Genomic DNA, 57,671 nt, shown 5'->3' with positions numbered 1-57,671 from the left:
CTCGGCCTGGCCGAAACCCACCAGACCCTGCGTGGTAACGACCTGCGCGGCAAAGTCAGGGTACAGACCGACGGCGGGCTGAAAACCGGCCTCGACGTGATCAAGGCCGCGATCCTCGGCGCTGAAAGCTTCGGCTTCGGCACCGCGCCAATGATCGCGTTGGGCTGCAAATACCTGCGCATCTGCCACCTGAACAACTGCGCCACCGGCGTCGCCACTCAGAACGAGAAGCTGCGCAAGGATCACTACATCGGGACCGTTGACATGGTGGTGAATTTCTTCACCTACGTCGCCGAAGAAACCCGCGAGTGGCTGGCCAAGCTGGGCGTGCGCTCCCTCGAAGAGCTGATCGGTCGTACCGATCTGCTGGATATCCTCGAAGGCCAGACCGCCAAGCAGCAACACCTGGACCTGACCCCGTTGCTCGGCAGCGATCACATCCCGGCAGACAAGCCCCAATTCTGCCAGGTCGACCGCAACCCGCCGTTCGACAAGGGCCTGCTGGCCGAGAAAATGGTCGACATGGCCACCTCGGCCATCAACGACATGAGCGGCGCTGATTTCGCCCTGGATATCTGCAACTGCGACCGTTCGATCGGCGCGCGGATCTCCGGTGAAATCGCCCGCAAACACGGCAACCAAGGCATGGCGAACGCGCCGATCACCTTCCGCTTCAAAGGGACGGCCGGTCAGAGCTTCGGCGTGTGGAACGCCGGCGGCCTGAACATGTACCTGGAAGGCGATGCCAACGACTACGTCGGCAAAGGCATGACTGGCGGCAAGCTGGTTATCGTTCCGCCGAAGGGCAGCGTCTACAAGACTCAGGACAGTGCCATCATCGGCAACACCTGCCTGTACGGCGCCACGGGCGGCAAGTTGTTTGCCGCCGGCACCGCGGGCGAGCGGTTTGCCGTGCGTAACTCCGGTGCTCACACCGTGGTTGAAGGCACGGGCGATCACTGCTGCGAGTACATGACCGGTGGTTTCGTCTGCGTCCTGGGCAAGACCGGCTACAACTTCGGCTCAGGCATGACCGGTGGTTTCGCCTACGTGCTCGACCAGGACAACAGCTTCGTTGACCGGGTCAACCACGAACTGGTGGAAATCCAGCGGATCAGCGGTGAGGCGATGGAAGCCTATCGCAGCCACCTGCAACGCGTGCTGAACGAATACGTCGAGGAAACCGACAGCGAGTGGGGTCGTAACCTCGCTGAAAACCTCGATGACTATTTGCGTCGTTTCTGGCTCGTCAAACCTAAGGCGGCGAGTCTGAAATCTCTGCTCTCAAGTACTCGTGCGAGTCCGCAATAAACGACGCAGCGGCAAGTCGCAAGCTTCAAGCGCCAAGCTTGAAGCTTGCGCGGTGTGGCGGATTAATTTGATTTTATTGCAGCTTGAAGCTTGTAGCTTGAAGCTGTCGTGTACGAGGTTTTGAAGATGGCCGAACGTCTCAGCAACGACTTCCAATTCATCGATGTCGGGCGCAAAGATCCGAAGAAGAAACTGTTGCGTCAACGCAAGAAAGAGTTCGTGGAGATCTACGAACCCTTCAAACCCCAGCATTCGGCCGATCAAGCCCACCGCTGCCTGGGTTGCGGTAACCCGTATTGCGAATGGAAGTGCCCGGTGCACAACTTCATTCCGAACTGGCTGAAACTGGTGGCCGAGGGCAACATCCTCCAGGCCGCCGAGCTGTCGCACCAGACCAACACCCTGCCGGAAGTCTGCGGTCGGGTGTGCCCGCAGGATCGTCTGTGCGAGGGTGCCTGCACCCTCAACGACGGCTTCGGCGCGGTGACCATTGGTTCGGTCGAGAAGTACATCACCGATACCGCGTTCGCCATGGGCTGGCGCCCGGACATGTCCAAGGTTATACCGACCGGCAAGCGTGTTGCGGTGATCGGTGCAGGCCCGGCAGGTTTGGGTTGTGCCGACGTGCTGGTACGCGGCGGTGTGACCCCGGTGGTGTTCGACAAGAACCCGGAAATCGGCGGTCTGCTGACCTTCGGTATCCCCGAGTTCAAGCTGGAAAAGACCGTGCTGAGCAATCGTCGCGAAGTCTTCACCGGCATGGGTATCGAGTTTCGCCTGAACACCGAAGTGGGCAAGGACGTGACGATCGAGCAACTGCTCGAAGAATACGATGCCGTGTTCATGGGCATGGGCACCTACACCTACATGAAGGGCGGCTTTGCCGGTGAGGATCTGCCGGGCGTGCATGACGCGCTCGACTTCCTGATCGCCAATGTCAACCGCAACCTGGGCTTTGAAAAGTCGCCGGAAGATTTCGTCGACATGAAAGGCAAGAAGGTTGTGGTGCTGGGCGGCGGCGACACGGCGATGGACTGCAACCGCACCTCGATTCGCCAGGGTGCCAAGTCGGTGACCTGCGCTTATCGTCGTGACGAAGCGAACATGCCGGGCTCGCGCAAAGAGGTGAAGAACGCCAAGGAAGAAGGGGTGAAATTCCTCTACAACCGCCAGCCGATCGCCATCGTCGGTGAAGACCGCGTCGAAGGCGTGAAGGTGGTCGAGACCCGTCTCGGCGAACCGGACGCCCGTGGCCGTCGCAGCCCCGAGCCGATCCCGGGCTCCGAAGAGATCATCCCGGCCGACGCCGTGGTCATCGCATTTGGTTTCCGTCCGAGCCCGGCGTCGTGGTTCGAGCAGTTCAGCATCCAGACCGACAGCCAGGGCCGCGTGGTGGCCCCGGAACAAGGTCAGTACAAGCACCAGACCAGCAACCCGAAAATCTTCGCCGGTGGCGATATGGTTCGCGGATCTGATCTCGTGGTAACGGCGATCTTCGAAGGCCGTAATGCGGCCGAAGGGATCCTGGATTACTTGGGCGTCTGATCACTTTCCAGAACTGGAATGCGATCAATTGTGGGAGCGAGCCTGCTCGCGAAAGCGGTGGATCAGTCAACAGAGATGTTGAATGTGAAGCCCTCTTCGCGAGCAGGCTCGCTCCCACATTGGTTTCAGCGTGTTGCTAAATAGCGTATTTCCCCGCGACATATTGACCCGATAGACAAAAGGCTGACCTGCAACCGTGCCTTTTGCGTCGAGCTCTGAGAAAATGCCCGCACTTTTTTTCCGGATGCCGACATGACTGCCCTGAAGAACGACCGTTTCCTTCGCGCCCTGCTCAAGCAACCCGTAGACGTCACGCCGGTATGGATGATGCGTCAGGCCGGTCGCTACCTGCCGGAATACCGCGCCAGCCGTGCCAAGGCCGGTGACTTCATGAGCCTGTGCATGAACCCGGAGTTCGCTTGCGAAGTCACGATGCAGCCACTCGACCGCTATCCGCAACTGGACGCGGCGATCCTGTTCTCCGACATCCTCACCATCCCGGACGCCATGGGCCAAGGCCTGTACTTCGAAACCGGCGAAGGTCCACGCTTCAAGAAAGTCGTCAGCACGATGGCCGATATCGAAGCCCTACCGATTCCTGATCCGCACAAAGACCTTGGCTACGTCATGGACGCGGTCAGCACCATCCGCCGCGAACTCAACGGCCGCGTGCCGCTGATCGGCTTCTCCGGCAGCCCGTGGACCCTGGCCACTTACATGGTCGAAGGCGGTTCGTCGAAAGACTTCCGCAAGACCAAGGCCATGCTCTACGACAACCCGCAAGCCATGCACCTGCTGCTGGACAAGCTCGCGCAGTCGGTCACCAGCTACCTCAATGGCCAGATCATGGCCGGCGCGCAAGCGGTGCAGATCTTCGACACCTGGGGCGGTAACCTCTCGGCGGCGGCGTACCAGGAGTTCTCCCTGGCCTACATGCGCAAAATCGTCAGCGGCCTGATCCGCGAACACGAAGGCCGCAAAGTACCGGTCATCCTGTTCACCAAGAACGGCGGCCTGTGGCTGGAAAGCATCGCCGACGCTGGCGCTGATGCGTTGGGCCTGGACTGGACCTGCGACATTGGCGAAGCCCGCCGACGCGTCGGCAACAAAGTCGCCCTGCAAGGCAACATGGACCCGACTGTGCTGTACGCCAAGCCAGAAGCCATCCGCACCGAAGTCGGTCGGATTCTCGCCAGCTACGGCAAAGGCAGTGGTCATGTGTTCAACCTCGGCCATGGCATCACACCGGAAGTCGATCCGGAACATGCGGGTGCGTTCATGCGCGCGGTACATGAGCTGTCGGCGCAATATCACGAGTGATCGTCGTCCAATAAAAAACGCCCGGCTTATGCCGGGCGTTTTTGTATAGAGATCTCAGGTCACACTCGGCCCCTGTGGGAGCGAGCCTGCTCGCGAAGAGGCCGGCACATCCAACAGTGATGTCTGTTGAAAGACCGCTTTCGCGAGCAGGCTCGCTCTCACAGGGATGTGCATCACGCCTTCAGATTTTCCAACGGCGGTAACTTCGCCAGCTTCAACGCCACCAGCAGCGCAATCACCAGCAACGCACCAATGAACAACCCGATCCCGTTCCACCCGCCCAAGTGCCAGAACACCCCGCCCGCTGTCCCTGCAATACTCGACCCGGCGTAATAGCTGAACAGGTACAGCGACGAGGCCTGCCCCTTGGCTTTCACCGCTCGCCGTCCTATCCAACTGCTGGCCACGGAATGCGCGCCAAAGAAGCCGAAGGTGAAGATCAACATGCCGATAATCACCAACGGCAGCGGCGTGAACATGGTCAGCGCAAGGCCTGCGAGCATCAGCACAATCGTCGCCCACAGCACTTTGCGCCGGCCCAGTTGGTCGGCCAAGGAACCGATTTTCGCCGAGCTGTAGATGCCCGACAGGTACACCACCGACAGTAGACCGACGAAGACCTGGTCCATGTGGTACGGCTCGGCCAGCAAGCGATAGCCGATGTAGTTGAATAGGGTGACAAACGCACCCATCAGCACGAAAGCTTCAAGGAACAGCAGCGGCAGGCCAGCGTCGCGAAAGTGCATGGTGAAGCCATCGAGCAGACTGCGCGGGTGCAGCGAGCGGGGGCGGAAGTTGCGTGATTCGGGGAGAATTTTCCAGAACACCGTCGCCGCGATCAGCGCCAGCCCGCCAATCACCAGCATTGCCGTGTGCCAGCTGACGAAGTCGATCAACACGCCGGTGATCAAGCGGCCGCTCATCCCGCCAATCGCATTGCCGGCGATGTACAAACCCATCGCCAGCCCAATGTGCTGCGGGTGGATCTCTTCGCTCAGGTACGTCATGGCGACCGCCGCCAGGCCGCTCAACGACAAGCCGATCAACGCACGCATCACCAGCACGCCTTGCCAGCTCGGCATCATCGCGCTGGCCATGGTGCACAGTGCGGCGGCGAACAAGGCCGCGACCATCACCGGTTTGCGTCCGACACGGTCGGAGATCGGGCCGGTGATCAACAAGCCAATGGCGAGCATGCCGGTGGCCACCGAGAGGATCAGGCTGCTCTGCGCCGCATTGATCGAATACTCGTGGGACAGCAGCGGCATCATCGGCTGTACGCAGTAGAGCAGGGCGAAGGTCGCAAAGCCGCCGGAGAACAGCGCCAGTACCGTGCGCATGAACATTGGCGTGCCTTTCTCGATGTAGATCTCTTTCAATTCGGCGACAACATCGCCCACCGAGGTGGGCGGAACTTCGTGGGCAAGGGGGGCGACAGCAGTTTTCACTTCGGACCTCGGAGGGCGCAGCCGGTCAGGCAATGAAAAAAGCATATAGCTGCCTAATGATTCAATCCAATATATTGTTCGACCTGTTTGATAGGTTTTACGACCTAATGGAGTTTTCATGGAATTGCGTCACCTGCGCTACTTCATCGCCGTCGCCGAAGAATTGCACTTCGGCCGCGCCGCTCAGGTGCTGGGCATCTCGCAACCGCCCCTGAGCCAGCAGATTCAGGCGCTGGAACAGGAAGTCGGAGCACGGCTGTTCGAGAGAACCAATCGTCGGGTCGAACTCAGCGAGGCCGGTCGGCTGTTTCTGGAAGAAGCGCGACTGGTGCTGGCGCAGGTCGACAAAGCGGCCGACGTGGCACGGCGTGCGCAGTTGGGTGAGTTGGGCGAACTGAAAATTGGTTTCACTTCGTCGGCGCCGTTCAACTCGACCATTCCCCAGGCGATTTTCTCGTTCCGCCAGCGTTTCCCGGCGGTGCATTTGAATCTGCGGGAGATGAGCAGCACCCAAGTGGCCGACGCGCTGGTCGATGAGTCGATCGAAGTCGGCATCATGCGACCGCTTGGGCTGCCGGATTCCCTCAGCGTCGTGGAGTTGATGCGTGAGCCGCTGGTCGCGGTGCTCAGCTCCAAACATCCGCTAGTGAACGACAGCGAAGAGGGTTTGTTCCTCTCGGCATTGGCCCTCGAACCGTTCGTTTTCTTCCCACGCAGCTATGGCAGCGGCCTGTATGCACAGTTGCTCAGCCTGGCCCGCGATGCCGGTTTCAGCCCGCACTTCGCGCAAGAGGCAGGCGAGGCAATGACCATTATCGGGTTGGTGGCGGCGGGGCTGGGCGTGTCGGTGCTGCCGGCCTCTTATCAGCGGATGCGCATTGACGGCGTGGTCTACCGGCCGTTGCTTGATCCGGAAGCGGTGTCGGCTGTGTGGCTGGTGCAGCGCAAGGACCAGAAGTCGCCGATGGCCAAGGCGTTTGTGGATTTGTTGACGAGGAAGGTTGAGGGGACTTGAGCGCAGGGACACTTAAAGTAACGGATCCTGTTTAGTGATTTGCGCGATTGTTGAGCAAAATCGATTTCTTTCGATGAGTGCCATGGATGCCACTTCTATATCAACCGAAGGAAGGCAGTGTGCTGATTTGTGATTTCAGGGGGTATGAAATCCCCGAAATGATCAAAGTCAGACCTGTTGTCGTGATACGAAAACACAAAACCAACAGCTTACTGGTGACAGTTGTGCCGCTCAGTACTACCGCTCCGGATCGCATACTTGATCACCACCTGGAACTTCAAAGTCATCTACAGGGTGCCAGTCCTGTTTGCTGGGCGAAATGCGATATGGTTGCGACAGTAAGCCTCTCCAGGCTGGACCGGATCAAAAGTCGAGACCGACATGGAAAGCGTGTTTATGTTATTTCACACCTTGAAACAGATGAGTTTTACGCAATCAAAGTCGCGGTACGTAGTGCGCTTGGCCTGTGATGGCATCGGAAGTGGCGCAGTCAGGCGAATGGCCAGTCGTTGCCCTTGATCCTGTTTCGGGCAATACTCCCCCCGTTCCCGTAAGGGGCTTGTGAGACTCTGAGGATCCTGGGCAACCAGCCATCGCAGAGCCAGACAGGTACAGGGCGATGACAAGCCGACCTGTTTGTGAAGGGGCGCCGAAAGGCGCCCTTTGTCGTTCTCGAGGTGCTCGCCTCAGTCAACCCGTACCAGATCCCCGCGCAACGCCACCCCGGACACCACGGCCTTGAGCGCTTCCAGCCCAGGTATTTCCTCGTCGTCACTGCACTGGTATTTCCCGGTGTCCTGGCTCAGGTCGCGCTTGTTGATGCCGGCGATGTTGATCACGGCGTTAGCACCAGCCTTCTTGGCCTTGCTTTGCAACGTCGCCAAGGTCGATTGCAACGCCCAGTAGCAGGTGTCTTCAGCGGATTTGTCTTCGTTGTCGTCGGCTCTTCGGCTGCTGCTCACCGCCTTCAGTTTGTGCACCTGGGTCGGCAGTGCTTCTCCCGCCAGGTAGAACTTGACGCTGCCATCCAGCAGACCAACTTCGGTGGCGCGTTTCACGCCTTCCTGAAAGTCCTGGTAGGTGGGTTCGTAGGCGCCTTGCGAGGCGAAGACTTGATCAGCGTCCGGGTCGGTGGCCAGTTGTTTGACCACGTCGTCGCGCAGGTAATTGATCCAGCGGTTGTAGGTGCCGTGGATCCTGCCGTCCTTGTAGTCCAGGCCGCGGCTGTCGCGGTAGTCCATTTCGAACGAGGTGGAGGTATAGGGAATGTCGATTTCGGCGTGGTGCCGGTCGCGCACGGTGATTGCCGCTTTGATCATGCCGGGGCGCGCCGACTGCACGATCCATTGGCGCTCGATCAGTGCGGTGACGATGGCGCGGCTCATCCGATCGTCGCTCAGGCCCTTGTCGCCGGGAAAGTGTTCCTTGGCGGTGTACACCGGGCTGGTGCAGCCGCTCAGCGCAACGGCCATGGTGAATACTGCGCCGATGCGCTGAAACAGAGTCATTCCCTTCACTCCAGACGTTTTTTCAGATCAGTGCCAGCGACGGAAAATCAGCGAAGTGTTGACGCCACCAAACGCAAAATTGTTGTTCATCACGTACTCATTACTCATCTGGCGGAACTCGCCGCGCAGGTAGTCGAGCTTGCCGCAGTGCGGATCGACCTCGTCGAGGTTGAACGTGTGCACGTACAGGTCGCGGTTCATCATTTCGATGCTGAACCAGGATTCCAGCGCACCGCAGGCGCCCAAGGTGTGCCCGAGGAAGCTCTTCTGCGAACTGATCGGCATGTGCTCGCCGAACAACGCGCTGGTGGCCAGTGTTTCGGCAATGTCGCCCTGCTCTGTCGCCGTGCCGTGGCCGTTTACGTAGCCGATGTCTGACGGTTGCAGCCCGGCGTCTTCCAGCGCCAGTTCCATGGCCCGGCGCATGGTGACTTGCTCTGGGCGGGTGGTGTGCTGGCCGTCGGCGTTACTGCCGAAACCGACGAGTTCGGCATGGATGTGCGCGCCGCGTGCCAACGCATGTTCAAGCTCTTCGAGCACCAGCATGCCGCCGCCCTCACCGATCACCAGGCCATCGCGGTCTTTGTCATACGGACGTGGGCTGGTTTGCGGGGCGTCGTTTTTCAGGCTGGTGGCGTAGAGCGCGTCGAAGACCATGGCTTCGGTGGGGCACAGTTCTTCGGCGCCGCCGGCGAGCATCAGCGGCAGGCGCCCGAATTTGATCGACTCGTAGGCGTAGCCGATGCCCTGGCTGCCGCTGGTGCAGGCGCTGGACGTCGGGATCAGCCGGCCGGTGAGGCCGAAGAAGATGCTGATGTTCGCCGCAGTGGTGTGCGGCATCATCCGCACGTAGGAGTTGGCATTAAGGCCCTCTGCCACCGAGTTGAGCAGCATATTGCCGAACGCCTTGATCTCGTCGGTGCTGCCGGTGGAGGAGCCGCAGGCGACGCCCATGCGCCCATCCTTGATGATCGGGTTACCCAACAGTCCGGCATCGGCCAGCGCCTGCTCCGACGCGCCGACCGCCAGGCGCGAGACCCGGCCCATGCTGCGCAGCTGCTTGCGGGTCCAGTGGCTCGGAACCTTGAAGTCGTCGATAGGCCCGGCCAGGCGCGTGTTGAGTTCGGTGAACCGATCCCACTCGTCCATCCGGCGTATGCCGCTGCGGTTGGCCGCGAAGTTGCCAGCGATGGTCTCCCAGTCGCTGCCCAGTGAAGTGATGCCGGCCATGCCGGTGACGACGACGCGCTTCATCAGCACAGGCCTCCGTTGACGGCCAGAACCTGCCGGGTGATGTACGACGCTTCCGCCGACATCAGGAAATTCACCGCGCCGGCCACCTCTTGCGGAGTGCCCATGCGTTGTGCGGGGATCATTTTCATCAGTTCTTCCACCGGCACGTTTTCGTCGAGCATGGCCGTGTCGATCAGGCCGGGTGCGACACAGTTGACGGTGATTTTGCGCTTGCCCAGTTCGATCGCCAACGCTTTCGCCGCGCCGATCAAACCGGCCTTGGAGGCGCTGTAGTTGACCTGGCCACGGTTACCGATCAACCCGGAAACCGAGGTGATGCAGACAATCCGCCCGGCCGCGCGACGCCGAATCATCGGCATCATCACCGGGTGCAGCACGTTGTAGAAACCGTCGAGGTTGGTGCGCATCACCACATCCCAATCATCCTCGCTCAGCGCCGGAAAAGCACCGTCACGCGTCAGGCCGGCGTTCAGCACTACGCCGTAATAGGCGCCATGAGCTTCCACGTCGGCTTCGAGGATGGCCTTGCAGCTGGCGCGATCTGAGACGTCGAACTGCAAAACTCGAGCATTGCGTCCCAGCGCCTGGATTTCGCCCTGGACGGCGATGGCGTCGGCCAGGCCGCTGCGGCAATGCAGCACGATGTCGTGCCCGGCCTGGGCCAGACGCAACGCAATGGCACGGCCGATGCCACGGCTGGAACCGGTGACCAATACGGATTCAGTCATGGCTGGCTCCTTGGGATTCATGAAGGTATTGAGCGGCCTGAGGCGGGCGGAACACGTTCAGGCGGGCGGTGGCGTGAATGCCGGGGGCGTTGATGTGGCATTCGAACACGCCCATGCCGTTGTCGTCTTCCAGCGAGCGCAGTCCATGGATGGTCAGTTCGGTGCCCGCGGGGAAGTGCTCCACGTTGCATTCGAATTTCCGGGTGCCGAGCAGAAAACCCAGCACCACCGCATCACCGCGCTGGCGCGCATGGCAACCGGCGTAGGCGGCAACACTCTGGGCCATCAGTTCGATACCGACCCACGCTGGCAGGCTGCCGTCGGGACGATTGAACAGGCCCCCGGGCTTGACGGTGAGGCGGGTGTGAATCTGCTCGTCATCGAACGCCAGGATCTGCTCGATGAGGATCATGTCGCCAGCGTGCGGCAGCAGCTCGGCGAGCGGCCAGTCAATCATGGGGCATCTCCGATAATCAGGCTGACGTTGTTGCCACCGAAGGCAAAGGAATTGCTCATCAGGTAGCGAGGTGCAATGGACGTCAGGCGATGGTCCGGGGTCACCCACTGCAAGGCCGGCAAGTCGGGGTCGGGCTGACCGTCCCACACGTGGGGCGGCAGGAGGTTTTCCCGATTGTTCGTGCTCAGGCTCAACCAGCAGAACGCCGCTTCCAGGGCGCCGGCCGCGCCGAGCGTGTGTCCGGTCATCGGCTTGGTGGAGGAGCAGGGCACGCCGTGCGGGAACAGGGCCGAGACCGCCAGGCTTTCCATCGCGTCGTTGTGTTGGGTCGCGGTGCCGTGCAGGTTCAGGTAGCCGATTTGCTCGGGCTGCACCTTCGCGCGGTTCAGGGCTTTGCTCATCGCTTGCAGGGCGCCCCGGCCGGTCGGCTCCGGCGCCGAGATATGGTGCGCATCGGAACTGGCGCCGCTGCCGAGCAGGGCAATCGGTTGGCTCGCGCCGGCTTTTTTGCTCATCAGAAACAGCACGGCGGCTTCGCCGATATTGATGCCGTTGCGGTTGGCCGAAAACGGATTGCAGCGCTGCTCGGACACCGCTTCCAGGGCCGAAAAGCCGTTGAGGGTCAGTTTGCACAAACTGTCGACGCCGCCGCACAGTACGGCATCGCACACACCCAGATCGAGCAGCCGCTGGGCACTCATCAGCGCCCGGGCGCTGGAGGTGCAAGCCGTCGAGATCACATAGGCCGGGCCGCTCAATTGCAGCCAGTCGGCGAGGAAGTTGGCCGGCGCGCCGAGTTCCTGCTGCTGATAATCGTAGTCGGCAGGGAATTCATGTTCACGAATGTAATGGGCCAGGCCACGGCTGGCTTCATCGATGCCGGAAGTGCTGGTGCCGAGGATCACGCCGATTCGATCGCGGCCGTAAGTCTGGATCACTTGATCAATGTCATCGCGAATTTGCAGCGCGGCTTCCAGCAGCAGTTGGTTGTTGCGGCTGCTTTGCTCGGCCAGTTCCGGCGGGATCGGCGCCAGCTCACCACGCACCGCCGCCACTGGCAACGACCGCTCCGGCACCCAGCCGGATTCGCTGCGCATGCCGGAGCAATCGCCAGCAAACAGGTTGCGGGCGACTTCCTGTTTGTCGCGACCCAGGGCGCAGATCACCCCGAGAGCATTCAGGTAAGCGGTCATGGCGTCTCCCCGCTCAAGGGCGTTACCAGGTACTTCGGACCTTTAGGCAGGTTCAACTCAAATCTCAGTGGTGGCGAGTAACGCACGTCCCAGCGAGCGGGCAGGGAGCGTTGGGAGCCGTGTTGCCAGGCTTCGGGGTAGTTGGCCTGCAATTCGTCTTGCGGGGTCAACGCGAACAGTAACGCTGCGAACAATTCCCGGGCTTCCGGATTCGGCGGCAGCAGGCCGTCAGCTTGCCACTGGCCATTGATCAGTTTCTGGCGTGCCTGCGGAATGCCCAACAAATCCATCATCGACCAGCGAATGCCCGGGCCTTCGCGCGCAATTACTAACACCCAGTCCTGACGCTGATCAGCCAGCAAGCGCTGAATGTGCAGTTGCTGCGGCAGCGGCAGGTTTTCGGTTTGCCCGGGCAGCGGCGCCTGGCTGGCGCAAGCGCTCAGCAGCAGGAGGCAACCCAGAAGCAGGTAACGGATCATGTGGCATCTCTAGCGCAAAGTTCCGACAGCACGCGCAGCCGACGCTTGGGTTCGCTGACGAACGGATTACGCTCGTCCCAGGCATAACCGGCGAGGATTGCGCTGATCATACGGCGGATATCCGCTGAGCTGCCTGGATGATAAATCACATCCTGGAAAGTCCCGGCGTACCAGCCTTCGACGTAGCAGCGGAACGTGTCGACGCCGCGCTTGAGCGGTGCGGCGAACTCGGTCTGCCAGTCGACGCTTTCACCTTGCAGCTGGCGATGCAACACGCCGGCGGCCATGCTGGCCGAGCGCATGGCGATGGTCACGCCGGAGGAGAACACCGGATCGAGGAATTCTGCCGCGTTGCCGAGCAACGCAAAGCCCGGACCGTGCAAGGTTTTGACGTTGGCCGAGTAGCCGCCGATGGTGCGGGCTGGCGTGTCCCAGACCGCGTTTTCCAGGACACAGGCCAGGCTTGGAGTTTCAGCGATGAAGCCGCGCAGGCACTCGTCCAGGTTCTCCATGCGGCCTTCGAAGTGCTCGGCGGCCGCGACCACGCCCACCGAGCAGCGACCGTTGCTGAACGGAATGGTCCAGAACCAGATGTCGCGATGGATCGGATGGGTGGTGATAAGGATCTTTTCCCGCTCGAAGGTCGGGCTGTCGATATGGTCTTCGATGTGGGTGAACACCGCCTGGCGCACCGGGAAATTCGACGGTGCTTCAAGGTCCAGCAGGCGTGGCAACACGCGGCCGTAGCCGCTGGCATCCAGCACAAAATCAGCTTCGACGCGGTACTGGCTGCCATCCTCACGAAGCACATCGAGCTGCGGCATGGGCAGGTCGAAATCGGCACTGACGATGGCTTCGCCATAACGAACGTCGACGCCTTGCAGCGCGGCCTGATCGGCCAGCAGTTTGTCGAAATCGGCGCGCTGGACCTGGAAGGTGGTCGGCTTGCCGTTGCTGAACGTGTCGCCGAAATCAAAGGCGCTGTAGTGCTCGCCCCAGGCGAACGCGGCGCCGTTTTTCATCTGGAACCCGGCGGCGTTCACGGCGTCGAGCATGCCGGCTTCTTCGACGAAATCCAGGCAGTGCGACAACAGGCTTTCACCGATGGAAAACCGTGGAAAATGCTGGCGTTCAATCATCAGCACATCGTGGCCTTTGCGCTTGAGCAGCGCGGCGGCAATGGCGCCCGAAGGACCCGCGCCAATGACAACAACCTGGCGACGTTCCATTTCAACTGTTGGCACGGGGGCTCCTTGCCGGGGCGGCGATATTCAAAGGGGTTTGGTGCATGCCGGCAAGTGCCGGCAGCAGTGTGGCGATCAGGCCCATCACCATCAGCGCGAAGTACAACGCCGGGCTGATGAGCTGTTGTTGCAGCAGCAGGTTGAGAAAGACGATCTCGCTCAAACCGCGAATATTGAGCAGCAGGCTTTCGCGCCAGCGACTGGCGCCTTCAAATGACGCGCCGGCCCAGCCGAGGCCGAGCCAGTTGCCCAGCAGTTTGCTGGCAATCGGCAACAGCAGCAGCGCCGCCAACTGCACCCAGCCGAGACTGGCCATGGCGGCGTGGACATTGATCTGCACGATACCGAAGGTGAGGATCAGCGGGATGGCGATCCAGGTTTGCAAACGGTTCATCCAGATCGCCGGCAACGGCAACACCAGCGGCATTTTCAGCGCGGCCATGCACAGCAGATAACCGATGCCGAAAATCAGAGCATTGAGCTTGAAGTGTTCGGCGACCACCAGCAGCGCAAAAAAGCAGCCGCTGTGCAGTAGCGGTTGGCGCAAACCCAGCAAATGCAGAAGCACCGGAAGGCAGGCGCCGGCCAGCGGCAGCAGCAGACTGCTCAGGTGCAGACTGCCTTGGGCGAAGCCGAACAGGGTCCAGCATGCCAGGTCGATGAGGATCGCGGTTTGCACCAGCCGCCGGGTTGCGGCGGGCGGGTAATTGATGTGTCGCAGGTAGAGGTACAACACCGGGATCGCGGTGATGGCGAACACCAGGCCCACTGCCAATGAACTGATCCACGGCTGTGCGGGTAACAACCAGACCGCAGTCGCCAGACCGCAGACAAATGGAATGCAAAAACTCGGCAGGGCGATCTTCAGGCTCTGGCGATCGAGTCGCAGGTCGATCACATCGCTGAGGATGTTTCCCAGCAACAAGGCAAAACCGAGGCTGTAGAGGTTTTTCAGCCATACCGGCGAGATCAGCTCGGCGCCGCTGAGTTGCCAGCCCGGCTCGATCCAGAAGTACATCAGCAGCGGTAGACCGAAGGTCGCCAGCAGCAACTGACTGACGATCGGGATCAGGCCGAAGTGACGACCCACACGGGTGGCCACGGCGAACATCGTCAGGGCCATCAGCCAAAACAGGGCGATCATCATGCGGCTGGCTCCACGACGGCGGCGGCATGCACTTGGCGTCCGGCCCAGGGCGCAAGGATGAAACTGAACGCCAGCCCGAGGCTCACGGACAGGCCGAAGTTGCTCACCGCCGGTGTGCTGGACACGGCCAGCAAACCGAATGACAGCCATGTGGTCACCGCTGCCAGCAAGGTGCCCAGCAGGCTCACGGCGGCGCCGCCGACCTGTTCGCGCATGAGGATTGCGTAATCGACGCTGATCGCCGTCACCAGTAACAGGCCGAACAGGCTGAACAGGGTCAGGGGTTGGCCCATCCAGCCGAGGCTGGCCAGGCTGCACAGCGCGGCCAGCAAGGGCAGTGAGACGATGCGCAACGCACCACCGAAGCCAAACGGCAGGATCAGCACCAGCACGATCAACACGCAGGAGGCGAGTTTCAGCTGCGCCGCGCTGATCTGTGTCGCGGCGAAAACGCTGTTCAGTTCACCGAGACGGTCGACCAGTTCGACCCCCGGCAAGTCCAGCGCCTGAATGCGCAACAGCGAAGGATTATTCAGGCCTTGCAGGCTGACCATCGCCGCCACGCCCTCATCGGTCGGCCCCAGCCACAGGGTGCGATAAGGTTCCGCCAGCGGACCGACCAGCGAGGCGTCGATGTCTTCGGCGGGCAGCGCCAGCAACGTTGCAAGCTCCGCTTGCAGCGCTTCTGCCGGCACGCCGAGGTCGAGCAAGGGTTGCCAGAACTGCGGCAACTTGCTCAACGCTTCGCGCACTTTGCGCTGCTCGCTCGGCTGGCTGACCAGTTGATTTAGCGACAGGTAACCCTGGAGTTTTTCCAGGTTGACCAACTGATCCAGGCGCTCGCTCAGTGCAGTCTGGCGTTCGAGCAGTTCCTGTTGATTGGCCGCGCGCACCAGGAAGAACTGGCTGGTCGGCTGATAGCCGGTGATGCGCGCAATGGCCTGGGCTTCGTCGGTCAATTGCTGCGGTGCGCCGATCCACTGGCGGATATCGTTTTTGCTCTCCAGTTGCAACAGGCCGCCGACGCAGAAGGCAATCAGCAGTGCCAATAACACGGGCGTACTGACGTGTTTGAGCAGCGCTTCGCGCAGGTTCAGCAAACACTCGCAGATACGCAGCGGCCAATGCGCCGGTCGCAGGTTCACGCCCTTGAGCAACGCTGGCAGCAGGCACACGGCCGACAAGTAGGCACCGAGCAGGCCGGCGGCGGAGAACACGGCAATCTGGGTCAGGGCCGGGAAAGGCGTCCAGGCCAGGGCCAGGTAGCCGATGCAACTGGTGATCAGGCTCAGCGTCAGGCCCGGCAGGGTCAGGCGTAACGCCGGCCAGCTGTTCCAGGGTTTCAGGCTCCAGCTTTTCGACAGGTAATGCAGCGGGTAATCGACAGCCACGCCGATCAGGCTCGAGCCCAGTACCAGCGTCATCACATGCATGTGACCGAATAGCGCCACGCACGCCACCGCACCAAACAGCATGCCCACCAGCACGGGAACGAAAGCGAGCAAGACACGCCAGCGCCGGAAGGCCAGCAACAGCAGCAACAAAATGCCCACGGTGGCACCGCCGCCGACCCATGTCATTTCGCGGGTGGCTTGTTGCTGACCGTTGGCCGCGTACAGCAGGCCGCTGGCAGCGAGCAGTTGCACGTCGGCCTGGGCGGCTTCTTTTCGGCTGCGTTCAAGCAGGTCAGCCACTTGCAGCGGCAGGCTCATGTCGAAGGCATTGCCGGTGGTTTTTGCCCGCAGCAACACCCAGCTCTTGCCGTCGGCATCGGCGACCAGCGCTCCGCTGCCGATGTCCAGTTGCACGGCGCCGTGTTGTGGTTGGCTGTTCTGGATGCGCCCGGTCAGGCCCAGCCAGTCATCCTGGCTCGGCACCAGGCTGAAACCGGTGAACGGGTCGAACAGCGCTTGCACCCGCTGCTGGATAAAGGCGTCGGGGTGTTCGATCAACTGCTGCCGATCCATCGCCGAAAGCATCGACAGCCGGCCTTGCAGCAATTGCGTGCGCAGCGCCGGCAAGTCGGCTTGCAGGTTCCACTGAACCTTCTCGAACAAACCGCTGGCCTGCCACTGCTCGCCGAGTTTCTGCGCCATGGCAATGGCTTGCGGGCGATCTTTATGGCCTGCCAGCACCAGCATTTCCCGGTTCAACGGTTCTTGTATGCGTTTTTCGGCGCGCAGTTCCAGCGCGTCCGGCGCCGTGCCCGGCACCAGTTCCATCAGGTTGGCCGACAGTGGTGCACCGTCGCGCCATTGCCAACCGGCGAGCGCGAGCACTGCCAACAGCAGGATCAGAAACAGCCACGGAAGTCTGCGTTCACTCGGCAAAGTCATGTTGCTCCGCGTCGCTCAACGGTTGGGTGCTGGTGCTGTCCTGCATGCGCAAAAGGGTGCTGTCGCCCTGGGTTTCCAGCAGCTCGATGCTGTGCACCAATTCGCTGCCGGTGATGTTGATCTGATTGAACACCTGCTTGAGCAGCATTGAGCGCGGGATCAGCGTCAGTTTCCAGTTCTGTGCGTCGCCGCTCAAAGACAATTCGAAGTCCCGTTGCAGACCGCTGCTGTCACCTTGCAGCACGGCGAGGAACAAGCGGTTCTGCTCGGCGCCGGCGCTCTTGCCCGGGAGCATTTGCCAGCCGCTGGCGTCGCGGCGGGCGATGCCTTTGTTGGTGATGCGGTAATCCTGTTGCAGCGGGGTTTTCAACAACCAGAGCAATCCGTGGTTTTTAGCGAGGATAAAAGTGCCCTTGCTGGTCAGCGGCTGGGGCAATGCGCGCAGGTGTTTTTCCTGGATGAAATGGCCGTGGATCACATCAGGCTTGGCCAGTTGATCGCTCAACTGCTGCAAATCGAAGGCATGAGCCATCGATGACAGCCCGAGCAACGCCAACGCACCGAGGTATTTGAAAAACGGGGTCATGCGAGCATCCTTTCTACGGCATCGGTGAAGATCTTCGGTGAGGCCAGCTGCATCTCGCGGCTGCTCATGTCGACAGCGACCTGTACGGAACTGGCGCGGGTCAAACGCTCACCGGTTTTCACATCGCTGATCAGGTAATTGATCTTCAGACGGTTCTCCCACTCCACCAGATTGGCCCGCACGTTCAGCTTTTGACCGAACACGGCGCCGCGCACATAGCGCAATTGCAGGTCGATCACCGGCCAGGCATAACCCGACTCGACCATGGCGGTGTAGTTGTGACCGATCTTGTCCAGCAGCGCACAACGGGCGACTTCCAGGTATTTGACGTAATGGCCGTGCCAGACCACGTTCATGGTGTCGACGTCAAAGAACGGCACGAGGATTTCCGTATCGGTGTGAAGCACTCCCTTGCTACGCATGCAGCCTCCAGTGTTGCTTGGCGATACGTTTCAGGCACAGGCGCAATTCGCCTTCCAGCGCGCGATCTTCGATGACCGGGGGGAAGTCTTTGGCCAGCTCTTCGTGCATGGCCGCCAGGGCTGGCGGTAACGGGCGCGCGTCCTCGGCTTTGCTGCGCAGCCAAACACCCTGGTTGGCGGCGAGCAAGGTGGCGGCGGCGACCTGTTCGGTCAGCTCCAGCACACGGATCGCATCGCGGGCGGCGATGGTGCCCATGCTCACCTTGTCCTGGTTGTGGCACTCGGTGGAGCGCGAGAAGACGCTGGCCGGCATGGTGTTTTTCAGCGCTTCGGCGGTCCAGGCGCTGGTGCCGATCTGCACCGCCTTGAAGCCGTGATTGAGCATCGCGCGGTCAGCCGTGGCGCCGGAAAGGTTGCTTGGCAAGCCATGGTTGTACCGCTCGTCCACCAGCAGGGCGAGTTGCCGGTCCAGCAGATCGGCCACGTTGGCCACCAGGTTTTTCAGGCTGTCCATGGCGAACGCAATATGGCCGCCGTAGAAGTGCCCGCCGTGCAGCACGCGTTCGGCTTCGGCGTCGATGATCGGGTTGTCGTTGGCGCTGTTGAGTTCGATCTCGATGAACGAACGCAGCCAGTTCAGGCTGTCGGCCAGGACGCCGAGCACGTGCGGCGCGCAGCGCAGTGAATAGCGGTCCTGCAGGCGGTGCAGCGGTGCGGTCGGCGCATCGATTGCCAGATCCTTGCGCAACCACGCGGCGACTTGCATCTGCCCCGGATGCGGTTTGGCGGCGAACAGGCGCTCGTCGAAGTGCTCGGGATTGCCTTGCAGCGCGACCACGTTCAGCGCGGTGATACGGGTCGCCAGTTGCAGCAGGTAATCGGCGCGGGCGTAGGCCAGGCAGGCGAGGCCGGTCATCACGGCGGTGCCGTTCATCAGCGCCAACGCTTCTTTCGGGCGCAGCACCAGCGGTGTCCAGCCCAGTTCGCGATGGACGTCGGCGGCTTGTCGGCGCTCGCCCCGGAACATAACTTCGCGCTCGCCGGACAAGGTTGCGGCGACGTACGACAGCGGCGTCAGATCACCGCTGGCGCCCACCGACCCTTCTTCCGGGATCAGCGGCAGGATGTCGTGTTCGAGGAAGGCCTGGAGACGCTCCAGCAGTTCCACGCGCACCCCGGACACGCCGTGGCACAACGACTGCAAACGCGCCGCCAATACAGCCCGAGTGGCCTGGGCGTCGAGCAGTTTGCCCAGTCCGCAGCCGTGGAAGGTGTACAGATGACGGGGCAATGCCTCGACGTGATGCAGCGGCACCGCGACCACGCACGAGTCGCCGTAACCGGTGGTCACGCCATAGATCACGCCTTCCTTGTCCAGCAGGGAATCGAGAAATCGCGCGCCCTTGGCGATGCGCTCACGGTACGCAGGGTCGCTTTGCAACTGCGTCGGCACCTGACGGTTGGCCGCGGCCAGCACGTCTTCGATGCGCAAAGGGAGTTCGCCGAAGGTTACCGGCTCAAGCGTTGGCGTCGTCATCGGTCTTCCAGAAAGGGTAAAAGTTGAACCATTGTTGGGGCGCTTCAAGGCAATAGTGACCCAGGCGTTCGGCGTAGCGGGAAGCCCACTGATGAATGACCTGTTCGCGGTCGTTGCGTTTCCACACCACGGCCTCGGCAAACGGTTCGAGGGTCACGCGATATTGGCCCGTCGGTTTCTTCAGGCACATCAGCAAATTGATCGGGCATTTCAGCAAGCCGGCCAGCAGCCACGGCCCCTGGGGCAATGCAGCCTGATGACCGAGGAAGTCCACGGTCACGCTGCGCCCGCCATGCAGCGGCACGCGGTCGCCGGCAATCGCCAGCCACTCGCCACGCTCCAGTCGTTCATGCAGTTGCAGCATGATCACCGGGTCCAGTTCACTGACCTGAATCAGCCGCAGATTGGTCGCGCCGGCCTCGCCCAGCAATCGGTTGAACTGCTCGGCGTGCTTGGTGTGCACCAGCACATTCATGGTGACCTTCTCGCCGATCTCCGCGAGTGCGCGGCAGACTTCGAGATTGCCCAGGTGCGCGCCCACCAGCATCTGCCCGCGAGTGCCACGCAGCTGACTGCGCAGCAGCGCCGGGTCGACGATTTCGATGTGATCGATGCTCAACTTGCCGTTCCATACGTCGAGTTTGTCGAGCATCGAATCGGCGAAGGCCATGAACTGGCTGAACACTCGCCAGTGGGTCGGTCGCAATTGCGGGCGTGCGCTCCAGTCCGCGAGGCGTTGCTGGTATTGCCAGGCACTGCGGCGGGCACTGCGACCGAACAGGAAAAAGTACAGGACGATGCCGTACAGCAACGGACTCAGCAGCCGTCGGCCCAGCACTTTGGCGCAGAGCGCGGTGAATTTCATCAGCCAGAAGCTGCCGCGCTCCTGGCGGTCGGCCCAGTGCTGTTTGTCTGCGTTACTGCTCATGCTCGCCACCGTCGCCAGAGGATCACCGGGGCCCGCAGCAACATGCCGAAGAACAGCCGGGTGTGCATGCTCGAAATCAGCACATTGTCGTGGAACATACGGAAATGCGAGACACCGTCCAGCGGGTAATGGACCTTGGTCGGCAGCCACTGCATCGGCTGATTGCGCCAGGCCAGGCGCACGAGGATGTCCGAGTCGAAATCCATGCGCTTGCCGATCTTCGCCGAGTCGATCACTGCCAGGGTCGGCGGCAACGGGTAGACGCGGAAACCGCACATGGAATCGCGGATCTGCAAGGAAAGCGTGTTGATCCAGACCATGACGTGGGTCAGGTAGCGGGCGTACAGACGGCCCTTCGGCACGCTGGCGTCGTATTGCGGATAGCCGCAGATCACCGCGTCGGGATGAGCGCGCGATTGTGCGATGAAGGTCGTGACATCCTGCAGGTCGTGCTGGCCGTCGGCGTCCACCTGCAAGGCATGGCTGAAACCCAGGCGCGAGGCTTCGCGCAGGCCGGTCATGACCGCGCCGCCCTTGCCTTGATTGGCGGCGAGGCGGATCAGGTTGACCATTTCACGCTGGGCCAGTTGGTCGAGCACCCTGGCGCAGGATGGATCGCTGGCATCGTCCACCAGAATGCACGGCAGGCCACTGGCGATCAGCGCGTCGACCACCGTGGTGATCGCGGTTTCGTGGTTGTAGACCGGGATGATTGCGCAAGGGTTATACATCACCTGCAACCTCCAGCAGAATCCGCCCACTGGAGCAGGTTGCGGTTTCATTGCGGTAGGCGAAATACAATTTGCCGCGTTCCGGATCGAAGCGCAGGTGCAGTTGGACTTCATCACCGGGGCGCACCAGTTGCTGGAACTTCAGCACTTCCATGCCAGCGAATTTAGCCGGCAGGTCCATCAATTGCTGGCCGAGGCTCAGCGCCCAATCCACCTGCACCACACCGGGCAATACCGGCGTTTGCGGGAAGTGTCCGCTGAAGTAGGCGAGGTCCGGCGGAACGGCCAGTTGCAGGCTCCATTCGCCATCGACCTCGACCTGTTCCAACACTTCCGGCGCTTTCGGGCGGGCGGCCAACAGCAAGGCTTCGACGTCGGCTTGAGGCAGTTTGCCTTGAGCGTTCAGGGGCAATTGCCGCAGTAACCGCCAGCGTCTTGGCAGGGCCAGGGCTTCGCAGTGCTGGCTCAAGTGCTGACGCAATTCTTGCGTGACGGTGCGTCGGCCCTGATTGCGCAAGGCATGCAGGCCGGCGTCGGTCAGCACCAGCAGCGCGCCCAGCGAGGCGCGGTTTTCCCGGACCACGCCGAGGCGTGCTTCTGCGACCCAGTCATGCTCCATCAACGCCTTTTCCAGCATCGGCAGCGAGATACGTTTTTCTTCCAGTTTGACGATCCGGTCCAGCCGTCCGAGCAGTTCGAATCGGCCGTCGGCAGCGATTCTGGCGGCATCAGCGGTGTGTTCAATATGGCCGACGGGCAAGTAGGGAGAGGCGATCAGCAGCGCGCCCTCGCTGTCCTGACTCAGTTCGACTTCAGCAAACGGCTGCCAGAGATCGTGACCCTGACGCCAGGCGATGCCACCAGTTTCCGAGCTGCCAAGGATTTCCGTCGGCCATTGCTGCAAGCGATCGTAGAGGCTTTGCGCAGCCTCGGCCGGTAGCGCTCCACCCGAGGAAAACACCCTGCGAACCGCGCTCAAGGCCGGCCAGTCGAGGTTGTCGCCCATGCGCTTGAGCAGCGCCGGGCTGGCGACCCAGGCAAACGCCATGTGTTCGCGACTGGCTCGCTGCAAGTCTTCCGGGAAGGCCAGTTGCTTGCGCACAAACGAGCGTCCGGCACACAGCGGCCATAGCACCCGAAACAGCAGGCCGTAGATGTGTTGGGCGGCGACGCTGCCGATGATGCACGCCTGGCCCAGATCGGCACCCCAGAGCTGCTCCAGCGCCTGCACTTCATTGGCTATCTGGCGCAGGGTCTTGTCGATGCGCTTGGGTTCGCCGCTGGAACCGGACGTGCACAGGCTCAGGCGACAGGCGTCCAGATCCAGTGCGGCGTGGGGCAGGGGCGGTTGCCGATAGTCGGTGAGGTGCGCGTCATCGGCCAGGTCGGTCAGCCACAGATCGACTTCGCTCGACCAGCGTTGGCGAGTCTGCGGTTGCAGGTCGGCAGGCAGCAGCACACTGACCCCGGCACGCCAGGCGCCGAGCAGGGCAATCGCCAGGTCAGCGGCATCTTCAAGGTGCACGGCGATGCGCTGCACGCCTTGGGATTGCAGGCCGGCTGCCAGGCTTAGCGCCTGTTCGCACAGCTGTGCGTGATTCAACGCCGGTTCTGCCGTAACGGCACGCTCCGGCTGTGCCTTGAGCAACAGCTGCTCAAGTGATATCCAATTCATGGGTGGCCTCGTACCCGTTGTCGTATGAGCCATTCAATGGCAAACAGCAGGCCCATCAATCCATAGGAAATCAGGCCGGTGTACAACATCCACCAACTCAGCGGCGCCCACAGGGTCAGGGCGGCGGCAAGCAAACCGTTACAGAGGAAAAACACACACCAGACGACGGTCACCTGGCGGGTGTAAACAATCGCCTTGGCCGGCAAGTGCGGCTCACGCAGGCGCGCCAGGCGCTCAACCATCGGCGGCCCGATTTTCAGGCTCAGGCCAAACAGCCCCAGCATGAAAGCGCTGATCAGCACCGGATACCAACGCAGCAACAACGGGCTGTCGAACAGCGCCAGCAACAGGCAAAAGCCGATCGCAGTGAGCGCCATCCACAGGCTGCCGGGGCGACGGGGACCCAGCAGTGCCCGCGCCAGCCACAGGCTGCCCAGCAGCAGACCGAACTGCCACGGAGCAAAGTGTTCCATGCCGAAATACACCGCAAAGGGGTACAACAGGCCCGCCAGCAGCAGGCCAAGGCCGATCAGTCGACTCATGCGGCCGGTTGAACCAGACGGTAGACCGCCTCGACCACGTCACTGACGGTGCGCACCGATTTGAATTCTTCGGCGGCGATTTTCTTGCCGGTCTGACGCTTGATGTGATCAATCAGGTCGACGGCGTCGATGCTGTCGATTTCCAGATCCTGATACAGGTTGGATTCGAGGCTCACGCGCTCAGGGTCCAGCTCGAAGAGTTCTACCAAGGCATCGCGCAGGGTGTTGAAAATGTCATCACGAGTTTGCATGGTCCGGTCTCAAGCTGCCTGTTTTGCGGTGACGAACGCCGCAAGGCTCGCCACGTTGCTGAAGTGATTGCGGGTGTCCTTGGCGTCGGCGTCGATTTTGATGCCGTACTTTTTCTGGATGGCCAGGCCGAGTTCCAGGGCGTCTACCGAATCCAGGCCCAGGCCTTCGCCGAACAGCGTCTGGTCATCGCCGATGTCTTGTGCGCTGATGTCTTCAAGGCCCAGGGCGTCGATGATCAGTTCTTTGATTTCACGGTGTAGATCGCTCATCTTCGGCGAGCTCCTTAATAAAGTAAGAGTGCAAATAATCGTTGAGCTTGCGCGAAGCCTGAGGTGCAGGGCCACATGAAGCAAAGGCTTGTGGGTCTATATCGGCCCCGACACGGAAACTGAAGTGCACGCGACGTTTCGGGATGCGATACCAGGGTTCGGCCTTGGTCAATGTGGTCGGACTGACCTTGATGATCACCGGGGTCAGGATTCTCGCACCGCGCAGGGCGATTGCCGCGCCCCCCCGATGAAAGGCTGGCGGTTCGCCCGGCTGGGTGCGTGTGCCTTCGGGAAAGATGATCAGCGTCTGACCGCTTTTCAGTGCGTCAGCCGCGGCGTCGAGCATGTCCATGCTGCCGTCGTTGCTGATGTAGTCGGTGCGGCGTAGCGGGCCGCGGGTGAACGGGTTCTCCCAGAGGCTGTTTTTGACCACGCAGTTGGCGTGACGCACCAGGCCGATCAGAAATACCACGTCGATCAGCGACGGGTGATTGGCCATGATCATCTGGCCCGGGCGACCCAGTTTTTCCGCGCCCTGGATGTCGTAAGTCAGTACCCCGGTACGGGCCATGAACCGGACGAAAAACCAAAAGCAGCGACTGACGGTTTGCCGTGCCCGTAACCGATGGGTCTGCGCATCGCCGGGCAGGCAGCCCAGCAACGGGAACACCACCAGCCGCAGGCACAGCCCGCCCAACCCGAACAGGGTGAAGCTTGCGGCAGTCGCCAGCAGACGCCAGTAATAGGCGTCGCGGTTTTTTTCGCTTACAGGTTGCGTTGCCAGGTCCATACACGATTTTTCCAGGCATGTTGGCAGGTAGTCTGCTGGCCGAGCAGGGTACGCAAGAGATTCAGGGCATGGGGCCAGTGGGCGTTGGACAACGTATCTGAAGTGCTGTTCAGGGACAGCTGCCAGTCGGTACCCGGTGTCAGCAACAGGCCAACTGCATAGGGGAACGGCACGTCGTCGATCCAGGCCGAGTAGGCTTCGGGCGGTATTTCTTCAGTGACGATCAGCAGCACGGCAGGCGCGCCTTCGGAAAGTAGCGCCGCGGCCTCTAGCATGCCGTTTTCAAGGCCGTCACCCGCGGCGGCAAGGGCGGTCATCTCGCTGGTTTCACCGCGCATGATCGACCACAAGCCAATGACCGCGTTGTGCACCGACAAGCTGAATTGAGTTGGCGACAAGGGTTGCCCGGCTGCCAGATCACTCAGGATCTCGAAGGTACGGGGTGTTTCGCCATGACGGGAAATAAAGACCAGCGGTAGGTCTTTGCGACCATCGGCCAAGGGCCAGCCGACGCTGAACGCCATCCGCGCCAGGCGACTGAGCCGTCGGCGCTGCATGGCGGGCAGAAAAGACACGTCGGGGGCGGCATCGCTGCTCTGAAGCACGACCGGTTGTCGGCTCCAGGCCTGCCAATCGTCCACGCTTTCGAGCCCAGGGGCCCACGCGCGCCATTGGGCGATGTTGAAATTGATCACAGCCATTCATCCCGCCCCTGCGGGCTTTCTTGACACGGCGAATCGCAAAAAAAAGCGAACGGCCATACGTGGCGCTTAGCGCCGAGTGGCGCGCATTATCCCGTTGCGACGGGCGTGTAGCAAATGATGGTTACATTTTGCTCAGTGAAACGTACTGGTTGGTCCGTGAAAAAGCTGTCGTTTGGCCATTATCCACATCGGGGTGGGCATGTCTGTCAGCACTGTCGGTAATCAGTGGCGGGGTTGGCGGCTTTTTTTATAAGAGATTGCCGCTGACTGTGTAGTCCCCATGCCGGCGAGGTAGCTAAGCAGTGTCGTGGACTACTACACTCGGTCATTCTTTGATACACGGAGGTTTTTGACATGCGGCGCGTGGTGTTCAATCAGAAAGGTGGCGTGGGCAAATCCAGCATTGCCTGCAATCTGGCGGCGGTCAGTGCCAGCGAGGGTTATCGCACCCTGTTGGTGGATCTCGATGCCCAGGCCAACTCCACTCAGTACCTGACAGGCCTTACCGGTGATGACATCCCGATGGGCATCGCCGACTTCTTCAAGCAGACCCTGTCCTCTGGACCGTTCTCGAAGAAAAACAAGGTCGACATCTACGAAACGCCGTTCGAAAACCTCCATGTCATTACCGCGACCGCCGAGTTGGCTGACCTGCAGCCCAAACTTGAGGCCAAACACAAGATCAACAAGCTGCGCAAATTGCTTGAGGAACTGGGGGAAGATTACGACCGCATCTACCTTGATACCCCGCCTGCGCTGAACTTCTATGCGGTATCGGCATTGATCGCCGCTGACCGGGTGCTGATCCCCTTCGATTGCGACAGCTTCTCGCGCCAGGCGCTGTACGGTCTGCTGGCGGAAATCGAAGAGTTGAAGGACGACCACAACGAAGGCCTGGAGGTTGAAGGCATCGTGGTCAATCAGTTCCAGGCCCGTGCCAGCCTGCCGCAGCAAATTCTCGACGAGCTGATCGCCGAAGGATTGCCGGTGCTGCCGGTGTACCTGACCAGCTCGGTGCGCATGCGCGAATCCCACCAGGCCAATACGCCGCTGATCCACCTCGACCCACGGCACAAGTTGACGCAGCAATTCGTCGAGCTGCACAACCTGCTCGAAAACGCCTGACAGTCCCCTGTAGGAGCGAGGCTTGCCCGCGAAGAGGCCATAACATTCAACACTGCAGTTGACTGCCAGATCGTCTTCGCGGGCAAGCATCGCTCCTACAGTTGCGGGGTGATGACGAGGTCCCGTTCAGATCCCTTGGCTACGCAACCAGCTCATCAACTGCGGTAACGGAAACGCCCCGCTCTGACGCGCCACTTCCCGGCCGTTCTTGAACAGAATCAGACTCGGAATCGAGCGAATCCCCAACTGCGCCGACAATTGCTGATTCGCCTCGCTGTCCAGCTTGGCCAGCCGACACTTACCCGCCAATTGCCCCGCCGCCTGCTCGAACACCGGCGCAAACGACTTGCACGGCCCACACCACTGCGCCCACACGTCCACCAGCAGCGGCAGATCACCCTTGATCTGACTGGCGTAATCGCCTTGCTTCAATTCGAACGGCTTGCTCAGCAGGACCTGGGCCTTGCAGCGGCCGCACTTTGGATGGTCGTTGAGGCGTTCGGCGGGGATGCGGTTGAGGCCGTTGCAGTGGGGGCAGGGGATGAGGAGTGGGTCGGTCATGGTCGGAGCTCTGAATGTTTGGGCTGTCTAAAACTGATTTGGAGTCGCACGCTACGTTTATCAAGACAACACAACCGGGCAGGCACGGTGATGCTCACATATTCGGGAGAAACAAACGGTGTCGCGGTTTGTAATCAGGTACGTAGTTTTGATATTGAGCAGCGTGCGCGCGACGGCTCAGCCAGGTTCATTGAGCGACTTGATGACGTTACGATGGCAGACATCGTTGCTCGCGTCGTCAGTGCCATGGATCCCCTGGACTGACCAACATCACGACGAACAACTGATCTCCAAATGCTTCCCCCACTCCGGCGGCCGTTCGGCATAGCTTTCCATCCCAGCTTGTTCGTCGAATGGATGGCTCAACACCTCATGCAGTCGCCGAACCTCTGAATAGTCGCCGCTCTCTGCCGCATCGATGGCTTTCTGCGCCAGATAGTTGCGCAGGATGTACAGCGGATTGACGGCATGCATCCGCTTGCGCCGCTGCTCCTGATCTATCTCGCCTTCGCGGGCAACCCGGGCGACATACAGCTCGGCCCAGGCATCGAAGCCTTTGATGTCCACGAAGTCATCGCGCAAGCGGGCGACGGCCAATTCCGGTGATTCATCCCCCAGGCGACGGAAGAACAAGGTGTAATCGACGCCGCTGTTCTGCATCAGTTGCAGCAGGTGTTCCAGCAGTTTCTGGTCATCATCTTCAGCGGTGGTGAGGCCGAGGCGGCGGCGCATCAGGTCCAGGTAGTGGGCCTGGTACAGCGGCAAGTACAGGCCAAGGGTTTCGCGCAGGGCGTCGACGCTGATGAACGGCGTCAGTGCCTGGGCGAGGGCGCTGAGGTTCCACTGGCCGATCGGCACCTGGTTGCGGAAGGAATACCGGCCCTGATCATCCGAGTGATTGCAGATGAAATGGGCGTCGAAGTCGTCGAGAAAGGCGAACGGTCCGAAGTCGAAGGTGATGCCAAGGATCGACATGTTGTCGGTGTTCATCACGCCGTGGCAGAAGCCATACGCCTGCCATTTGGCGATCAGCTCGGCATTGCGCTCGACGATTTCGCGGAACATCGCCAGGTACGGTTCCGGTTGTTCCAGGCACTCGGGGAAATGCATGGCCAATACGTGCTCGCCGAGTTCTTTCTGCTTCTCGGGGCGTTTGGTGTAGTAGAAATATTCGAAATGCCCGAAACGCACATGGCTCGGCGCCAGGCGCAGGACCATGGCCGCGCGTTCCTGCTTCTCGCGCCATACCGGGGTGTCGGAGCCGATCACGCACAGGGCGCGGGTAGTCGGGATGTTCAGGGCATTCAGTGCTTCGGAGGCGAGAAACTCGCGGATCGACGAGCGCAGTACCGCGCGTCCATCGCCCATGCGCGAAAAGGGTGTCTGACCGGCGCCCTTGAGGTGCAGGTCCCAGTGTTCGCCGGCCTCGTTGTAGACCTCGCCCAGCAACAAACCGCGACCGTCGCCCAGCTGTGGGTTGTAAGAACCGAACTGATGCCCGGAATAAACCATCGCCCTCGGGACCGCATCGGCCCAGAGCTTGTGGCCGCTGAACAGTTCGGCGAACTCCCGGGTGTCGGCCACGGCCGGGTCGAGGTCGAGCAACGCCATGGCGGCTGGGCTGGCCACCACCAGGCGCGGGTTGTCGATGGGCTCGGGCAGCACATGGGCGGAAAACGTATCGCCCAGGCGGGCGAAGCGATTATCGAAGGTCAGTTCGTCGAGAGGTTTCAACGGCCATCTCCAGCAGAATGTCCGAGCATTCTGCTAGGGATAGGGCCGTTAGTCGAGTTTGGTGGGCGGCGGCTCTTGCGGCGCCTTGCTATCCACCAGCGGCGCGATGGTTTTGGACTCGGGATCGATCGGCACCATTTTGTATTCCTGGCCTTGAAGGTTCTTGAGGTAAACCTCCATCTGCCGGAACGAGATGTTGATGTGCTGCTTCTTGAATTCGCGATTGATGAAGCGGTTGACCTCGTCCAGCACCGGGTTGCGGTCACCGAGGTCGCGCACGTGCATGCGCAACTCGTGGTCGAGGGTGCTTTCGCCGAAATTCAGGAAGTACACGTGGGGTTCCGGGTCTTTCAGGACGCGTGGGTTATCGCGCGCGGCTTTGAGCAGCAGCTCTTTCACCAGGTCCAGGTCCGAACCGTAATCGACGCCGAGCTTGAGGGTCACCCGGGTAATGGTGTCGGTCAGGGACCAGTTGATCAGTTGCCCGGTGATGAACGTCTTGTTCGGGACAATGATGTCCTTGCGGTCGAAGTCGGTGATGGTTGTGGCGCGGATACGGATCTTGCTGACCGTGCCCGACAGGTTGCCGATGGTGATGGTGTCGCCGATCCGCACCGGGCGTTCGAACAGAATCATGATGCCGGAGATGAAGTTGGCGAAGATCTCCTGCATGCCAAAGCCGAGGCCGACCGACAACGCCGCCACCAGCCATTGCAACTTGTCCCAGCTCACGCCGAGGGTGGACAGGGTCGAGACGAAACCGATGCCGGCGATCGCATAGGACAGCAACGTGGTCGTGGCATAGGCGCTGCCCTGCGCCAGGTTCAACTTCGACAGCACCAGCACTTCCAGCAGCCCCGGCAAGTTGCGCGCCAGAGCGAATGTGATGCCGATGATGATCAGCGCGCCGAGCATGTCGCCGATGCTGATCGGCACCATGCTCATATTGGCGCCGGTGCCGCTGGTGTATTCGTAGAGGGTGACGTTGTCCAGGTACGAAAACACCGAAATCAGATCGGACCAGACCCAATACAGCGCCGCGATGAATCCGCCCAGCAGTGCCAGGCGAATCAGGCGCAGGGACTGTTCGTTGACCTTCTCGATGTCCAGCGTCGGCTCTTCGATCACCGCTTCGCCGTCGCCGGCCTCTTTCGCCGCCTGGCGTTTGGCCAGGGCGCGTTGGTAGGCCAGGCGTCGCGCCGCCACGCTGAGGCCACGAACGAACGTGGCTTCGATCACCAGCCAGAACATCAGCAGGTAAAGGGTGTTGATCAACCGGTCGCTGAGCTTCAGCGCGGTGTAGTAGTAGCCGAAGCACACCGCCACGAACAATGCCACGGGCAGGATGGTAAACAGGACCCCGACTGCTTTGCGGAACAGCGAAGCGTTCTGGTGCGTCGGGCTGCTGACCAGCAGGCGGCTGAGCAGCCAGGCCATCAAGGCGTAGCAGGTCAGCACCACGGGCATGCCGAGCACGTCATCCGCCAGCGTCGAGGGTTGCAGTTCGGCAACCGCCACCACGGCGACCAATGCCATCACCACCAACCCGAGTCGGCGGACCCAGCCCTGAAGGAATTCGACCTGGGGCTTTTCCCAGCGGAAATGCAGTTCAGCCACCCCGCCCGGCGCGAGAATCCGGTAAGCGGTGTAGAACACCAGCCAGGCCTGGGCCATTTGCAGCAGCGCCGCGCCCATGTTGGCGTTCTGCCCGCGGGCGTCGATCTGCAGGGCCAGGCCGCACAAGGCCAGGCCCAGCGAGACCGGCATCGCCAGCAGAATATTGATCAAGATGGCCTGCGGCGTGTGCCATTGGCTGTCACGCTTGAAGTGGCCGATGTCCTGGTGAACTTTGCTCAGTCGGGCGTACAGGCTTTTACGCCGCCACAGCAGGGCGCCGATCAGCAACACCAGTGGCAGGAACAACAACGGCCGCTGGATCAGGCCATCGCTCAATTCGCTCAGGCTGGAAGCCCACGGCAGCGTGGTGACCTGCCGTTGCAAACGCTCCGGTACGCCGTGCATCCATTCCAGATCCAGCGGCTTGTTGCTGGGGATCCAGAACATCTGCTCATCGAGCGTCGCCCGCAGGCTTTGCGTGGTACTGAGCAGTTGCTTCTGGTTGAGTTGCAGGGTGATGGATTGGTTGAGCACCGCGCTCAGTTCGCGGTTGAGGCGCTCCAGCAGGTCTGCGCGGGTGGTGGCCAGCTCCAGCAGGCTCTTGCGCAGTTGCGGGGTGACTTGCTCCGGCGGTTGGGTCGCCAACAGATTGTCGACGTAGGTTGCCGGGTTGTTGAGCAGCTCCCGTTGCTGGCTGACTTCGAATTGAAACAGGCGAATGTCGGCGATCTGGTCAGCGAGGTCGCGGTCGAGCTTGAGGCGCGGCAGGGCCGCCTTCTGTTTGTAGAGAATCTTGGAGAGCAGCAGGCTGCCCTTGAGTACGCTGATCTGCTCGTCCAGGGCCGAATCGCTTTGGGTCACGCTGTCCAGTTGCTGCTTGGTTTGCAGGTTTTGCTGGGTGATTGCGTTGAGGCGGTCGGTGTTTTTGAGCAGGTAGTCAGAGAGTTTCAGGTTCGCCGCGCTTTCGGTGGCCAGCAAGCTGCTGCTGCCGGATTTCTGCGCTTCGATGGATTGTTGGGTCACCGCCTCTTGGGAGTGGGCCAGGCGCTTCTGATTGATCAGGGTCTGCAACTCCTGGATTTCCTGATCCAGGCGATCGGTTTTTTCCGTGAGCAAATCATGCTGGCTGTTGCCCAGGTCCTGCAACTGGCTGTTACCGGCCAGTTCCTCGCGGCGCAGCGGGATCAAGGCATTCAGTGCCGCAAGCTCGGCGTTGAGCTGGTCACGCTGTTCGCCGCTCAAGGCTTTGCCGTTGTCTTTGCCGGCCTTGAGAATGTTGTTGATCTGCTGGATGCGCGTCTGGCTGGTGGAAATTTCAGCCTGGGCGCGCTCGGGTCGTGTCTGGGCGGTAATCACCAGACTGTTGGCGTCGGCCAGTGCTTTCTGCAGATCGCTTTGCTGGGTCGAGCGCTCGGTGAGCACTTGCTCGAGCTGCTGGACCGACTGGTTGGCGTAGCGCTGCGCAACTGGCTGTGCCTTGCTGGCTTTCAGCCGCGCCAATTCCCGCTGGTTCTCGATGTTCTGCTTGGGAGCGGTGGCCAGTTGCTGCTTCAGATCGATCAATTTCTGATCGTAATCGCGCTTGTTATTGAGCTGAGTCAGCGTGTTTTGCAGGATGCCCTGCAACGCTTTTTGATCCGCTTCCGGCAGTTTGCGATCGGCGATCTTGTCCAGACTCGCCTGCACGGCTTCGCTGGTCGGCGGTCCAGCCGCTTGCAACGTACCGACAGAAAGACTCAAGCCCAACAGGGCCATGATGAAAAAAGTGCGCAGGGTTGGCATAGAGACCGATCGAAAACGAGACGAAGGTTGGAGTTTAGAGGAACAAGCCCGGGCCGGGGCGACTTCCTTCGGGGAATCTGACGCCCACTTTGCCGATCTTGTTCCCTTCCATGACCGCAACGGTCCAGATGGTGTTGTTCCACTCCACCTGGTCACCGACGACGGGAGCACCGCCGACTTTCTGGGCAATGAATCGGCCTAGGGACATGTCTGGATCGATGCCTTCGACTTTCAACCCGTACAGTGCCGCAACCGCGGCCAGCTGGGCGTCTCCTTCGAGCACGAAGTCGCCGAAGAAGCGCAAATCGAGGCCGCGCTGCGGTGCCTGACTGAAGAGCTTTCCGAGGGCTGGAAGATTGTGCTCGTGGCCGATCACACACAGCAAATCATCGACTTCGAGCACCGTACTACCCGACGGATGGAGCAGTTGCTGACCACGAAACAGAGCGGCGATACGCGTGCCGTCGGGCATTTTCAGCTCGCGAAGGGGCGAACCGATGCACCATTTCTCGGCGCCGAGGCGATAAACGAACAACTCCCACTCGCTGGTAACGTGCACTTCCAGCGCTGCACGAGAGATCGGTGCCGGCTCCGGCGGGACGGTCACTTTCAAAAGTTTCGCCACCCACGGCAGGCTCGTGCCCTGCACCAGCAGCGACACCAGCACGATAAAGAAGGCAAGGTTGAAGTAGAGCTGGGCATCCGGCAGGCCGGCCATCAGCGGGAACACCGCCAGAATGATCGGGACCGCGCCGCGTAGGCCGACCCAGGAAATAAACGCCTTCTCGCGGCCATGGAACGCCTTGAACGGCAGCAGGCCGACCAGCACCGACAGCGGCCGTGCAAACAGAATCATCCACAGCGCCAGACCCAGCGCGGGCAGGGCGATCGGCAACAGGTCATGCGGCGTCACCAGCAGCCCCAGCACCAGGAACATGCCGATCTGTGCCAACCAGGCCATGCCGTCGAGCATGTGGAGAATGCCGTGGCGGCTGCGCACCGGACGATTGCCGATCACCAGGCCGCAGAGGTAAACCGCCAGGAAGCCACTGCCGTGCAGGGCGTTGGTCAGGGCGAAGACGGCCAGGCCGCCGGCAATCACCAGAATCGGGTAGAGGCCGTTGGCGAGGTTGATCCGGTTGACCAATTGCAGCATGACCCAGCCACCGCCGAGGCCGATCACAGCCCCGATGCCGAATTCACGCACGAAATGCCCGAGCAGGCTCCAATGCAGGCCCGTCTGGCCGCTGGCGAGCATGTCGATCAGGGTGACGGTGAGAAACACCGCCATCGGGTCGTTGCTGCCGGATTCGATCTCGAGGCTGGCAGTCACCCGTTCGTTCAGGCCTTTACCGCCCAGCAGCGAGAACACTGCCGCGGCGTCGGTCGAGCCGACGATGGCACCGATCAGCAAACCCTGGATCATGTTCAGGTTGAACAGCCAGGCGGCGGCCATGCCGGTCAGCGCGGTGGTGATCAACACCCCGACCGTGGCCAGCGACAACGCCGGCCACAGCGCCACGCGAAAGCTGGATACGCGGGTGCGCAAGCCACCATCGAGCAGGATCACCGCGAGGGCGAGGTTGCCGACCAGATAAGCCGTGGGGTAGTTATCAAAGATAATGCCACCGCCGTCGACGCCGGCGGCCATGCCCACGGCGAGGATGATCACCAGAATCGGGATGCCGAGGCGCGAGGAAAGTGAGCTCACCAGAATGCTCGCACCTACCAGCAACGCGCCGATCAAGAACAGGCTGTTGATGGTCGTCGCATTCAAAGGCAGTACTCCAGAAAGCTGAAAGGCGGGCACAAACTGACCATGCAGTCTGCGTGCCAGCGATTCTAACCTGTTGAAATGTGATGCTGTCAAAAAGCTTTTGCAGCAGCGACAACGTCACCGAGATTGAGCTTGATCCCTGTGGCGAGGGAGCTTGCTCCCGTTGGATCGCGCAGCGACCCCGAAGAGGCGGCGCGGTGAATCAGATTCAACGCGCAGGCTGATTGGCGACTGCTTCGCAGCCGAACAGGAGCAAGCTCCCTCGCCACAGAGAAGGTGTCGGCGGTTAGAGGCTAAACCGCCCAACCATGTTGTTCAGGTCCAGCGCCAATCGCGACAACTCATTGCTCGCCGCACTCGTCTGATTCGCCCCGGTCGCCGATTGCACCGACAAATCACGGATATTCACCAGGTTGCGATCCACTTCACGGGCGACCTGCGCCTGTTCTTCGGCCGCGCTGGCAATTACCAGGTTGCGCTCGTTGATCTCGACAATGGCACTGTTGATCGTATCCAGCGAAAGACCTGCACCGCGGGCGATGTTCAAGGTTGATTCAGCACGTTCGGTGCTGTTGCGCATCGAGTTCACCGCATGTTCGGTGCCGCTCTGAATGCTGCCGATCATGCGTTCGATCTCGCTGGTCGACTGCTGAGTACGATGCGCCAGTGCACGGACCTCATCCGCCACCACTGCGAAGCCACGTCCGGCTTCACCGGCACGCGCGGCTTCAATCGCTGCGTTCAACGCCAGCAGGTTGGTCTGGTCAGCCAGGCCACGGATCACGTCCAGCACCTTGCCGATGTCACGGGACTCGTTGGCCAGATCACCAATCAAGGTCGCGGTGCTCTGCACATCGGCGCTCATGCGTTCGATGGCGCTGACGGTTTCCTGCACCAGGTCACGGCCGTCACCGGCCGAGGTGGTGGCGTTCTTCGAGGCTTCGGACGTGCTCACGGCGTTACGCGCGACTTCTTCCACGGCGCTGGTCATTTCATTGACAGCGGTGGCGGCCTGTTCGATTTCGTTGTTCTGCTGGGTCAGGCCACGGGCGCTTTCGTCGGTGACGCTGTTCAGTTCTTCAGCGGCGGACGCCAGTTGCGTAGCCGAGCCGGAAATCCGCTGCAGGGTGTCGCGCAGCTTTTCCTGCATCTTCGACATGGCCAGCAGCAAGCGGCCGGCTTCGTCATCGCCATCGACATGGATCGGGCGCGTCAGGTTGCCTTCGGCGATTTCTTCGGCCGCGCTCAAGGCGTTGGCAATCGGTTTGGTGATGCTGTTGGTCAGTAGCCAGGCGAACAGCAAGGTCAGGCCGCTGGCAATGACCAACAAGGTGATGACCAGGTTGAGCGACGTTGAATACTGTTCGCCAGCCCGAGTGTCGGTGACTTCGATCTGTTGCGTATTGATTTCGAGCAACTTGGCCAGTGCCGCGTTGACGGCCTCGGAGTTGGAGAGCAATTCTCTATTGAGCATTGTGCGCAGTTCATCGACCTGATTGTTGCGCGAGAGGGTCTTCATGCGGTCTTCAAGTTGGCGGTATTGCGCCAGCAACTGCACGTACTGATCGTAGGCGGCGCGCTCTTGCGGGCCCTCGATCAGCGGTTCGTAGACTTTCTGCGCGTCACGAATCTGCTGATTACGCAGATCGAACAGCTCGAAGGTTTTCTGCTGCACGTCTGGTTCGCGGTTCACCAACAAGCGGTAGGACAGCACCCGCAGGCGCAGGGTCAGTTGAGTGAATTCGTCCAGGCTTTTGATGCTCGGCACGCTCATGGAGGCAATGTCTTCGCCGGCGCCGCGAATCTTGCTCATCTGGTTCAAGGCAAACACACCCAGAACCAGCATCAAACCGCCAATCAGGGCGAAACCGAGGAACGCCCGCGGTGCGATATTCATATTACGAAGGGACATGGTGTTTACCAAAGTGAGCGCACCCGTGCGGCGCTGAAGCTGACGTATGGGTGACTTATCGGTCATACGACTAAAGTCTTGAGGGCCTGCGCGTTTTTGTCGCACAACCGCTCCGGCGACGAAGTGCAGGAACCAGATCCGCCAATCACAGTCTTTAAAGCTCGCGAGGAAGGTCGCCGCCAGGAAAATCAAGGCCTTGCGCCTGAATAACCCTGGCATCGGTGGTGACTTTTCTTTATCGTACGCGCCCTTTGAAATGCTTGGAAAATCAAAATGTTGGAAGCATCCCTTAGTCAATTGGAACAGCTGGTCAGCGACCTGGTGCAACAGAACCAGACCCTGCTCGCCACCAACCAGACCCTGAGCACAGAACTGGCCCAGGCCAAGGATGAAAACGAAAGCCTGCAACTCAACCTGATGGAACAGGAAGAGAAACAAGGGGCCACCGCAGCCCGCATCCAGGCCCTGGTTGAGCGCGTCAGCGCCGGCCCGGTCAGCGCATGAATCACGGCGCCGCAGGGGTAAAAGTCGTCTCGATCCTGGGGGAGGACTATTCGATCAAGGCGCCGGCCGGGGAAGAGCAAACCCTGCTGGACGCCGCGATGATGTTGAAAGCTGCCTTGGCTGACACCAAAAGGAAGTACCCGACACTGATCGGTGACCGACTGCTGGTATTGGCTGCGATGAATCTGTGTTCCCAGCAGATTGAAATGCAAAAGCAGCACAAGCAGGAACTCGACCGTTACCAAGAGCAAGTCAGCGCCACGGTTGAAGTGATCTCCAAGACGATCAATCAGGCCTGATCGGCTTTGCGCACAACCAAAGAATAGATTGTCGGTTTAGTTGTATACAATCGGCACGGCTGTTGCAGTGTTTCAGCCTCTTATTCTTTGGGGGTGCTCCATGCAGTTCTGGCGACGCAGTATTCAATGGCAGTTGATCCTCAGCATGGGCACCGCCCTGCTGGTCAGCATCCTGATCGTGGTTGGCATTTATACCCTCGTGGTCAACCGCCTTGCCCAGAGCTATCTGGTCGAACAGGCACTGCCGTCCAGCATCGAAGCGATGCGCAACGACATCGAACGAATCCTCGTCCAACCCCTCACCGCCGCCAAGGACATCGCCAGCAACAGCATGGTGCGCGACTGGTTGGCCGGAGGTGAAAACAGCGCCCAGACCGCCGCGTTCGTCCAGTATCTGGAAGGCATCCGTGCCGAACACAAAGCCTTTACCGCGCTGATCGTCGGCACGGCTTCAAACCATTACTTCACTGAAAAAGGCCTGGACCGGACCCTCAGCCGTGCCAACCCCAAGGACGCCTGGTTCTACGCGTTCCTCGACAGTAACCAGCCACGCACCCTCAATATCGACAATGACACCGCGACCGGAGAATTGGCGCTGTTCATCGACCTCAAGGTCGAGCAGGCCGGTAAAGTCGTGGGCGTTGCCGGACTTGGGTTGAGCATGAAAGAGCTGTCGGAGCTGATTCACAACTTCAACTTCGGTGAGCGCGGCAAGGTCTATCTCGTGCGTTCCGACGGTTTGATCCAGGTTCACCCTGAGGCGCAGTTCAGCGGCAAGCGCACGCTGGCCGAGCAAATCGGCGCGCCCGCCGCACAATCGGTCATGGGTCAAAAAGTTGCCACCAACAGCAGCTTTGTCCGCGATGGCGAAGATTATCTGGCGTTGAGCCTGCCGTTGCGGGATCTGGGCTGGACCCTGGTGGCCGAAGTGCCACAGTCGCAGATCTACGCCGAAGCCCGTCGCGCCATGTGGATGAGCAGCGGCATTGGTCTGGCGGTGGCGCTGGTGTGTCTGTTGCTGGTGGTATTACTGGCCCGTGGCCTGGTACGGCCGATCCGTCAGGTAACAGCGGCGCTGGTGGCCATTGGTAGCGGTGGTGGAGATTTGACCCACCGGTTAGATTCCAGCCGCGCCGATGAACTGGGTGACCTGGCGCGAGGCTTTAATCGATTCCTCGACAGTCAGCGCGAGATGATCGGTGAAGTGCTGACCACCAGCGAGCGTTTGCGCACGGCGGTCAGCCAAGTGGCGAAGGTCGTGGACAACACCGCCGAGCGCTCCGGTCGTCAGCAGGATATGACCGACATGGTCGCCACCGCTGTTCATGAGATGGGCCTGACCGTGCAGGAAATCGCCCAGAACGCGGGTAACGCCGCGGTCGCTTCACAGAACGCTCGCGATGAAGCGATGCAGGCGCGGGAAGTGGTCGGTGGGTCGATCCGGCATATAGAAAGCATGTCCGACGAAATCGGCATCGCCGCCAGTGCCGTCGGCGAATTGGCCGATCAGGTCGCATCCATCGATCAGGTGCTGGCAGTGATTCGCGGGATCTCCGAGCAAACCAATTTACTGGCACTGAACGCGGCCATCGAAGCCGCACGGGCCGGAGACATGGGCCGTGGATTTGCGGTCGTGGCGGATGAAGTGCGCACGTTGGCGCGGCGCACGCAGTCGTCGACCGATGAGATCCAACAGATGATCGGCAGCCTCAAGCAGGGCGCGGAGAATGCGGTTTCATCCATGCACTCCGGGCAGGCAGCAACAGGCACCGGCGTCGAATCGAGCCAGCGCACTGGCGCGTCGTTGACGGCGATTACCGGTCAGGTCGAGCGCATCAGCGACATGAACCATCAAGTGGCGACGGCCACGGAAGAGCAGTCGGCAGTGACGGAGGAGATCAACCGCAATGTGCAGGGCATTTCCGATTTGGCCCGGGCGACGGCGGGGGAAGTCAGGGCTTGTCGCGAAGACTGTCAGACATTGCAGCGCCTGGCGGATGATCTGGCGCGGCAGATGGGTGGGTTCAAGCTGAGCTGATAAATATGTTGTTTGTGCTGACGTCATCGCGAGCAGGCTCGCTCCCACATTGGATCTGTGAACACTTGACCCTGTGGGAGCGAGCCTGCTCGCGATTGGATTTCAGCAGCAGCAAAAAATTCTGATCAGAACCACTCATCCTGCATCGTCAGGCAAACATCATCCCGAGCCTCAAGAATCGCCAGCTCATGGTGGCAACCCGGCACTTCCCAGGTCAGGAAATACCGCGCCGCCTGCAGCTTACCTTTATAGAAGCTCACATCCGCCGCATTCCCCTTCGCCAACCCTTCCTCGGCGCGAATCGCCTGTTCCAGCCAGCGCCAGCCGATCACCGTGTGCCCGAACACTTTCAGGTACAGCGCCGAGTTCGCCAGGCTGCTGTTGACCTTGCCTTGGCCCAGGTCCATCAGCAAACCGATGGTCACCGTTTGCAGGCGCGCGACCAGCTTCTCCAGCGGTTCACGCAACGCAGTCAACGACTCATGCGCCTGCGAGCGTTCGGCAGTGTTGGCAATCAAGCGGATCAGCTGCTTGAGCCCCGCACCACCGTTCTGCGCCAGTTTGCGTCCCAGCAAATCCAGCGACTGAATACCATGCGTGCCTTCGTGGATCGGGTTCAAACGGTTGTCGCGGTAATACTGCTCCACCGGGTATTCGCGGGTGTAGCCGTGGCCGCCGAGAATCTGGATCGCCAGTTCGTTGGCCTTCAGGCAAAACTCCGAGGGCCAGGATTTGACGATGGGTGTCAGCAAATCCAGCAGTTCGTGCGCCTGTTTGCGCTGGTCTTCGGTCTCCAGCGTCGTGGTGTCATCGAACAGCCGCGCCGCATACAACCCAAGGTCGAACGAGCCTTCGACATAGGCTTTCTGCGTCAGCAGCATGCGCTTGACGTCGGCGTGCTGAATGATTGCCACTGGCGCGGTGTTCGGATCCTTGCTGTCCGGCACGCGACCTTGCGGACGTTCGCGGGCGTACTCCAGGGAATACAGATACCCGGCATAACCGAGCATCACCGCGCCCATGCCGACGCCGATCCGCGCCTCGTTCATCATCTGGAACATGTAGCTCAGACCGTGGTGCGCCTTGCCCACCAGATAGCCGACGCACTCACCGTTATCGCCGAAGTTCAGCGCGGTGGAGGTGGTGCCGCGCCAGCCCATCTTGTGAAACAGGCCTGCCAGCAAGACGTCGTTACGCTTGCCGAGGCTGCCGTCATCGTTGACCAGGAACTTGGGCACGATAAACAACGAAATCCCTTTCACCCCGGCCGGTGCATCCGGCAGTTTCGCCAGGACCATGTGCACGATGTTCTCCGAGAGCGGGTGATCGCCACCGGAGATGAAAATCTTGTTGCCCTTGAGTCGATAGGTGCCGTCAGACGCAGGCTCGGCGCGTGTACGAATATCCGACAGCGAAGAACCGGCGTGCGGTTCGGTCAGGGCCATGGTGCCGAAGAAGCGACCGTCAATCATCGGTTGCAGGAAACGCTGCTTCTGCTCATCGGTGCCGAAGCTTTCAATCAGGTTCGCCGCGCCCATGGTCAGGAACGGGTACGAGGTCGACGCGGCATTGGCCGATTGGAAATGCGCGAAGCAGGCCTGGGACAGCAGCGTAGGCAGTTGCATGCCGCCGGCGTCGAAGCTGCGCGCCGCGTTGAGGAAACCGGCTTCGAGAAACGCATCCACTGCCGGTTTCACTTCCGGAATCAGAATCGCCTGACCGTTCTCGTAGCGCGGCTCGTTCTCGTCGTTCTTGCGGTTGTGCGGCGCGAAGAACTTCTCGGCGATGCTTCGGGCCGTGCCGATGGCGGCATCGAAGGTTTCGCGGTTGTGCTCGGCGAAACGCTCACGCTGGGTCAGGCCCTCGGCATCGAGGACTTCGTACAGCTCGAAAGCCAGATTGCGGGAACTGAGCAGCGTCTCGGACATGGCGGCCTACCTTTTTTTGGAATGGACCGAGTCTAGGCGTGAGAATAAAAGCTGAACAGGATGATTGATGAGCGTGATGGTAGATCAGAGCACCGACTTACCAGACACCCCAAAACAACTGTAGGAGTGAGCCTGCTCGCGATAGCGGTGTGTCATCCAATAAATAGGTCGGATGACACACCGCTATCGCGAGCAGGCTCACTCCTACAGGATTTTGCATACCGGGCAGCCATTGCGGTTGCCCGGTTTTGTTGCGGCTTAGCCGATCGTCATCAAGCTGGCATTACCACCCGCCGCAGCGGTGTTGACGCTCAACGCCCGCTCAATCACCAGACGCTCCAGCGCAATGCTGGTCTCGCCCTGCGACAGACCATGAACCCCGACAATCGCCCCGGCACGCTTGGCCACTTGCTGGCACACCGCACGCAGCTGGTCGGAATGGCCATGATGCAGAACCGCATCAAACACCACTTCGTCCTTGCTCCAGTCGGAAACAAGCTTGATTCGCGCCTGAACTTCCTTCGGCAGACGTGCGAACACCGCCTTGGTCAATTCAGCTTCCGGCCACACCGCCGAACCGCCGACAGCCAATACCGCCGCCAGCTGCGTCAGCAGATCGCCTTCGACTTCCGCCAGGCACAGCACGTGTTCACGCGGCAGGATGGCGTAGCTGTTGCGCTCGCCAGTCGGTCCAGCGAGGACACGGGTGATGCCGCTTTGCGACTGCGCCGCGAACTGCACACACAGCGTGCTCAGGTCTGCAAACGTGTTGCTGTCGGCCCACGCCTTCAGGGCGGTCAGTGGCTTGCTCATGGCATCACGCAAACGGACATCCGGTGCTGCGATGGCGTCGCCGCGAGCGAAGGATTGTTCGATGGCATCGGTAGGACGCGTCGACAGCAAACGGTACAGGTACAGCGGACCACCGGCCTTCGGGCCGGTGCCCGACAAGCCTTCGCCACCGAACGGCTGTACGCCGACCACGGCACCCACGATGTTGCGGTTTACGTAGACGTTACCGGCGTTGACGTTGTCGATCACCTTGGCGATGGTCTCGTCGATCCGGGTGTGCACACCCAGCGTCAGGCCATAGCCGGAAGCGTTGATCTGACCAATCAGTTGATCGATGTCTTTGCGCTTGTAGCGAACCACGTGCAGCACCGGACCGAAGATCTCACGTTGCAGCTCATCGAAGCTTTCCAGTTCGATCAGCGTTGGCATCACGAATGTGCCGCGTTTTACTTCCTCGCTGTTGGCGATGGCCACCTGATACACGTTGCGACCTTTGTCGCGCATGGCCTGGATGTGCTTCTCGATGCCGGCCTTGGCTTCGGCGTCGATCACCGGGCCAATGTCCACGGACAGGCGCTCAGGGTTGCCGAGACGGCATTCAGCCATGGCGCCCTTGAGCATTTCGATCACACGGTCAGCGGAATCTTCCTGCAGGCACAGCACGCGCAGGGCCGAGCAACGTTGACCGGCGCTGTCGAAAGCCGACGACACCACATCGATCACCACCTGTTCGGTCAGTGCCGAAGAGTCGACGATCATCGCGTTCTGGCCACCGGTTTCGGCGATCAGCGGAATCGGACGACCCTGTGCATCCAGGCGACCGGCGACATTGCGTTGCAGCAAACGAGCGACTTCGGTGGAGCCAGTGAACATCACGCCTTTGACCCGATCGTCGCCGACCAGACGGGCGCCGACGGTTTCGCCACGGCCCGGCAGCAGTTGCAGCACGCCTTCCGGAATCCCGGCTTCGAGCAGCAAGCGCACGGCTTGAGCCGCTACCAGCGGGGTTTGTTCCGCAGGCTTGGCCAATACCGGGTTGCCCGCGGCCAGTGCAGCAGCTACCTGGCCACTGAAGATTGCCAGCGGGAAGTTCCACGGGCTGATGCAGACCACCGGACCCAATGGGCGGTGGGCGTCGTTGGTGAAATCGTTACGCGCCTGCACCGCGTAATAACGCAGGAAGTCCACGGCTTCACGCACTTCGGCGATGGCGTTGGCGAAGGTCTTGCCGGCTTCGCGAGCCAGCAAGCCCATCAGCGGCTGGATCTCGCCTTCCATCAAATCGGCGGCACGTTCCAGAATCGCAGCGCGTTCGGCGGGCGGAGTGGCCTGCCAGATCGGTGCAGCCTTCAGGGCGCACTGGATCGCGTTGTCGACGTCTTCGACGGTTGCTTCCTGTACGTGGCCGACGACGTCACGCAGATCCGACGGGTTCAGCACCGGAGCCGGGGTTTCAGTGCTGGACGCGCAACCTAGCATCGGCGCGGCTTTCCAGTGATTGTGAGCGGTGGCCAGCAAAGCACAGGACAGCGAAGCCAGACGATGTTCGTTGGCCATGTCGATGCCGCTGGAGTTGGCGCGCTCGGCACCATAAAGATCACGCGGCAGCGGGATACGCGGGTGCGGCAGGCCGAAGCCGCCTTCCAGCGTCGCCATCTGCTCGATGCTGGCCACTGGATCGGCCACCAGCTCCTGAATCGAAATGGATTGGTCGGCGATGCGGTTGACGAACGAAGTGTTCGCGCCGTTTTCCAGCAGACGACGCACCAGATACGCCAACAGCGTTTCGTGAGTACCGACCGGGGCGTACACGCGGCACGGGCGATTCAACTTGCCTTCGGAAACTTTGCCTACAACCTGTTCGTACAGCGGTTCACCCATGCCGTGCAGGCACTGGAACTCGTACTGACCCGGGTAATAGTTCTGACCGGCAATATGGTAAATAGCCGACAGGGTGTGGGCGTTGTGCGTGGCGAACTGCGGGTAGATGACTTCCGGCACCGACAGCAGCTTGCGTGCGCAAGCGATGTAGGAAACGTCGGTGTACACCTTGCGGGTGTAGACCGGATAGCCTTCCAGGCCCTCGACCTGGGCGCGCTTGATTTCGCTGTCCCAGTACGCGCCTTTTACCAGGCGGATCATCAGGCGATGACGGCTGCGACGAGCCAGGTCGATCACGTAGTCGATCACATACGGGCAACGCTTCTGATAAGCCTGGATCACGAAACCGATGCCGTTCCAGCCGGTCAGTTGTGGCTCGAAGCACAGGCGCTCCAGCAGATCCAGCGACAGTTCGAGGCGGTCGGCTTCTTCGGCGTCGATGTTCAGGCCGATGTCGTATTGCTTGGCCAGCAGGGTCAGCGACAGCAGGCGCGGGTACAGCTCGTCCATCACGCGCTCATACTGCGCACGGCTGTAACGCGGGTGCAGTGCCGAGAGCTTGATGGAAATGCCAGGGCCTTCATAAATCCCACGACCGTGGGAGGCTTTGCCGATCGAGTGTATGGCTTGTTCGTACGAAGCCAGGTATTTCTGGGCATCGTGCTCGGTGAGTGCGGCTTCACCCAGCATGTCGTAGGAATAGCGGAAACCCTTGGCTTCGAACTTGCTCGCATTGGCCAGGGCTTCGGCGATGGTTTCGCCGGTGACGAACTGCTCGCCCATCAGGCGCATGGCCATGTCGACGCCCTTGCGGATCATCGGCTCGCCGCTCTTGCCGATGATGCGGCTCAAGGAGGAAGTCAGGCCCGCTTCATTGTGGGTGGCGACCAGTTTGCCGGTCAGCAACAAGCCCCAGGTCGCGGCGTTGACGAACAGCGACGGGCTGTTGCCCAAGTGCGGGTGCCAGTTGCCGGTGCTGATCTTGTCGCGGATCAGCGCGTCACGGGTGCCTTTGTCCGGGATGCGCAGCAGCGCTTCGGCGAGGCACATCAGCGCGACGCCTTCCTGAGACGACAGGGAAAATTCCTGCAACAGCCCCTGAACAATTCCGGCACGGCCGCCGGCGCTCTTCTGATTGCGCAGTTTTTCGGCGATCGAGGAGGCGAGCTTGTTAGTGGCTTCGGCCATCGCAGCCGGCAGACGCGCCTGCTCGATCAGCATCGGCACCATTTCAGGTTCCGGGCGACGGTAAGCGGCAGTGATCGAGGCGCGCAGCACCGATTGCGGCAGGATGCTTTCGGCAAATTCGAGGAAGCACTGGTGGGCGTGATCCAGAGGCGCATCGACGGCTTCGTCGGAATCCTTGGTCAAACCGCTCAGCTCGGTCAGGGTTGCACCACCCTCGAGTTTTTCCAGGTAATTGAAAATTGCCTGCTTGATCAGCCAGTGCGGCGTGCGATCAATCGAGGTCGCGGCCGCCTTGAGGCGCTCGCGGGTCGGGTCGTCAAGTTTGACCCCAAGGGTGGTGGTAGCCATATTTTTATCCTCATGTTTGCCACGACCGCGTGGCATCAGCTGGCCGCAAGATTAGCTGGGCAACCTTTGAGGTGCAACCGGGTGCAACCCTTTTTTTGTCGGAATAATAAGCAGCTCGTCAGGAAATAAATTCCGGAACGAACGTACCGCGCTGACTTGGTGCTTTTCATTCTAGTAAACCGTCAGGACTGCCCTAAAAGGGAGCAAAAACAGAGGTTTTTCAGGTAAATCCGACTAGGTGCAACTTATTCTCGAAAAATGGGTTGCACCTTATTTGCTTTGTTGAATAGCATTCGCGGCCAAGGTGCAACCGGTCATAAAAGACTGGTGTACCGGCTGATGGCTTTCCTGGGGAAACATCAGTCATAAATGCGCGGGACCTGAAATCGTCTGTCAAACGTCGTCGTTTGCGCGCGGTTCACCAGCCGCCGCTACATAAAAACAAAGCCAGGGCGAAACTTAATGAGCGTAAGCAATCCAACTCTGATCACGTTCGTGATCTACATCGCAGCAATGGTGCTGATCGGCTTCATGGCCTATCGCTCCACCAACAACCTTTCTGACTACATTCTGGGCGGTCGTAGCCTGGGCAGCGTCGTGACGGCTTTGTCCGCTGGCGCCTCCGACATGAGCGGCTGGTTGTTGATGGGCCTGCCGGGCGCCATCTACATGTCCGGTCTGTCCGAAAGCTGGATCGCCATCGGCCTGATCATCGGTGCTTACCTGAACTGGCTGTTTGTCGCCGGTCGTCTGCGCGTGCAGACTGAGCACAACGGCGATGCACTGACCCTGCCGGATTACTTCTCCAGCCGTTTCGAAGACAAAAGCGGCCTGCTGCGGATCATTTCCGCCGTCGTGATCCTGGTGTTCTTCACCATCTACTGCGCTTCCGGCATTGTGGCCGGCGCCCGTCTGTTCGAAAGCACCTTCGGCATGTCCTACGAGACCGCGCTGTGGGCCGGTGCTGCGGCGACGATTGCCTACACCTTCGTCGGCGGTTTCCTGGCCGTGAGCTGGACGGACACCGTACAAGCCACGCTGATGATCTTCGCCCTGTTGCTGACCCCGATCATCGTGCTGCTGGCCACCGGCGGCGTCGACACCACGTTCCTGGCCATCGAAGCGCAGGATCCAAGCAACTTCGACATGCTGAAAAACACCACCTTCATCGGTATCATCTCGCTGATGGGCTGGGGCCTGGGCTACTTCGGCCAGCCGCACATCCTCGCGCGTTTCATGGCGGCGGATTCGGTCAAGTCGATCGCCAAGGCACGTCGCATTTCCATGGCCTGGATGATCCTGTGCCTGGGCGGCACCGTCGCTGTAGGTTTCTTCGGTATCGCTTACTTCTCGGCACACCCCGAGCTGGCCGGCCCTGTGACCGAAAACCCAGAGCGCGTGTTCATCGAACTGGCGAAAATCCTGTTCAACCCATGGGTTGCCGGTGTCCTGCTGTCGGCCATTCTGGCTGCGGTCATGAGCACCTTGAGCTGCCAACTGTTGGTGTGCTCGAGCGCCCTGACCGAAGACTTCTACAAAACCTTCCTGCGTAAAACCGCTTCCCAGGTTGAATTGGTCTGGGTCGGCCGCGCCATGGTGCTGCTGGTTGCCCTGATCGCCATCGCGTTGGCCGCTAACCCGGAAAACCGCGTATTGGGTCTGGTCAGCTACGCCTGGGCCGGTTTCGGTGCTGCGTTCGGTCCGGTGGTCCTGATCTCCGTGATCTGGAAAGACATGACCCGCAACGGCGCACTGGCCGGCATCCTGGTCGGCGCGATCACCGTGATCGTCTGGAAGCACTTCGAACTGCTGGGCCTGTACGAAATCATCCCGGGCTTCATCTTCGCCAGCCTGGCCATCTACATCGTCAGCAAGCTGGGCGCGCCAACTCAGGGCATGCTTCAGCGTTTCGCCGCTGCCGAGGCTGATTTCCGCCTGAACAAGTGATAGGGATGAGCTAAGGCTCTGAGCTTTCGCCGAACATGAAAACGGCCCGCTTCCTTTTGGAGGCGGGCCGTTTTTTTGTCTGCGGGAAAAGATTGGGTGTTTTTTATGGCCCTTTCGCGGGCAAGCCTCGCTCCTACAGGGTTGGCGATTCGCCACAAAACTGTAGGAGCGAGGCTTGCCCGCGAAGAGGTCATCAGATGCAACACACTACTTTGCAGAGAATGTCTGTAGCCAAACATCCCAATTCTTGAAGGACAAATCCCTAAAAAAGTAGGGCAAATCTGATTTTCCTGTCCCTTCCTCAACACCCCTTGTCGCTCATGCAGAATCGCCCGCCCTCATTCTGCAGAGACACATCGGATGTTCGCTCCTGCCAATCAACCGCGTTTCACGTTGACGATCGACGGCGTCCAGATTGAGCTCAAGGTGCTTGAGTTCACAGGCACGGAAGCCATCAGCCAACCCTACCGCTTCGATCTGGAACTGGTCAGCGACCGGCCAGACATCGAGCTCGAAAACCTGCTGCATCGTCAGGCGTTTCTGAGTTTCGATGCACAAGGTTCTGGCGTACACGGTCAGATCTTTCGCGTCGGTCAAAGCGATTCCGGGAAACGTCTGACGGGCTATCAAATCAGTCTCGTACCGCGACTGGCCTACCTCGGTCAGCGCATCAACCAGCGGATTTTCCAGCACCAAAGCGTGCCAGCGATCATCGCGCAGGTCCTCAAGGACCATGGCATCCAGCGCGATGCCTTCGAGTTCCGGCTCGGCAGCGACTACTCACCGCGCGAATACTGCGTGCAATACACCGAAAGCGACCTCGCGTTTATCCAGCGCCTGTGTGCCGAGATCGGCATTCATTACCACTTCCAGCACAGCCCCGACGGACATCTGCTGGTGTTTGGCGATGATCAGACAGTATTCCCGCGCCTGCCTGAGCCGACGCTGTACTTGCCGGGCAGTGGCATGGCGGCGGACGCGCCGGCCATCAAGCGTTTCAACGTGCGTCTGGAGACCCGCACCACGGCGGTCACCCGTCGCGATTACGACTTCCAGAAACCGCGTCTCTCCCTGGAAAACCGGGTCGACAGCGAACAGCGTCCGGTGCTGGAGGATTACCACTTTCCCGGCCAATTCACTGACCGCGAGCATGGCAAACAGCTGACACAGCGAGCGCTGGAACGGCACAACGCAGACTTCCGTCAGGCCGAAGGTCGTGGCGACGATTCTGCCTTGGTCAGCGGACATTTCCTGCACCTCGCCGAGCACCCGCGTCAGGCGTGGAACGACCTGTGGCTGATCACTGAAATCGAACACCGTGGCCGACAGCCGCAAGTGCTGGAGGAGTCGGCCACCAGTGATGACCCGGATGATTTCCAGGGTTATCGCAATACCTTTCTGGCGACGCCGTGGGATGTTTCGTTTCGTCCACCACTGGGGCCGGAAAAACCACGGATGCTCGGCTACCAACCTGCCGTGGTCACCGGTCCTGTCGACAGCGAAATCCATTGCGATGAGTTCGGCCGGGTAAAGGTCCAGCTCGCTTGGGACCGCGACGGTCAGCTCAATGAGCATTCCAGTTGCTGGTTGCGGGTCGCCACGGGCTGGGCCCACGACCATTACGGCAGCGTGCTGATCCCACGAGTGGGCATGGAAGTGCTGGTGGGTTTCATCGACGCCGATGCCGACAAACCGCTGGTGATGGGGTGCCTGCCCAACGCCGCAACACCGGTGCCGCTGGATCTGCCCGCCGACAAGACCCGCAGCATTTTCCGCAGCCAAAGTAGTCCGGGCGGCGGCGGTTACAACGAATTGCGCATCGAGGATCGCAAAGGCGCCGAGGAAATCTACCTGCGCGCCCAGCGAAACTGGACCCAGCACGTGTTGAATGATCAGCAGGTGCAGGTCGATAACCAGCGCAGCATCGTCGTCACGGGGACCGCTCGCCATGAGCTGAAGGCTGACGAGCAACGCATCACCCACGGCCAGCGCCAGGCCGAAGTGAAGCTCGACGATCACTTGCTGGTGATGGGCGACCGGCACATCCGCGTGTCCAGTCAGGCGCTCAACGCCAGTCAGCAATTTCACGTCAGCGCCGGTCAGCAAGTGGTGATCGACGGCGGTGCCAGCGTGACGATTCAGGCGGGCGGGCAGTGGATCAACATCGGTCCTGGCGGGATTTTCAGCAGCGTTCCGATTCAGGTCGGGGGCGCGTTGATGCCGTCTATGGCCGCTACGCCCGTGTCGCCGAATACACCGTTGAAACTCGTCGCCGCCCCAGCCGCCCTGCTGAGCGCCGCGCAGATCATGAACCTGCAAAGCGACGCGCCGTTCTGTGAAGAATGCGAGCGCTGCAAGGACGGTGTCTGTGCCGCCTGATCGCATGTCACCCCACGACTGGCTGGAACGCCAACCGCTCAAACCCGGACAGCAGTTGTTCGCGATTTTCGGCAACGCCAGTGCGTCGCAGCCGATGAAAGCCTGGCAGCTCTCGACCCCGGCCCAAGCACCGAGCCCGATCTGGGCCGACACCACCTATGCCGAGTGGGAACCGGTGATGCCCTATGTAGGAATCGTTCCCGCAAGCAGTGAGTTTCTTCAGTGGGTCGCCACGACCGAGTCCCGTGACTGGGGTTGGCTGGCGGTTTCTTCTGCGTCTCAAGAAGCGCTGGTCGAACATCTGCGCAGCCTTACACAAGTGCTTTTGCCCAACGGCAGGGCGGTGTTTTTTCGGTTCTGGGATGGGCGTTATTTGCTGCCGATTCTTCAGTCTGCCGACGTGAACCCAACGCAATTAATGCCTGTGCTTGACCGCTGTTTGATCAATGGGCAGCCGCTCGATATCGGCGGTAGCGCATTGAAAGTCTCCAGGGTTTTTCCATGGTGGGAAGTGTCCGAATCGCTGCTCGACGACCTCGCCGCCGAGTCCGCGACAACCCGGATCAACAACTTGATGAAGTGGTTGAGCGAAGACCGTCCTGATCTTTTTGAGGCGTTTTCGGCGCGTGTATTGCGGCACAAGGTCGCGACCTTTCTGAAGACGCCGGACCTGCCTCAAGCACCGAAACAAGCCTTGGCGGATTACCTGATGGCGGAGCGGAACTGATGGACCAGATTGTGCGGATCGAGCAGGAGCTCGACGGTTTTAAAGACACGTTGGTTTTGTATCGCGAGCAGCTCGGCAGTTTCTTGAGTCGGAATGCGGACAAGATCAGCCGGTCGATGGACATGCCTTCGCTGATGGGCATGGAGCGGCTGATAAAGCTTGGCGATTCGACGACAGCGGTGAGCAGTCGCGACGATGATTTTCTCTCGGGTTTGGCACAGTGTCCTGCGAACGGAATTCTGGAGATCGAGAGCAAGTTTGAATCGGTTTATGACATCCCGCTGGGGAATATTCAGGTCGATGTGATCGCCATGGACGGGGGTGAGAGCACCGCGGTCCCGCTCGACGAAAACGGCAAGGGACAGTTCGAAGGCACGCCTGGCAAGTTCTATCGCGTTCATGTCCAGAGTGACGTTTCATCGGATCAAATTGAAGACCTGTTCTCCTCTTACGATGGCCTGACCCAAGAACTGGACAGTTGGCTGCGCAACGAGTGGGAAGGGTTCAAGCCGCAATGGTCGCAGTCGACATTTGCGGCCGCCGGTAATGGAATACTCGCGGGAAGTTGGGAGGCGATTACCGGTACCTGGGACAGCATCAGCCTGCTCTCGGACATTCTCCAGGATCCCCGAAAGTTCGTTGGCCGCTTGGGCGATGGGGCCGACAAGCTTGCCGAACTGGCAGAGAAACTCCCGGCAACAATGGAAAAGGTCCAGCTGCTGGTCAGCGATGAAGCGGCCCTTTGTCTGTTGCTGCGCACGGCAAGCCTCTGGCTGGAGATGCTGCCCCCCAGTGAAATCGCCGGCAAAACTGCCGAAGCGCTTTCAACCGTGGTGGTGCAACTGCTCATCGATATTCTGATCGGGCTTGTTCTGACTTTTGCGGGCGCAGGCGCAGGCGTTGCCTATTTGGGGATGCGCCTTGCCAACTACGGCGCCCGAATCGTCGACGCTGTTGTGGGCTTCGTCAAAGCCATCTTCAACATCATTAACAGCTTCATTACCTACGTTGACCGCTACAAAAAAGTGGCCGCACGCGGTGTAGCGGCAGGCCTAAAAAAAGGCCGCATGCAACTGCGCTGGGACGCCAAACGCAACACCACACTCAAACAAAACGAACACCACGACAACGTCCCGGATCAGGCGAAAAACCCCAACGGCGACAGTGCCGATTCCGTCGATAAAACCGCCACCAACAAATGCCCGGTGTCGATGGTTACCGGCGAAGAACTGCTGACCCTCATCGACGGTTCGCTGGACGGCATTCTGCCGTTCGACTTTGTCAGGCTCTATCGCACCAGCGCCGCCGAGATTGATTGCGGCTTGGGCTTCGGCTGGAGCCACTCGCTCTCCCATCGACTGGAAGTCGACGGCGACACCGTCGTCTGGATCGACCACGAGAACCGTCGCACCACGTTCCCGCTGCCGTCCGCTGAACGCCCGGCGATTCATAACAGCCTGTCGCGCGCCGCGATTTACGTTGGCAATGAACCCGAAGAATTGATCCTCGCCGTCGCCGGCGACGAGTCACGTTTCTACCATTTTCGTAATGGTTTTCTCACAGCGATCAGCGACCGATACGACAACCGCCTGCGCATAACCCGCGATCGTCAGGGCCGCATTCGGCGCCTCGACAACGGTGCCGGCCGCGCCTTGTTATTGCGTTATGAATGCAGTCACTTGGTTGCCGTGGATTATCAGGTTTTCGCCCCGGCCCAAACCCTGGACGAAGCCTGGCAGACCGAGCAAACACTGGTCGGTTACCGCTACGACGAACGCGGTCGACTCATCGAGGCCACCAATGCCGCCGGCGAAAGCGAGCGATACGACTACGACGATCAGCACGTCATTCTCCAGCGGCAATTGGCCGGTGGGGCGAGTTTCTTCTGGGAGTGGGAAAGGTCCGGCAAGGCCGCCCGATGCATCCGCCACTGGGCGTCGTTTGCGCAGATGGACGCGCGGTATACCTGGCATGACCAGGGCAGCGTCACCGTCCACAACATCGACGGCAGCGAAGAGGTTTATGTCCACGACGACCAGGCGCGGCTGGTGCGCAAGGTCGAACTGGATGGCGGCGAACACCTCAAGGCCTACGACGACCAGGGGCGGCTGATTGCCGAGCAGGATCCCCTCGGCGCGGTCACCGAATACCGCTACGACGAAGTCGGACGCTTGGTGGCGCTGATTCCGCCAGAAGATGAGCCTACGGCCTACGAGTATCGCAACGGTTTCCTGCACGCACGCTATCGCGGCAAAGCGGTGTGGAAGTATCAGCGCAATGCGCAGGGGGATGTCACCGAAGCGACCGATCCCGATGGCCATGTCACCCACTATCACTACGACGAAAAAGGTCAGCTGCTGTCGATCCGCTACCCGGACAACAGTCGGCATGTGTTCGTCTGGAATGGCTTGGGGCAACTGGTCGAAGAGACGCTGCCGGACGGTGGCGTACGGCGGTTTTTCTACGATGCGCTCGGGCGGCAGATTACCCGTCAAGACGAAAACGGAGCGGTCACGAAGTCGCTATGGGACGCTGTTGGCCGACTGATCCAGACGATTCTTCCTACCGGTGCCAGTCGCGCCTACAGCTACAACGCCTACGGAAAAATCACCGCCGAACGCGACGAACTCGGCCGCGTCACCCGCTACGAATACCTCGACGACCTGCACCTGGTCAGCCGCCGCCTCAATGCGGACGGCACCCAGCTGAAGTACCGCTACGACAACGCGCAGCTGTTGCTCACGGAAATCGAAAACGAATCCGGCGAAAAATATCAGTTGGCCTACACCCCCGGCGGATTGATCCGACAGGAAACCGGCTTCGACGGCCGACGCACGGCGTATGCCTACGACCTCAACGGCCATCTGCTGGAGAAAACCGAGTTTGGCGACGATGGTTCGCAGCTCGCCACCGCCTATGAACGAGACTCGGCAGGGCGCTTGCTGGTCAAAACGCTGCCCGACGGCGTCAAGGTCGAATACCGCTACGACAGCCTCGGTCGACTGATTGGCGTCGATGACGGGCACGAGCATCCGCTGGAATTCGAGTACGACCAACAGGATCGGCTGATCACCGAGCATCAGGGTTGGGGCACGCTGCGTTATGGCTACGATGCCTGCGGCCAACTCAATCGCCTGCGCCTGCCGGACGGCAGCAAACTCGATTATCACCACGCCAAGGGCGGCGCACTGACCGCCATCGATCTCAACGGCGCAAGGCTTTCCAGCCACCAATTTGCGTTTGGTCGCGAGCAGCAACGTCAGCAAGGCCAACTGCTCAGCGAATATGCCTACGACGATCAAGGCCGCTTGAAGGCCCACGCTGTCAGACAGCAGCACCAAACGCTGTATCGCCGCGACTATGCCTACAGCGCCAACGGCAATCTCGACAGTATCGCCGACACCCGTCACGGCCAGCGCAACTACCAATACGACCCGCTCAACCGCCTGACCCGCGTCCGTCACACCCGCGACGACCCGGCGGAAAGCTTCGCCCACGACCCGGCCGGCAACCTGCTGATGCAGGATCGGCCTGGCTTGGCGACCGTTAAAGGCAATCGCCTGCTGATGCAGGGCGACCGCCATTACGACTACGACGCCTTCGGCAACCTGATCCGCGAACGCCGCGGCACCGCGCAAAAACTGGTCACCGAATACCGCTACGACTGCCAGCACCGATTGCTCGGCGTCACCACCCCGGACGGTCGCACCGCCAGTTACCGCTACGACGCCTTCGGCCGCCGCATCGCCAAAACCGTCGACGGCAAAACCACCGAGCTCTTCTGGCAAGGCGACAACCTCATCGCCGAAAGCAGCCGCGAACACTACCGCAGCTACGTCTACGAACCCGGCAGCTTCCGCCCGCTGGCGATGCTCGACGGCAAAGGCCCACGCAAAGCCTGCCCGTTCTACTACCAACTCGACCACCTCGGCACACCGCAGGAACTGACCGATTTTGGTGGCGAAATTGTCTGGTCGGCGAAGTACAACGCCTACGGCAAAGTCACTCGCCAGACGTTCGGCGGGGGCGAGCAGCTTGAGCAACCGTTGCGGTTTCAGGGGCAGTACTTTGATGCGGAGAGCGGTCTGCACTACAACCGGCATCGGTACTATGATCCAGAGGTTGGACGGTATCTGACGCCGGACCCGGTGAAGTTGGCGGGTGGGCTGAACCAGTATCAGTACACGCCGAATCCGACGGGGTGGGTTGATCCGTTGGGGTTGAGCGGGAATTGCCCGCCGCCGAATAAGCCTGGGTGTGGGGCGCCGGATGATACGGCTGGCGTTAGGGTTGATGAGGGTGAGCCGGCGCTGCCGAAGCTGACAGGTGATCAGCGGAGGGCGCGGATTGATGACCTTGCGGAGGCGAATGCGAAGCGGCGTGTTGAGGAAATGGAAAAAAAATATGACATGCACACGGTTAAAAAACACAGTTCAGAAATACCGGACCAAGCGCTCAAACAACGAGCAGATAATGGGGCCGACCCTCATACCGGTGAAGTTCCGAAAGGCGCTAGAGGGAACTCGAGCTCTCAATTCAGAAACTGGCGTATGCATTTGGGGGCATTGAATAAAGCTATGACAAGGGAAGCGTTAGGTTTGAGCCCGCATACAGGGAAGGACCAACATAAGAATCCGATCGTAAGGATGGAGCTTCCTGGGGCCGGGCGTGGTTATAAACCGAACAAGAAAGACGCTCGTAACCCAACACTAAATGAAGACCTGAATTGGTTTGAAGTTAAGTTCGATAAGGATAATGTGCTACGGCCTTTTACTGGTTTTCCTTCGGAGAGAAAATGATGTTGCGAGATCCATTTTTAAATGAAGAGTTTCAACCCGATTTGATGTGGTTTATTGGCGTCTTTGATGTTTATGATCGTGAGGAAACTCGGGGCGCGGAACTGGAAGTATTTGATCCTAATGATCGCTTTGACAGAGCGGAGCTGATCAAAAGATACAGCTTGAATCTAGGTTATCTGTCGTATAGACATAAGTTCGTGCTCATGGGTTTTCTAGCGGAAAAGTTAAGCGATGCGTCTTATGATTTTCAGAGTTTGTTTGATATAGATGAAGAAGATGCAGGTAGTTGGCCGCGTGGTGAGTGGTATGCATTGGAGGATCCCCGTGGATTTCTTCAAGATGTCTATATGTTGGCTCAGGAGGCATGGAAGGAAGATCTTCTTTTGGCGAGTCTTGAAGATCGGGACAGTTGGTGATGGATAAGGTGGTGCCTGTCAGTCTGGGCTCCCACGCGTCGGGATTCTCAAGAGTAATAAATAAATTCGTCCCCTTTATGCTTAGGTTATGAATGAGGTGGAAACGAGGTTTGATAAAAATAATACTAGGCGCGTATTTACGGCTTTTCCGAGATAAAAGCGAGTAACAGATTTTGAAATCTCCATTTGAAAATGTAAGCCTACCTTGGGAACCTCGACTTTCTTATGTTTTAGGGGGGCTTGAGATTTATGATCGGGAGGAGGGATTAGGAGAGGTCCTTAGGAAATATAATCCTAATCTTCGTCGGGAACGATGTGAATTAATTAGAACGTTCGTGCTGCGTGGTTTGGGCTACCTAAGTTACAGACACCGGTTTGCTCTATTTAAAATTCTTGAGGGGGCGTTGGCCGATAGGGAGTTTGATTTTTCTACACAGTTTGAAAGCGACTACGATGAATGCATTACTATCGCGTGGGATGAGACGGAGATAGTAGATTCTCGCGGTTTTTTTGAGGATATATACGCGTTGGCAAGCTTGGAGTGGAAAGATGATCTTTATAAAGCAAGTCTTGAAGATCAGTCCAGCTGGTGATGGAGAAGGTAGCGCCTATCAGTCTCGAATCCCACGCGTCGGCATTCTCAATACCGATTGCCAGCACTACGGAATGTTTACGTCTTGTTTAAAGATCTCGTAATTCTTACGAATTTTCCGGGCAAACTCATCGGAAGTTTCCTTCAAGTTGTGACGGCTTCCATGAACTGGTGGGCGATGGGTTGCAGGGATAGTCTTTGGCTGTCACCGCGCAAGTGGTGGCAGGGTGTAGGAGCCCTCTCTCATGATGCAACAGCTCTGTCGTTTGATTGCGGCACTTAACTCGTGTCCATATGATCGTTCGCGGCGGCTGTGTGCGGGACACGCTTCGGCGTGACCGAGGTTCATGAGTGCTCGGTACTCCTACTCCTGCGCATGGCTGCCACCCAAACCTGTAGGAGGGTGCGTTTGGCAGCTGATTTTCATACTCATGGAATTTATAAATGACAACGCTAACGCCAGATCCACCCTACGAAAAACCAATCCCCCACCCCAAAAACCGCTTCATGGCCCTCACCAGCAACTGCACCGACATGCCCACGCTGTTCGTCGATACCCACGCGCCGCTCGATGTTTTGTACGACGCTGCCAGCTATCGAATTCGCGCTGTTACGCAGGTGCTTGAGAACATGTCGATGCGCGGTTCGGTTGAGTGTGAGTCGTTCATTCTTAGTGATTTTGCGTTGCTGTGTGCCATTCCGTTGCGGGATGGGTGTGATGTGCTGGATGTAGTGGGGCGACGGTTGAGGGCTCGGCCTTCGGACTAAGGGCAGGATGTGGCGAGGGAGCTTGCTATCGTTCGGCTGCAGAGCAGTCGCCAAATCAAGCGCTGCGGTGTGTCTGACAAATCTGCGGTGCTGGTTTTGGGGCTGCTTCGCAGCCCAGCGGGAGCAAGCTCCCTCGCCACAGGGTTTGTGGTTGGCTGGGATGTTTTGGGGTTGCTGCGCAGCCCAACCGGGGCAAGCTCCCTCGCCACAGGTTCTTGGGTTGACGTGAGATTGCGTGTAGGCAGTTGCCCGCTCAGCCGCGAACCCCTGACGTTCGCCTCGGTACAAGGTAAACTTCCCGGCCTTCGCAGGAGCAATCATGAATTATCGTCACGCCTTCCATGCCGGCAATCACGCCGATGTGTTCAAACACCTGACTCTGACCCGCATCATCGCCCTGATGTCGCGCAAGGAGCAGCCGTTTGCCTATCTCGACACTCACGCCGGCATTGGTCTGTATGACCTGCAGGGTGATCAGGCGAGCCGTACCGGTGAGTACCTGGAAGGTATTGCGCGTCTGTGGGATCAGCCGGATCTGCCAGCGCTGACCGCCGACTACATGAAAGTGCTGCACGACATGAACCCGGATGGCCAATTGCGCTATTACCCGGGGTCGCCGGAGTTGGCGCGGCGTCTGACGCGGCCGCAGGATCGGGTGATGCTCAACGAGAAGCACCCCGAAGACGGTTTGCTGCTCAAGGACAACATGGCCGGTGATCGTCGGGTGAAGGTACATCTGGGCGAAGGCTGGCATGTGCCGCGTGCGATGCTGCCGGTGCAGGAGAAGCGGGCGGTGATGTTGATTGATCCGCCGTTCGAGCAGCTCGATGAGATGCAGCGTTGCGCGGCGTCGCTGAAAGAGGCGATTGGCCGGATGCGGCAGACGGTGGCAGCGATCTGGTACCCGGTGAAGGATCAGCGCATGTTGCGACGTTTTTATCAGGATCTGGCGGGCACGGGCGCACCAAAGTTGTTGCGTGTGGAGTTGCTGGTGCATCCGCTGGATACGCCGAACAGTTTGAATGGCTCTGGATTGGCGATTGCGAATCCGCCGTGGGGCCTGGAAGAGGAGTTGCGTGAGTTGCTGCCGTGGTTGTCCAAGAAGCTTGGGCAGACCCAGGGCGGGTGGCAGATGG

Annotated in this window: 45 protein-coding genes and 1 pseudogene (2 of these 46 running past the window's edge); 18 read left to right on the top strand and 28 right to left on the bottom strand. The window is 60.2% G+C overall.

Translation table 11 applies throughout. The features are described from left to right. The 3 genes from gltB to hemE all read left to right on the top strand — a co-directional run. A protein-coding gene (gltB, locus tag BLU63_RS07830) for a glutamate synthase large subunit (RefSeq protein WP_077747616.1) crosses the window boundary here: on the top strand, nucleotides 1-1,311 show its 3' end. The gene continues 3,135 nt to the left of window position 1, outside the view; 1,311 of the gene's 4,446 nt are visible here — the last part of the coding sequence; the start codon falls outside the window, past its left edge; the stop codon is at nucleotides 1,309-1,311. 126 nt (nucleotides 1,312-1,437) lie between these two features. Then, nucleotides 1,438-2,856 (top strand): FAD-dependent oxidoreductase, encoded by a 1,419-nt coding sequence (locus BLU63_RS07825; RefSeq protein ID WP_010464413.1) that lies wholly within the window; start codon nucleotides 1,438-1,440, stop codon nucleotides 2,854-2,856. Between the two features lie 252 nt (nucleotides 2,857-3,108). Beyond that, nucleotides 3,109-4,176 carry a uroporphyrinogen decarboxylase gene (gene hemE, locus BLU63_RS07820; RefSeq protein ID WP_010464411.1) on the top strand — a complete coding sequence of 356 codons (1,068 nt, stop codon included), beginning with the start codon at nucleotides 3,109-3,111 and terminating at the stop codon, nucleotides 4,174-4,176. Between the two features lie 173 nt (nucleotides 4,177-4,349). Here the strand turns inward: hemE and BLU63_RS07815 are convergent, their stop codons facing one another. Continuing rightward, nucleotides 4,350-5,624, bottom strand: coding sequence for an MFS transporter (locus BLU63_RS07815; RefSeq protein WP_083375225.1), 1,275 nt, complete (start codon nucleotides 5,622-5,624; stop codon nucleotides 4,350-4,352). Nucleotides 5,625-5,742: 118 nt separating this feature from the next. On the opposite strand from BLU63_RS07815, the gene BLU63_RS07810 reads away from it, so the two are divergent. Both BLU63_RS07810 and BLU63_RS07805 read left to right on the top strand, forming a co-directional pair. Continuing rightward, entirely contained in the window at nucleotides 5,743-6,639 is an 897-nt protein-coding gene (locus BLU63_RS07810; protein ID WP_083375224.1) for a LysR family transcriptional regulator, read from the top strand. Between the two features lie 86 nt (nucleotides 6,640-6,725). Next, nucleotides 6,726-7,109, top strand: coding sequence for a type II toxin-antitoxin system PemK/MazF family toxin (locus tag BLU63_RS07805; RefSeq protein WP_083375223.1), 384 nt, complete (start codon nucleotides 6,726-6,728; stop codon nucleotides 7,107-7,109). Nucleotides 7,110-7,325: 216 nt separating this feature from the next. Here the strand turns inward: BLU63_RS07805 and BLU63_RS07800 are convergent, their stop codons facing one another. Genes BLU63_RS07800 through BLU63_RS07705 form a run of 20 tightly spaced genes read right to left on the bottom strand, consistent with a single transcriptional unit; the run spans nucleotide 7,326 to nucleotide 25,418 of the window. Continuing rightward, nucleotides 7,326-8,147, bottom strand: a complete 822-nt coding sequence (locus BLU63_RS07800) for a hypothetical protein (RefSeq protein ID WP_083375222.1) — start codon at nucleotides 8,145-8,147, stop codon at nucleotides 7,326-7,328. A gap of 27 nt (nucleotides 8,148-8,174) precedes the next feature. After that, nucleotides 8,175-9,401: a beta-ketoacyl-ACP synthase gene (locus BLU63_RS07795; protein ID WP_010464400.1), complete on the bottom strand. Its 1,227-nt coding sequence runs from the start codon at nucleotides 9,399-9,401 to the stop codon at nucleotides 8,175-8,177. Beyond that, the gene (fabG, locus tag BLU63_RS07790) at nucleotides 9,401-10,129 is read right to left on the bottom strand and encodes a 3-oxoacyl-ACP reductase FabG (RefSeq protein WP_010464399.1); all 729 of its coding nucleotides are present in this window, start codon (nucleotides 10,127-10,129) and stop codon (nucleotides 9,401-9,403) included. Before fabG ends, BLU63_RS07795 begins: the two co-directional genes overlap by 1 nt. Then, complete coding sequence (locus tag BLU63_RS07785; RefSeq protein WP_083375221.1) at nucleotides 10,122-10,586, bottom strand: hotdog family protein; 465 nt, start codon at nucleotides 10,584-10,586, stop codon at nucleotides 10,122-10,124. Before BLU63_RS07785 ends, fabG begins: the two co-directional genes overlap by 8 nt. Next, nucleotides 10,583-11,779 (bottom strand): beta-ketoacyl-[acyl-carrier-protein] synthase family protein, encoded by a 1,197-nt coding sequence (locus tag BLU63_RS07780; RefSeq protein ID WP_083375220.1) that lies wholly within the window; start codon nucleotides 11,777-11,779, stop codon nucleotides 10,583-10,585. Before BLU63_RS07780 ends, BLU63_RS07785 begins: the two co-directional genes overlap by 4 nt. Continuing rightward, nucleotides 11,776-12,258, bottom strand: coding sequence for a hypothetical protein (locus tag BLU63_RS07775; protein WP_083375219.1), 483 nt, complete (start codon nucleotides 12,256-12,258; stop codon nucleotides 11,776-11,778). Before BLU63_RS07775 ends, BLU63_RS07780 begins: the two co-directional genes overlap by 4 nt. Continuing rightward, nucleotides 12,255-13,502 carry an NAD(P)/FAD-dependent oxidoreductase gene (locus BLU63_RS07770; RefSeq protein WP_083375218.1) on the bottom strand — a complete coding sequence of 416 codons (1,248 nt, stop codon included), beginning with the start codon at nucleotides 13,500-13,502 and terminating at the stop codon, nucleotides 12,255-12,257. The genes BLU63_RS07775 and BLU63_RS07770 overlap by 4 nt, the downstream gene beginning before the upstream one ends. Next, a complete protein-coding gene (locus tag BLU63_RS07765) occupies nucleotides 13,489-14,649 on the bottom strand; it encodes a cation:proton antiporter (RefSeq protein WP_083375217.1) in 1,161 nt (386 codons plus the stop codon). The genes BLU63_RS07770 and BLU63_RS07765 overlap by 14 nt, the downstream gene beginning before the upstream one ends. After that, on the bottom strand, nucleotides 14,646-16,985 hold the full coding sequence (locus BLU63_RS07760; protein ID WP_083375216.1) for an MMPL family transporter: 2,340 nt from the start codon (nucleotides 16,983-16,985) through the stop codon (nucleotides 14,646-14,648). The genes BLU63_RS07765 and BLU63_RS07760 overlap by 4 nt, the downstream gene beginning before the upstream one ends. Further along, nucleotides 16,969-17,571 carry an outer membrane lipoprotein carrier protein LolA gene (locus tag BLU63_RS07755; RefSeq protein WP_077747624.1) on the bottom strand — a complete coding sequence of 201 codons (603 nt, stop codon included), beginning with the start codon at nucleotides 17,569-17,571 and terminating at the stop codon, nucleotides 16,969-16,971. The genes BLU63_RS07760 and BLU63_RS07755 overlap by 17 nt, the downstream gene beginning before the upstream one ends. Then, a complete protein-coding gene (locus tag BLU63_RS07750) occupies nucleotides 17,568-17,993 on the bottom strand; it encodes an acyl-CoA thioesterase (RefSeq protein ID WP_010464383.1) in 426 nt (141 codons plus the stop codon). The genes BLU63_RS07755 and BLU63_RS07750 overlap by 4 nt, the downstream gene beginning before the upstream one ends. After that, nucleotides 17,986-19,530 carry an HAL/PAL/TAL family ammonia-lyase gene (locus BLU63_RS07745; RefSeq protein WP_083375215.1) on the bottom strand — a complete coding sequence of 515 codons (1,545 nt, stop codon included), beginning with the start codon at nucleotides 19,528-19,530 and terminating at the stop codon, nucleotides 17,986-17,988. The genes BLU63_RS07750 and BLU63_RS07745 overlap by 8 nt, the downstream gene beginning before the upstream one ends. Then, on the bottom strand, nucleotides 19,511-20,458 hold the full coding sequence (locus tag BLU63_RS07740; protein WP_077747626.1) for an LpxL/LpxP family acyltransferase: 948 nt from the start codon (nucleotides 20,456-20,458) through the stop codon (nucleotides 19,511-19,513). Before BLU63_RS07740 ends, BLU63_RS07745 begins: the two co-directional genes overlap by 20 nt. After that, a complete protein-coding gene (locus BLU63_RS07735; RefSeq protein ID WP_010464377.1) occupies nucleotides 20,455-21,189 on the bottom strand; it encodes a glycosyltransferase family 2 protein in 735 nt (244 codons plus the stop codon). Before BLU63_RS07735 ends, BLU63_RS07740 begins: the two co-directional genes overlap by 4 nt. Next, nucleotides 21,182-22,864, bottom strand: coding sequence for an acyl-CoA synthetase family protein (locus BLU63_RS07730; RefSeq protein WP_083375214.1), 1,683 nt, complete (start codon nucleotides 22,862-22,864; stop codon nucleotides 21,182-21,184). Before BLU63_RS07730 ends, BLU63_RS07735 begins: the two co-directional genes overlap by 8 nt. After that, the gene (locus tag BLU63_RS07725) at nucleotides 22,861-23,406 is read right to left on the bottom strand and encodes a COG4648 family protein (RefSeq protein ID WP_083375213.1); all 546 of its coding nucleotides are present in this window, start codon (nucleotides 23,404-23,406) and stop codon (nucleotides 22,861-22,863) included. Before BLU63_RS07725 ends, BLU63_RS07730 begins: the two co-directional genes overlap by 4 nt. Beyond that, nucleotides 23,403-23,657, bottom strand: coding sequence for an acyl carrier protein (locus tag BLU63_RS07720; RefSeq protein WP_007992314.1), 255 nt, complete (start codon nucleotides 23,655-23,657; stop codon nucleotides 23,403-23,405). Before BLU63_RS07720 ends, BLU63_RS07725 begins: the two co-directional genes overlap by 4 nt. A 9-nt stretch (nucleotides 23,658-23,666) precedes the next feature. Further along, on the bottom strand, nucleotides 23,667-23,927 hold the full coding sequence (locus BLU63_RS07715; RefSeq protein ID WP_008149626.1) for a phosphopantetheine-binding protein: 261 nt from the start codon (nucleotides 23,925-23,927) through the stop codon (nucleotides 23,667-23,669). Then, nucleotides 23,908-24,717 (bottom strand): lysophospholipid acyltransferase family protein, encoded by an 810-nt coding sequence (locus BLU63_RS07710; protein ID WP_010464361.1) that lies wholly within the window; start codon nucleotides 24,715-24,717, stop codon nucleotides 23,908-23,910. Before BLU63_RS07710 ends, BLU63_RS07715 begins: the two co-directional genes overlap by 20 nt. Then, nucleotides 24,693-25,418 (bottom strand): beta-ketoacyl synthase chain length factor, encoded by a 726-nt coding sequence (locus BLU63_RS07705; protein WP_042932440.1) that lies wholly within the window; start codon nucleotides 25,416-25,418, stop codon nucleotides 24,693-24,695. The genes BLU63_RS07710 and BLU63_RS07705 overlap by 25 nt, the downstream gene beginning before the upstream one ends. A gap of 357 nt (nucleotides 25,419-25,775) precedes the next feature. On the opposite strand from BLU63_RS07705, the gene BLU63_RS07700 reads away from it, so the two are divergent. Further along, nucleotides 25,776-26,546: a ParA family protein gene (locus BLU63_RS07700; protein WP_010464357.1), complete on the top strand. Its 771-nt coding sequence runs from the start codon at nucleotides 25,776-25,778 to the stop codon at nucleotides 26,544-26,546. Nucleotides 26,547-26,672: 126 nt separating this feature from the next. Here BLU63_RS07700 and trxC read toward each other — a convergent pair whose 3' ends face one another. The 5 genes from trxC to BLU63_RS33965 all read right to left on the bottom strand — a co-directional run bounded on the left by trxC (nucleotide 26,673) and on the right by BLU63_RS33965 (nucleotide 35,929). Then, nucleotides 26,673-27,107, bottom strand: a complete 435-nt coding sequence (trxC, locus tag BLU63_RS07695) for a thioredoxin TrxC (RefSeq protein ID WP_010464355.1) — start codon at nucleotides 27,105-27,107, stop codon at nucleotides 26,673-26,675. A gap of 270 nt (nucleotides 27,108-27,377) precedes the next feature. Continuing rightward, entirely contained in the window at nucleotides 27,378-28,841 is a 1,464-nt protein-coding gene (selO, locus tag BLU63_RS07685) for a protein adenylyltransferase SelO (protein ID WP_083375212.1), read from the bottom strand. 48 nt (nucleotides 28,842-28,889) lie between these two features. Beyond that, complete coding sequence (gene mscK / locus BLU63_RS07680) at nucleotides 28,890-32,240, bottom strand: mechanosensitive channel MscK (protein ID WP_010464350.1); 3,351 nt, start codon at nucleotides 32,238-32,240, stop codon at nucleotides 28,890-28,892. Between the two features lie 34 nt (nucleotides 32,241-32,274). Next, nucleotides 32,275-34,017: a potassium/proton antiporter gene (locus tag BLU63_RS07675; RefSeq protein WP_010464348.1), complete on the bottom strand. Its 1,743-nt coding sequence runs from the start codon at nucleotides 34,015-34,017 to the stop codon at nucleotides 32,275-32,277. A 286-nt stretch (nucleotides 34,018-34,303) separates the two neighbouring features. Next, nucleotides 34,304-35,929, bottom strand: a complete 1,626-nt coding sequence (locus tag BLU63_RS33965; protein WP_083377250.1) for a methyl-accepting chemotaxis protein — start codon at nucleotides 35,927-35,929, stop codon at nucleotides 34,304-34,306. Between the two features lie 273 nt (nucleotides 35,930-36,202). Here BLU63_RS33965 and BLU63_RS07665 point away from each other — a divergent pair, with 273 nt between their 5' ends. From BLU63_RS07665 to BLU63_RS33725, 4 genes and pseudogenes are all read left to right on the top strand, one after another. Next, a complete protein-coding gene (locus BLU63_RS07665) occupies nucleotides 36,203-36,433 on the top strand; it encodes a hypothetical protein (protein WP_010464345.1) in 231 nt (76 codons plus the stop codon). Continuing rightward, nucleotides 36,430-36,732: a cell division protein ZapA gene (locus BLU63_RS07660; protein ID WP_010464343.1), complete on the top strand. Its 303-nt coding sequence runs from the start codon at nucleotides 36,430-36,432 to the stop codon at nucleotides 36,730-36,732. The genes BLU63_RS07665 and BLU63_RS07660 overlap by 4 nt, the downstream gene beginning before the upstream one ends. A 100-nt stretch (nucleotides 36,733-36,832) precedes the next feature. Beyond that, nucleotides 36,833-37,906, top strand: a pseudogene (locus BLU63_RS33730) (HAMP domain-containing protein); the annotation flags it as partial. An 18-nt stretch (nucleotides 37,907-37,924) separates the two neighbouring features. Beyond that, nucleotides 37,925-38,770: a methyl-accepting chemotaxis protein gene (locus tag BLU63_RS33725; RefSeq protein WP_370693279.1), complete on the top strand. Its 846-nt coding sequence runs from the start codon at nucleotides 37,925-37,927 to the stop codon at nucleotides 38,768-38,770. Nucleotides 38,771-38,895: 125 nt separating this feature from the next. Here the strand turns inward: BLU63_RS33725 and BLU63_RS07650 are convergent, their stop codons facing one another. Both BLU63_RS07650 and putA read right to left on the bottom strand, forming a co-directional pair. Beyond that, the gene (locus BLU63_RS07650; RefSeq protein ID WP_083375210.1) at nucleotides 38,896-40,698 is read right to left on the bottom strand and encodes an acyl-CoA dehydrogenase; all 1,803 of its coding nucleotides are present in this window, start codon (nucleotides 40,696-40,698) and stop codon (nucleotides 38,896-38,898) included. Nucleotides 40,699-40,956: 258 nt separating this feature from the next. Then, nucleotides 40,957-44,907 (bottom strand): trifunctional transcriptional regulator/proline dehydrogenase/L-glutamate gamma-semialdehyde dehydrogenase, encoded by a 3,951-nt coding sequence (putA, locus tag BLU63_RS07645; RefSeq protein WP_083375209.1) that lies wholly within the window; start codon nucleotides 44,905-44,907, stop codon nucleotides 40,957-40,959. Between the two features lie 462 nt (nucleotides 44,908-45,369). On the opposite strand from putA, the gene putP reads away from it, so the two are divergent. The 8 genes from putP to BLU63_RS07605 form a co-directional block, all read left to right on the top strand. After that, complete coding sequence (putP, locus tag BLU63_RS07640) at nucleotides 45,370-46,854, top strand: sodium/proline symporter PutP (protein ID WP_010464334.1); 1,485 nt, start codon at nucleotides 45,370-45,372, stop codon at nucleotides 46,852-46,854. 360 nt (nucleotides 46,855-47,214) lie between these two features. After that, nucleotides 47,215-49,233, top strand: coding sequence for a type VI secretion system Vgr family protein (locus tag BLU63_RS07635; RefSeq protein ID WP_083375208.1), 2,019 nt, complete (start codon nucleotides 47,215-47,217; stop codon nucleotides 49,231-49,233). Next, nucleotides 49,223-49,960, top strand: coding sequence for a DUF4123 domain-containing protein (locus tag BLU63_RS07630; protein ID WP_083375207.1), 738 nt, complete (start codon nucleotides 49,223-49,225; stop codon nucleotides 49,958-49,960). The genes BLU63_RS07635 and BLU63_RS07630 overlap by 11 nt, the downstream gene beginning before the upstream one ends. Then, nucleotides 49,960-54,759: an RHS repeat-associated core domain-containing protein gene (locus BLU63_RS07625; RefSeq protein WP_083375206.1), complete on the top strand. Its 4,800-nt coding sequence runs from the start codon at nucleotides 49,960-49,962 to the stop codon at nucleotides 54,757-54,759. The genes BLU63_RS07630 and BLU63_RS07625 overlap by 1 nt, the downstream gene beginning before the upstream one ends. Next, entirely contained in the window at nucleotides 54,756-55,175 is a 420-nt protein-coding gene (locus tag BLU63_RS07620; RefSeq protein WP_049870740.1) for a hypothetical protein, read from the top strand. The genes BLU63_RS07625 and BLU63_RS07620 overlap by 4 nt, the downstream gene beginning before the upstream one ends. 173 nt (nucleotides 55,176-55,348) lie before the next feature. Continuing rightward, a complete protein-coding gene (locus BLU63_RS07615) occupies nucleotides 55,349-55,768 on the top strand; it encodes a hypothetical protein (RefSeq protein WP_307633814.1) in 420 nt (139 codons plus the stop codon). A 443-nt stretch (nucleotides 55,769-56,211) separates the two neighbouring features. Continuing rightward, nucleotides 56,212-56,535, top strand: coding sequence for a hypothetical protein (locus tag BLU63_RS07610; protein ID WP_083375204.1), 324 nt, complete (start codon nucleotides 56,212-56,214; stop codon nucleotides 56,533-56,535). Nucleotides 56,536-56,854: 319 nt separating this feature from the next. Further along, nucleotides 56,855-57,671: the 5' portion of a 23S rRNA (adenine(2030)-N(6))-methyltransferase RlmJ gene (locus tag BLU63_RS07605; RefSeq protein WP_010464314.1), read on the top strand. Its footprint extends 23 nt past the window's final position; the window shows 817 of its 840 coding nt (coding positions 1-817); it begins with the start codon at nucleotides 56,855-56,857; its stop codon lies beyond the right edge, outside the window.

Origin of the sequence: Pseudomonas mandelii (genome assembly GCF_900106065.1) — a bacterium.
Lineage (GTDB): Bacteria > Pseudomonadota > Gammaproteobacteria > Pseudomonadales > Pseudomonadaceae > Aquipseudomonas > Aquipseudomonas mandelii.
Note: the sequence above shows the minus strand (reverse complement) of the source record. Positions and strands in the feature narration are given on the sequence as shown.

Excerpts from the sequence above, each read along its gene's own strand:
- BLU63_RS07825 (WP_010464413.1), top strand. The coding sequence starts at position 1,438 with ATGGCCGAACGTCTCAGCAACGACTTCCAATTCATCGATGTCGGGCGC.
- hemE (WP_010464411.1), top strand. The coding sequence starts at position 3,109 with ATGACTGCCCTGAAGAACGACCGTTTCCTTCGCGCCCTGCTCAAGCAA.
- BLU63_RS07810 (WP_083375224.1), top strand. The coding sequence starts at position 5,743 with ATGGAATTGCGTCACCTGCGCTACTTCATCGCCGTCGCCGAAGAATTG.
- BLU63_RS07805 (WP_083375223.1), top strand. The coding sequence starts at position 6,726 with ATGCCACTTCTATATCAACCGAAGGAAGGCAGTGTGCTGATTTGTGAT.
- BLU63_RS07800 (WP_083375222.1), bottom strand. The coding sequence starts at position 8,147 with ATGACTCTGTTTCAGCGCATCGGCGCAGTATTCACCATGGCCGTTGCG.
- BLU63_RS07795 (WP_010464400.1), bottom strand. The coding sequence starts at position 9,401 with ATGAAGCGCGTCGTCGTCACCGGCATGGCCGGCATCACTTCACTGGGC.
- fabG (WP_010464399.1), bottom strand. The coding sequence starts at position 10,129 with ATGACTGAATCCGTATTGGTCACCGGTTCCAGCCGTGGCATCGGCCGT.
- BLU63_RS07785 (WP_083375221.1), bottom strand. The coding sequence starts at position 10,586 with ATGATTGACTGGCCGCTCGCCGAGCTGCTGCCGCACGCTGGCGACATG.
- BLU63_RS07780 (WP_083375220.1), bottom strand. The coding sequence starts at position 11,779 with ATGACCGCTTACCTGAATGCTCTCGGGGTGATCTGCGCCCTGGGTCGC.
- BLU63_RS07775 (WP_083375219.1), bottom strand. The coding sequence starts at position 12,258 with ATGATCCGTTACCTGCTTCTGGGTTGCCTCCTGCTGCTGAGCGCTTGC.
- BLU63_RS07765 (WP_083375217.1), bottom strand. The coding sequence starts at position 14,649 with ATGATGATCGCCCTGTTTTGGCTGATGGCCCTGACGATGTTCGCCGTG.
- BLU63_RS07760 (WP_083375216.1), bottom strand. The coding sequence starts at position 16,985 with ATGACTTTGCCGAGTGAACGCAGACTTCCGTGGCTGTTTCTGATCCTG.
- BLU63_RS07755 (WP_077747624.1), bottom strand. The coding sequence starts at position 17,571 with ATGACCCCGTTTTTCAAATACCTCGGTGCGTTGGCGTTGCTCGGGCTG.
- BLU63_RS07750 (WP_010464383.1), bottom strand. The coding sequence starts at position 17,993 with ATGCGTAGCAAGGGAGTGCTTCACACCGATACGGAAATCCTCGTGCCG.
- BLU63_RS07745 (WP_083375215.1), bottom strand. The coding sequence starts at position 19,530 with ATGACGACGCCAACGCTTGAGCCGGTAACCTTCGGCGAACTCCCTTTG.
- BLU63_RS07740 (WP_077747626.1), bottom strand. The coding sequence starts at position 20,458 with ATGAGCAGTAACGCAGACAAACAGCACTGGGCCGACCGCCAGGAGCGC.
- BLU63_RS07735 (WP_010464377.1), bottom strand. The coding sequence starts at position 21,189 with ATGTATAACCCTTGCGCAATCATCCCGGTCTACAACCACGAAACCGCG.
- BLU63_RS07730 (WP_083375214.1), bottom strand. The coding sequence starts at position 22,864 with ATGAATTGGATATCACTTGAGCAGCTGTTGCTCAAGGCACAGCCGGAG.
- BLU63_RS07725 (WP_083375213.1), bottom strand. The coding sequence starts at position 23,406 with ATGAGTCGACTGATCGGCCTTGGCCTGCTGCTGGCGGGCCTGTTGTAC.
- BLU63_RS07720 (WP_007992314.1), bottom strand. The coding sequence starts at position 23,657 with ATGCAAACTCGTGATGACATTTTCAACACCCTGCGCGATGCCTTGGTA.
- BLU63_RS07715 (WP_008149626.1), bottom strand. The coding sequence starts at position 23,927 with ATGAGCGATCTACACCGTGAAATCAAAGAACTGATCATCGACGCCCTG.
- BLU63_RS07710 (WP_010464361.1), bottom strand. The coding sequence starts at position 24,717 with ATGGACCTGGCAACGCAACCTGTAAGCGAAAAAAACCGCGACGCCTAT.
- BLU63_RS07705 (WP_042932440.1), bottom strand. The coding sequence starts at position 25,418 with ATGGCTGTGATCAATTTCAACATCGCCCAATGGCGCGCGTGGGCCCCT.
- BLU63_RS07700 (WP_010464357.1), top strand. The coding sequence starts at position 25,776 with ATGCGGCGCGTGGTGTTCAATCAGAAAGGTGGCGTGGGCAAATCCAGC.
- trxC (WP_010464355.1), bottom strand. The coding sequence starts at position 27,107 with ATGACCGACCCACTCCTCATCCCCTGCCCCCACTGCAACGGCCTCAAC.
- mscK (WP_010464350.1), bottom strand. The coding sequence starts at position 32,240 with ATGCCAACCCTGCGCACTTTTTTCATCATGGCCCTGTTGGGCTTGAGT.
- BLU63_RS33965 (WP_083377250.1), bottom strand. The coding sequence starts at position 35,929 with ATGTCCCTTCGTAATATGAATATCGCACCGCGGGCGTTCCTCGGTTTC.
- BLU63_RS07665 (WP_010464345.1), top strand. The coding sequence starts at position 36,203 with ATGTTGGAAGCATCCCTTAGTCAATTGGAACAGCTGGTCAGCGACCTG.
- BLU63_RS07660 (WP_010464343.1), top strand. The coding sequence starts at position 36,430 with ATGAATCACGGCGCCGCAGGGGTAAAAGTCGTCTCGATCCTGGGGGAG.
- BLU63_RS33725 (WP_370693279.1), top strand. The coding sequence starts at position 37,925 with ATGATCGGTGAAGTGCTGACCACCAGCGAGCGTTTGCGCACGGCGGTC.
- BLU63_RS07650 (WP_083375210.1), bottom strand. The coding sequence starts at position 40,698 with ATGTCCGAGACGCTGCTCAGTTCCCGCAATCTGGCTTTCGAGCTGTAC.
- putA (WP_083375209.1), bottom strand. The coding sequence starts at position 44,907 with ATGGCTACCACCACCCTTGGGGTCAAACTTGACGACCCGACCCGCGAG.
- putP (WP_010464334.1), top strand. The coding sequence starts at position 45,370 with ATGAGCGTAAGCAATCCAACTCTGATCACGTTCGTGATCTACATCGCA.
- BLU63_RS07635 (WP_083375208.1), top strand. The coding sequence starts at position 47,215 with ATGTTCGCTCCTGCCAATCAACCGCGTTTCACGTTGACGATCGACGGC.
- BLU63_RS07625 (WP_083375206.1), top strand. The coding sequence starts at position 49,960 with ATGGACCAGATTGTGCGGATCGAGCAGGAGCTCGACGGTTTTAAAGAC.
- BLU63_RS07620 (WP_049870740.1), top strand. The coding sequence starts at position 54,756 with ATGATGTTGCGAGATCCATTTTTAAATGAAGAGTTTCAACCCGATTTG.
- BLU63_RS07610 (WP_083375204.1), top strand. The coding sequence starts at position 56,212 with ATGACAACGCTAACGCCAGATCCACCCTACGAAAAACCAATCCCCCAC.